The following is a 57,671-nucleotide window of genomic DNA, read 5'->3' on the forward strand; positions in this document are numbered from 1 at the left end:
CCTCGCCCGGGGTCATGCCGTAGAAGAAGGTTTTTGTCGGCAGGGTGCGCACCGGGCCGTAGAGTTCGTGTCGCGCGACGTAGTCGGTGAAGACCTTGGGATACATCAGGTATCCGTTGAGATCCTCCTCGTCGAACTCGACATCCTCGAAGGCCTCCGCGAGCTCGCGCCGCTTGTCGTCGAGGTCTACGGGCGGCAGGTGCTTGCCGGGGCGGTCCTCGAGCGGCTTCTCGCCCTTGAGCACCTTCTTCTGGATGCCCTCCGGGAAACCGCCCGGCGGGTGGCCGAGATTGCCCTTCATCATGTCGATGACCGAATCGGGGAAGGAGATGTCGCGCTTGGGGTCTTCCACCTCGGCGCGGGTCAGGCCCTGGCTCACCATCATCAGGGCCATGTCGCCGACGACCTTCGACGAGGGCGTGACCTTCACGATGTCGCCGAACATCTGGTTCACGTCGGCATAGGTCCGGGCGACCTCGGGCCACTTGTCCTCGAGCCCGAGCGACCGGGCCTGCGCGCGGAGGTTCGTGAACTGGCCGCCCGGCATCTCGTGCAGATAGACCTCGGAGGCGGGCGATTGCATCGCGCTCTCGAAGGCCGCGTATTGCGCGCGCACCTGTTCCCAGTAGTTCGAGATCTCGCGGATGCGCTTGATGTCGAGCCCGGTCTCGCGCTCCGTGAAGCGCAGGGCCTCGACGATCGAGCCGAGCGTCGGCTGCGACGTGTTGCCCGAGAGCGCGTCCATCGCCGCATCGACCGCGTCGACGCCGGCTTCGGCGGCGGCCATGACCGACGCGATCGCGGCGCCCGAGGTGTCGTGGGTATGGAAATGGACCGGCAGGCCGACCTCTTCCTTGAGCGCGCGGATCAGCGGGCCGGCGGCGGCGGGTTTCAGCAGCCCCGCCATGTCCTTGAGCCCGAGGATATGCGCGCCGGCCTCGCGCAGCTCCTTGCCCATGGAGACGTAGTATTTGAGATCGTATTTCGCGCGGTCCGGATCGTTGATATCGCCGGTATAGCAGATCGCGCCTTCGCAGACCTTGCCGCTCTCGAGCACCGCATCCATCGCGACACGCATGTTCTCGGTCCAGTTGAGCGAATCGAAGACGCGGAAGACGTCGACACCGGACTCGGCCGCGCGGTGCACGAAGGAGCGCACGACGTTGTCGGGGTAGTTGGTGTAACCGACGCCGTTCGATGCGCGCAGCAGCATCTGCGTCATGATATTCGGCATGCGCGCGCGGATGTCGCGCAGGCGCTGCCACGGACATTCCTGCAGGAAGCGGTAGGCGACGTCGAAGGTCGCGCCGCCCCAGCATTCGACCGAGAAGAGCCCCGAGAGATTTTCGGCATAGGCGGGCGCGACCCTGACCATGTCGATGGAGCGCATCCGCGTCGCGAGCAGCGACTGGTGCCCGTCCCGCATCGTTGTGTCGGTGATGAGGACCTGTTTCTGCGCCGCGAGCCAGTCGGCCACAGCTTGCGGACCCTCGCGGTCGAGAAGCTGGCGCGTGCCGTCGGGCGCCGAGCCGGACGTCTCGGGCGCGCGCGGGACCTTGATGTCGGCGGCCGGCTTGGTGCGGCCTTCGGTCTCGGGGTGCCCGTTCACGGTGATGTCGGCGATGTAGGTGAGCACCTTGGTGCCGCGGTCCCGACGCGGCTTGAAGTCGAAGAGCTCGGGCGTCGTGTCGATGAACTTCGTCGTGTACTGGTTCGACAGGAAGGTCGGGTGCCGCAGCAGGTTCGCGACGAAGTCGATGTTGGTGCTGACGCCGCGGATGCGGAATTCGCGCAGGGCCCGGTCCATGCGCGCGATGGCCTTCTCGGGCGTCGGCGCCCAGGCGGTAACCTTCACCAGGAGCGAATCGTAGAAGCGGGTGATGACGCCGCCCGCATAGGCGGTGCCGCCGTCGAGCCGGATGCCCATGCCGGTCGCCGAGCGATAGGCGGTGATGCGACCGTAGTCCGGGATGAAGTTGTTCGTCGGATCCTCGGTGGTGATCCGCGTCTGAAGCGCGTGGCCGTTGAGCGAGACGTCGTATTGCGAGGCCTTGCCGGTCGCCTCGGTCAGCGACTTGCCCTCGGCGATCAGGATCTGCGCCTGCACGATGTCGATGCCGGTGACCTCCTCGGTCACGGTGTGCTCGACCTGAACGCGCGGGTTCACCTCGATGAAGTAGAACTGTCCGGTGTCCATATCCATCAGGAACTCGACGGTGCCGGCGCATTCGTAGTTCACGTGGGCGCAGATCTTGCGGCCGAGCTCGCAGAGCTCTTCGCGCTGGGCTGCGGAGAGATACGGGGCAGGAGCCCGCTCCACGACCTTCTGGTTGCGCCGCTGGACCGAGCAGTCGCGCTCGTAGAGATGGTAGATGTTGCCCTGCTTGTCGCCGAGGATCTGTACCTCGACGTGGCGGGCGCGCTCGATCATCTTCTCGAGATAGCCCTCGCCGTTGCCGAAGGCGGCTTCGGCCTCGCGCCGACCCTCCTTGACCTTGTCCGCGAGTTCGTCCTCGGAATTGATCGGCCGCATGCCGCGGCCGCCGCCGCCCCACGAGGCCTTGAGCATCAGCGGATAGCCAATCTCGGCCGCCTCGGCGCGGATCTTGTCCATGTCGTCGCCGAGCACTTCGGTGGCCGGAACGACGGGCACGCCCGCCTCCATCGCAACCCGCCGCGCGCTGGCCTTGTCGCCAAGCGCCCGCATCGTCTCGGCGCGCGGGCCGATGAAGGTGATGCCCGCCTTGTCGCAGGCATCGACGAATTCGGGGTTCTCTGACAGAAGTCCGTAGCCCGGGTGGATCGCGTCGGCACCCGAGAGCTTGGCGACGCGGATGATCTCGGGGATCGACAGATAGGCCTGAACCGGTCCGAGCCCCTCGCCGATGCGGTAGGCCTCGTCCGCCTTGAACCGATGCAGGCCGAGCTTGTCCTCCTCGGCGAAGACGGCGACCGTCTTCTTCCCCATCTCGTTCGCGGCGCGCATGATGCGGATCGCGATCTCGCCGCGATTGGCGATGAGGATCTTCTGGAAATCGGCCATGTGGTGCGTCCCCGGTTTTCTGCTTTGCAGAAAGTTAGAGCGAGATCCACACAAGCTCAACTCGCGGCGCATCGCGGCCGGCGCGATGGCCCGCGGTTCAAATTGCACCCGAAGGCGGAACATAGCGCGAACTGCCGCTTTATCTCGGACCCCGGCCGCGCTATCTTTGTCGCATGAGCAGTTTCGACGACATGGACGCCTTCGAAGGCGCGTCGCTGGCGGCGCGCGCGATGCAGGCGCGGCCCGCCCCGTATCTCGACGAGCTTAATCCGGCGCAGCGCGAGGCGGTCGAGACGCTCGACGGCCCCGTCCTGATGCTCGCGGGCGCGGGCACCGGCAAGACCAAGGCGCTGACGGCGCGAATCGTGCATCTGCTCAATCAGGGCAAGGCGCGGCCGAACGAGATCCTGTCGGTCACCTTCACCAACAAGGCCGCTCGCGAGATGAAGACCCGCGTCGGCCAGATGCTCGGCCAGACCGTCGAGGGCATGCCGTGGCTCGGCACATTCCACGCGATCTGCGTGAAGCTGCTGCGCCGGCACGCGGAACTCGTAGGCCTCAAATCGAACTTCACCATCCTCGACCGGGACGACCAGATCCGGCTGATGAAGCAGCTCATCTCGGCCTCGAATATCGACGAGAAGCGCTGGCCCGCGCGCCAGCTCGCCGGGATCATCGACGACTGGAAGAACCGCGCGATCACGCCCGATCGCGTGCCCGCCGCCGATGCGGGTGCCTACAACCACGAGGGCCCGCGGCTCTACGCGGAGTACCAGGCGCGGCTGAAGGAGTTGAACGCGGCCGATTTCGGCGATCTCTTGCTGCATTGCGTCACGATCTTCCAGAAACACGACGACGTGCTGACGCAATACCAGCGCTGGTTTCGCTACATCCTCGTCGACGAGTACCAGGACACCAACGTGGCGCAGTACATGTGGCTGCGCCTGCTTGCGGCGGGGCATCGCAACATCTGCTGCGTCGGTGACGACGACCAGTCGATCTACGGCTGGCGCGGCGCCGAGGTGGGCAACATCCTGCGTTTCGAGAAGGACTTCCCGGGCGCCCACGTGGTGCGGCTCGAGCAGAACTACCGCTCGACGCCGCATATCCTGGCCGCGGCCCATTCGGTGATCTCGGGCAACGAGGGGCGCCTCGGCAAAAAGCTCTGGACCGAGGTGGACGAGGGCGAGAAGGTGCGCCTGATCGGCCACTGGGACGGCGACGAGGAGGCGCGCTGGGTCGGCGAGGAGCTCGAATCGATGCAGCAGGGCACCCGCGGCATGCGGCCCTTCAGCCTCGACGATTGCGCGATCCTCGTGCGGGCCTCGCACCAGATGCGCGCCTTCGAAGACCGGTTCCTCACCATCGGGCTGCCCTACCGGGTGATCGGCGGCCCGCGCTTCTACGAGCGGATGGAGATCCGCGACGCCATGGCCTATTTCCGCCTGGTGGTCTCGCCCGAGGACGATCTCGCCTTCGAGCGCATCGTCAACACGCCCAAGCGCGGGCTCGGCGACAAGGCGCAGCAGGTGATCCAGCGCACCGCCCGCGAGCGGGGCGTCTCCCTCGTCGAGGGCGCGCGGATCGCGGTGGCCGAAGAGGCGATTAAGGGCAAGGGCGGCGCGGCCCTGCGGGTGCTGGTGGACGATCTCGACCGCTGGGGCCGCCTCGCCGGGAGCGACGATCTCACGCACATGGAGCTGGCCGAGACGGTACTCGACGAGAGCGGCTACACGGCCATGTGGCAGAACGACAAGACGCCGGAGGCGCCGGGACGGCTCGAGAACCTCAAAGAACTGGTGAAGGCGCTCGAGGGCTTCGAGAACCTTTCGGGGTTCCTCGAGCACGTGGCGCTCGTCATGGACAACGAGACCGACGAGGGCGGCGCGAAAGTGTCGGTGATGACGCTGCACGCCGCGAAGGGCCTCGAGTTTCCGGCGGTGTTCCTGCCGGGCTGGGAGGACGGGCTCTTCCCGTCGCAGCGCTCGATGGACGAGCAGGGGCTGAAGGGCCTCGAGGAGGAGCGGCGGCTCGCCTATGTCGGCATCACGCGGGCCGAGGAGGTCTGCACGATCTCCTTTGCGGGCAACCGCCGCGTCTTTGGCCAGTGGCAGAGCCAGCTGCCCTCGCGCTTCATTGACGAGCTCGACGAGGCCCATGTGGAGGTGTTGACGCCGCCGGGGCTTTATGGCGGCGGATACGGCGCGGCGGGCATGGCGGCGAGCGCCTCGCCGGAGATCATGACCCGCAATCAGAGCGGCATCGACGAGCGCGTGCACCGCGCCGACGTCTACAATTCGCCCGGCTGGAAACGGCTTCAGGCGCGGTCCGGCGAGCGCCCGGTGAGCCAGCCCCGAGAGGAGCGCAACCAGGTGATCGACATGACCGCCGTCGCTGCCTACGGGATCGGCGAGCGGGTCTTCCACCAGAAGTTCGGCTACGGCGCGGTGATCGGCGTCGAGGGCGACAAGGTCGAGGTCGCCTTCGAGAAGGCGGGCACCAAGAAGGTCGTCTCCCGCTTCATCTGTGCGGCGGACGACGTGCCGTTCTGAAATGGCCGGGGGCGCTGCCCCCGGACCCCCGGGATATTTCTCTCAAGAAGAAGGGCGGGGCGGGTCTAGCCCGGAGCGGTCTGCGCCGTGGCGAAGCGGGGCAGGATGCGGGCCCAGCGGGGATCGGTGTCCTCGGGCAGGATCGCGCGGAGGCGCGAGAACGAGAGCCGGCCCTCGATGATCGCGCGGTAGAGCGGGAAGGCGCCCGGCCGCAGATAGGGCGACCAGTGACAGACCCGACCCTCGGGGGCGCCGAGTCTGTGGCCCGCGGCGCGGAGCGCGGCGAGTGTGGGTGCGTGGTCGATCTGCATGGTGAGCGCGTTCGAGGCGCGCAATCCGCGGTGGCCGAGCATGCTGTCGCCGCGCCGCAGAGCGGACACGAAGAGCTCCATCATGAGATCGAAGACGTCGTTCTCGCGACTTGTGACCGCGAGCACCTTGGCGGTGCGGCCCGCCGGGCTTTCCACGGCCGCATGGGCGGGGGCCGAGAATTCCGCCGGAGCGAGAAGCAGCGCCCAGTCGAGTGCTCCGGGGGCCGATTTCGTCAGGGCGTCGAGCACGACCCGCGCTCCGAGAGAATGGCCGACCGCGTGAAGCGGAGTGTGCGGGCAGCGCTCCCGAAGTTCGGCGAGAAGCCGGGCCAGCGCGTCGCCCGCGCGATCCGCGTTGTCATAAGCGTTCCAGATCGAGCCCCGGGCGGGCCAGCCGAACGATATGGCAAGGCCGCGATCGGGACCGGGACGGCCGAAGCCCAGATGCCGGGGCCAGGATACGATGCGCCTGTCGACATCGCGGAATCTGGGAGTGAGCGAAAAGATGGTCTCGTGCGGGCAATGGCGTTCGCAACCCGGCGCGTACTTGAAGCCGTGCACCATCACCGTGACCGGTCCGGCGCCGACGGAGGGGTCCGAGAGCGCCGCGTCGAGTGCCCGGCTCAGCGATTGGGGTCCGCCGGCAGGACCGGGTATTCCATTCCTTGCGCTGACGCGGATGACGGGCATGCGAGAAGCTCCACTACATCTTGTGCGTAGCCCCTATTGGTGCCTGGTAATGGTTCCGTGAAGATGAGGCGACAGATCGATGACGGGATTGACCCTGCGACCTTTCGGCACTAGCCGGATCGCACCGTGGCGATTTGTTACCGGATTGCGGGCCACGTTAAACTCTCCCGCTAAAGAGGTCAGTCGAAAGAGCCCCTTTCGCTTGGCCGCGGACGGGGCTTTTTTCATCCGCCGGGCCAGGCCGGCGAGGAGGACGACATGAAGGATACGCCGAGCAAGACCCGGACCCGCCGCACCCGCACGAACCTCGTGCATGGCGGCACGAAGCGCAGCGGATGGGGTGAGCTGTCCGAGGCGATGTTCCTGACCCAGGGCTTCGCCTACGACAGCGCCGAACAGGCCGAGGCGCGGTTCCAGAATGCGGGCCCCGACGAATACATCTACGCCCGCTACGGCAACCCGACAGTGCGGATGTTCGAGGAGCGGATCGCGCTGCTCGAAGGCGCCGAGGACGGCTTCGCGACGGCGTCGGGCATGGCGGCGGTCAACGGCGCGCTCGTGTCGATGCTGAAGGCGGGCGATCACGTGGTCGCGGCGCGGGCGCTCTTCGGCTCGTGCCTCTATATCCTCGAGGAGATCCTGCCGCGCTACGGCGTCGAGGTCACGCTGGTCGACGGCACCGACCTTCCGGCGTGGGAGGCGGCGATCCGGGACGACACGCGGGCGGTGTTCTTCGAATCGATGTCGAACCCGACGCTCGAGGTGATCGACATCGAGGCGGTGGCGAAGCTCGCGCATGATCGCGGCGCCACGGTCATCGTCGACAACGTCTTCTCGACGCCGGTCTATTCGGACGCGATCGCGCAGGGCGCGGACGTGGTGATCTATTCGGCGACCAAGCATATCGACGGGCAGGGGCGCACGCTCGGCGGAGTGATCCTCGGCACGACCGAGTTCATCCGCAAGACCGTCGAGCCCTACATGAAGCATACCGGCGGCTCGATGAGCCCGTTCACGGCCTGGGTGCTGCTGAAGGGGCTCGAGACGATCGACCTGAGGGTCCGCGCGCAGACCGGAACGGCGCAGGCGCTCGCCGAGCGTCTTTCGGGACATCCGGCTCTGACGCGGGTGATCTATCCCGGCCTGCCTACACATGCGCAGCACGACCTCACGCGGCGCCAGACCGGGGCGGGCGGCACGATGCTGTCCTTCGAGGTCGCGGGCGGGAAGGTGGCCGCATTTGCGGTGCTGAACGCGCTCGAGGTGATCCTGATCTCGAACAATCTCGGCGATGCCAAGTCGATCGCGACGCATCCTGCGACGACGACGCATCAGCGGCTGGCGCCCGAAACGCGCGAAATGCTCGGGATCGGAGACGGGTTGATACGCCTGTCGGTCGGCCTCGAAGACCAAGAGGACCTCGCGGAGGATCTGCTCGGAGCTCTCGCGATTTTGTGACAGCACAGCGGGGTTGGGGCTTTCAGATGAAATCAGCCACAATCCCGCCCAAAACGCCCCGTACCCGGCACCCATCGGGCCGAGATCGCGCCGCGCCGGACGGAGGCGCGATGGAATTATGCCGCAAGGTCACTACCTGTCGCCCGGGAACCTGCTGGAGACCATCGTAATGAACGTTCACACCCCGGATATCGACCGCAAGCCGAGCCGCGAGGAAGCCGAGAAGGCTCTCGCCCTTCTCAGGCAATGGGCCGGCAAGGCGCATGACAGCGAGATCGCCGATCTCGAACCGGCGCTTGCGGGGCTGGTGCCGGGCGCCGATGCGCGGCCCGCCTATCCGCCGCTGACCCGGTCCTACGATCACGATTTCCGGGTCGACGCGAGCTACAAGGCGACGCTTCCCGATCTGCAGAACGGCCCCTCCTCGCTGATCCGGGGCGCGAAACGTGCGATCCAGCATGTCGGCATCTCGAACTTCCGGCTGCCGGTGCACTACCACACCCGCGACAACGGCGACGTGGTGCTCGAGACCTCGGTGACCGGGTCCGTCAGCCTCGAGGCGGACAAGAAGGGCATCAACATGTCCCGGATCATCCGCTCGTTCTATGCCCATGCGGAGAAGACCTTCAGCTTCGAGACGATCGAGGCGGCGCTCAACGACTACAAGACCGATCTCGAGAGCTTCGATGCCCGCATCAACATGCGTCTGCGCTTTCCCGTGGCGGTGGAGAGCCTGCGCTCGGGCCTGTCGGGCTACCAGTATTACGACATCGCGCTCGAACTCGTCGAGACGGACGGCGTCCGCCGCAAGATCATGCATCTCGACTTCGTCTATTCCTCGACCTGCCCCTGCTCGCTCGAGCTCTCGGAACACGCGCGCCGCGAGCGCGGAGTCCTTGCGACGCCGCATTCGCAGCGGTCGGTGGCGCGGATCTCGGTCGAGCTCACGGGCGACGATTGCCTGTGGTTCGAGGACCTGATCGAGCTCTGCCGCTCGGCCGTGCCGACCGAGACGCAGGTGATGGTGAAGCGCGAGGACGAGCAGGCCTTTGCAGAGCTGAACGGCGCCAATCCGATCTTCGTCGAGGATGCCGCGCGCCTCTTTGCCGAGGCCCTGCAAGGGGATGCGCGGATCGCAGATTTCCGCGTCATCGCCTCGCATCAGGAGAGCCTGCACAGCCACGACGCGGTGTCGGTGCTGACCGAAGGCGACCTCTTTGCCGCGGAAAGCCTCGATCCCAAGCTCTTCGCGACGCTGGTGCATGTCGGCTGATCCGGGCCTGACCCATTGCGACATTTCGGACGGGTCGTGGCGGGGACGCCGCGGCCCGTCTTGACTTGCCGAACGCGCGACGCCAACGCTCGCGCCCATGTTCGATCTGCGCCCCGTTGCCCATGTCATCGGCCTGCTCGTGGCATGCCTCGGGGCGACGATGCTCCTGCCTATGCTGGTCGATATCGCCGAGGGACGGGGCGAGTGGCCGGTCTTCCTCGAAAGCGCGATCGTCACGATCCTTGCGGGAGGCCTCACCGCGGTCGCGTCGTCGAACTCGGCGCAGGGACGCCTGTCGCTGCAGCAGACCTTCCTGCTCACGGTCTGCGTCTGGGCGGTTCTGCCGATCTTCGGCGGCATCCCGTTCGTCCTCGGCGCGACCGAGGCGCGGCTCGTCGACGCCTATTTCGAGGCGATGTCCGGCATGACGACGACCGGCGCCACGGTCTTCACCGGGCTCGAGGCATTGCCGAAGGGCCTCCTGCTGTGGCGCGGGCTTCTGCAATGGCTGGGCGGTATCGGGGTGATCGTCGTCGCCATGGTGTTCCTGCCCGAGCTGCGCGTCGGCGGGATGCAGATCTTCCGCACCGAGGCCTTCGAGACGATGGGGAAGATCCTGCCGCGGGCGACGCAGATCTCAGCCCAGATCTCGACCATCTACGTGACGCTGACGCTGGCCTGCGCGCTCATGTATCTCGGAACCGGGATGAACGCGTTCGATGCGTCCGTCCATGCGCTCACCACCGTGTCGACCGGGGGCTTTGCCAATTACGACGCCTCCTTCGGCGTCTTCCAGGGGCCGGCGGAATACGTCGCGTCGGTCTTCATGGTGCTCGCGGCGCTGCCCTTCGTGCGCTACGTGCAGATGGTCAACGGCGCCCGCGGCGCGCTTTTCGCGGACAGCCAGGTGCGGACCTTCCTCATCATCATCGCAGTCCTCGTCGCGGTCACGGTCGCGGTGCTGCTGTCGATCTTTCCGCACAATCCCGAACAGGCGCTGCGCGAGGCGCTCTTCAACATCGTCTCGATCATCTCGGGCACGGGTTACGCGAGCGTCGATTACATGGGGTGGGGCGCGTTTCTCGCCACGATGTTCTTCTTCGTCGGGCTGATCGGGGGCTGCGCGGGCTCAACAGCCTGTTCGGTCAAGGTGTTCCGCTACCAGCTGCTCTTCGCCTCGATCCGCACGCAGCTGCGCAAGGTGCGCGCGCCGCACGGCGTCTTCGCCCCGCGCTACGAGGGACGCCCCGTCGGCGACGACGTGCTCTCCTCGGTCATGTCGTTCTTCATGTTCTTCGTGGTCACGCTGGGGCTCTTTTCGGTGGCGCTGAGTCTCACCGGTCTCGACTTCATCACCTCGGTCTCGGGGGCGGCGACGGCGCTCGGCAATATCGGCCCGGGGCTCGGCGACCAGATCGGGCCGGCGGGGAACTTCCAGGCGGTGAACGACACCGCGAAATGGCTGCTGATCCTCGCCATGCTGATGGGGCGGCTCGAACTCATGGCGGTGCTCGTGCTCTTCACCCTGAGGTTCTGGCGCGGGTGAGGGCGGGACGCCGCTCGGCCCCTGCGGGACCATCGCCCCGCCCGCCCTCCCGTCAGGCGTTACGACACGCGATGTCCGCGGCGACCCGCGGAGGCGCTGTGGCAGAGTGGCGTCGCGACGCGCGGCCCGGCCGCATTCCGCTTGCATCCGGGTGGGGCAGGGCCGTTAGGTGGCCCGCGTGATGACAAAGAGCCTTCCGCAGATCGAGACACGGGACGAGGACGGCACGCAGGTGCTGCGCCTTCTCGGCGCCGTGACCGTGGAGGGGCTGCCGGGGCTCGATCGCGCATTCCGGGACGTGTCGGCGGCGCAGCCGGTGCGGATCGAGTTCGGCGAGGTCTCGCGTGTGGATACCGCCGGCGCGCATCTCGTCGCGCGGCTGCGGGCGCGCCTCGAAGCCGAGGGACAGCGGGTGACGCTGGAGGGCGCCTCGGCTCAGACAGCGGCGCTGATCGACACGGTCGCGGCCGCCGAGCCTGTCGCCGAAACCGAACCGGTGCCGGAGCGCGGGATCCGGACACGGATCGCGGGCATCGGCGCCCGCGTGGCGGGCGGCGCGGCCTTCGCGGCTGAGCTGCTGGCAATGCTCGGTCTCGTTCTCTCCCGTCTCGCGCGGGTGCTGGTCCGCCCGAGGGAATTCCGGCTGACCGCACTCGTCCACCATTGCGAGGCGGTCGGCGTTCAGGCGGTGCCGATCGTTGCGCTCATGGCCTTTCTCATCGGCATCGTGCTGGCGTTCCAGGGCGCGACGCAGCTGCGCCAGTTCGGCGCCGAGGTTTTCGTCGTCGATCTCATCGCGATCTCGATCCTGCGCGAGCTTGGCGTGCTGCTCACCTCGATCATCGTGGCGGGGCGGACGGCCTCGGCCTTCACCGCCGCGATCGGGTCGATGAAGATGCGCGAGGAGATCGACGCGATGCGGACGCTCGGCCTCGATCCGGCGATGATGCTCTTCGTCCCGCGGGTGCTGGCGCTGCTTCTGATGCTGCCGATCCTCGCGCTCATCGCCAATGCCGCGGGCATAGTCGGCGGCGGACTGATGGCGTGGCTGTCGCTCGGGATCTCTCCGCCCATGTTCGCGACCCGTCTCGTCGAGAGCACGGACGTCGCCAACTACGTCATCGGCATCGTGAAGGCGCCGGTCTTTGCGGTGATCATCGGGGTGGTGGGCTGCAATGCCGGGATGCGGGTCGGCGGCAACGCCGAATCGCTCGGGCGGCAGACCTCATCGGCGGTGGTGACGGCGATCTTCGCGGTGATCGTGGCGGACGCGGTGTTCTCGGTCCTCTTTGCCGAGATCGGGATCTGAGCGGATGGGCGACACCGTCATCTCCGTTCGCGGGCTTCGGACGCAGTTCGGTGCGCAGGTCGTGCACGATGGGCTCGACCTCGACGTGACACGCGGCGAGATCCTCGGCGTCGTCGGCGGGTCGGGCACGGGCAAGTCCGTCCTGTTGCGCACGATCGTGGGGCTTAACGCGGCGCGGGAGGGGACGATCGAGGTGCTGGGATCCTCCGTCCCCGCCCGCAGCAAGGCCGAGCGGGAGCGGCTCGAGGGGCGGATCGGCGTGATGTTCCAGGACGGCGCGCTCTTCTCCTCGCTCACCGTCCGGGAGAACGTCGAGGTGCCGCTGCGGCGCATCGCGGGGCTGGCGCCGAAGACCCAGTCCGAGCTTGCCGATCTCAAGATCTCGATGTCGGGCCTGCCCTATTACGCGGGCGACAAGTATCCCTCGGAGCTGTCGGGCGGCATGCGGAAGCGCGCGGGCCTCGCGCGGGCGCTGGCGCTGGATCCCGAGATCGTGTTCCTCGACGAGCCGACCGCGGGCCTCGACCCGATCGGGGCGGCGGAATTCGACAGGCTCATCCATGGACTTAGCCGGTCGCTGGGGTTAACGGTCTTTCTGGTCACGCACGACCTCGACACGCTTTACGCTGTCTGCGACCGGGTCGCCGTGCTGGCCGAGAAGCGCGTGCTGGTCACGGGGACGCTGGACCAGATGGGACGGGTCGATCACCCTTGGGTGCGCCAGTATTTCGACGGTCCTCGGGCGCGTGCCGCCCGGGCGCCGAAGGAGGGATGAAGCGCGCATGGAGACGCGGGCCAATTACGTTCTGATCGGCGCGTTCACGCTGCTCGGCCTAGCCGGCATGGTGGCGGCGTTCGTGTGGTTCGCTCGGATCGAGCTCGACCGCAGCTTCGCCTATTACGACGTCCGCTTCACCAGCGTCGCGGGCCTTTCGAGCGCAGCCGACGTCCGCTTTGCGGGCCTTCCGGTCGGACAGGTGGTTGATCTGCGCCTCGCGCCCGAGCGTGACGGAACCGTGCTGGTGCGGCTCGAGGTCGATGCAGAGACACCGGTCCGCGTGACGTCGGAGGCGACGGTGGAGGCGCAGGGGGTGACGGGCGTCTCGTATGTCGGGATCAGCGCGGGCGAGCCCGACACGCCGCTTCTGGACGAGGCCGCGGATACCGAGATCCCGACCATCCCGGCCGGCACGTCGGTGTTCCAGTCGCTGACCGAGGACGCGCCCGAGCTTCTCGACGAGACGCTGAACGTCGTGCGGAACATCAACGAGATCCTCAACCCCGAGAACCAGAGCCGGATCGAGACCATCCTCGTGAACGTCGAGGCGGCCTCGGGCGATTTCGCGCAGGTGTTGGACGGCTTCACCGACGTCACCGACCAGATCTCGAACTTCGCGGTCGAGGTCGACCGGTTCAACACGACGCTCGAGAACCTCTCGGGCGACGTCTCGCAGGTGCTGGGCACGGCCGATCAGACCCTGGTCGAGATCCGCGATTTGGCCATCGGGGGGCAGTCGCTCCTGCAGCGGGGCGAGGTCACCCTCGATACCGCGACGCAGACGATCGAGAGCGCGAACGGGTATCTCGAGAACGACCTGCCCGCGCTCACCATCGAGCTGCAGGGGGCGGTGGCGGATCTGCGCCGCGAGACGCTGGACCTGACGCGGCGCGCCGACGGGATGCTCGGGACCTTCGAGACGGCGGCGCAATCGGCGCTCGACAGGTTCAACGAGGCCGAGCCCCTGATCGACGACACGCTGGCCCTCGTCGCGGACCTCGACATCGCGACCGCGAATATCGACGAGGCGGCGACCTATTTCGACGACCTCATGGAGGGCGAGTTCACGGCGGTGATCGTCGAAAGCCGGGCCGCCCTGAACCAGGTGGTAGCCGCCGTGGACCAGCTCTCGGCGCTCGCCGAGCAGGGGCGCGGCTTCCTTCAGACATCCGAAGGCACGCTCGATGCCGCGACGGGCGCGCTTCAGGGGGCCGACACGCTGCTCTCCGAGGACGTGCCCGCGCTCACTTCGGATCTGCGGGAGACGATCACCCAGCTGCGCGACGATCTGGGGCGTCTGACGACCCGGGCAGAGGGCGTGCTCACGGTCGTAGAGGGCGTCGGCCAGACTGCAAATGCCCGTCTGACCGAAGCGCAGCCGGTCATTGCCGAGACTGAGGCGCTGATCGCGCAGCTCAATGCCACAACCGAGAAGGTCGACGGTGCGGTCAGCTCCTTCGATGCCCTCGTCTCTGGCGACGGCGCGGCGCTCGTGGCCGAGGCTAGGGCGGTCGTTCAGGATGCCGCGGGCGCGATTTCCGCGGTATCGGATGTCGCCGAGACGGACCTTCCGCTGATCGTCGCCGACATCCGCACCGCGACCTCGCAGGCGACGCGGGTGATCGAGGAGGTGGGCGCGGATCTCTCGCAGGCCACGGGCCGGATCGACGGGCTGTCGGAGGACGCCGAAGTGGCGCTTGAGACCGCGACCGAGACCTTCGCGAACGCCAACACGACGCTCGCTGCCGTGAACAACGCGCTTGCGACCGGGGAGCGGACGCTCGCCGCCGCGACCGAGGCGTTCGAGAAGGCCGGGCCGGTGCTCGACGGGGTCAACCGGGTCATCAACGAGGATATCGGTTCGATCACGGCCGATCTGAAGGACGCGATCGCGCGTCTCAACGGGGCGGTGGCGCAGGTGTCGGAGGACATTCCGGTCGTTACCGGCGACGTGCGCGACGCCGCGGCCGAGGCCGAACAGCTCTTCCGCGACATCCGCGGCCTCGTCGCCGAGACCGGTCAGCCTCTGTCGGACTTCGCCGGGGACGGGCTGCCGCAATACACGCGCCTCGCCTCCGAGACCCGCAAGCTCATCCAGAACCTCGACCAGTTGACGAGCCAGATCGCCCGCGATCCGGCACGCTTCCTGCTCGACCGCGACACGCCCACCTTCCGCAGGTAACGCCACATGCGCCTTCCCGCCGTCCTCCTTGCCCTCGCGCTTCTTCCCGGCTGCTCGGCGCTGTCCGCGCTGAGCGATGCGACCAGCGTCCTCGACGTCTACGAACTGAGCGCGCCCGAGGCGGTGCCGCAGGGCGCGCAGCGTCCGATCGACGTGATCGTGGAGCTGCCGACAACCACCGGCGCGCTCCAGACGGACCGGATCATGATCAAGCCCTCCGAGCTGCAGGCGCAGTATCTGCCGGATGCGCGCTGGGGCGAGGAGGTGCCGGTCATGGTGCAGTCCCTCATGCTGCGTACCCTCCAGGAGACCGAGGCCTTCCGCTATGCGGCGCGCGAGCCTCTGGGCCTCTCGGGCGACATCGCCATCGTGTCCGACATCATCGACTTCCAGGCGGTCGCCGATCCGGCGGGCGCGGGCGCGACCGTCGATCTGCGGCTGCGCGTGCAGCTCGTCCAGGAGGAGGGCGTGCGAATTCTGGCGAGCCGGACGCTCGAGGGGCGGGCGCGGGCGACCTCGACCGAGACGGCTGCCGTCGTCGAGGCGTTCGACGCGGCCTCGGACGCGCTTCTCACAGAGTTCGCGACATGGATTCTCGCGCGGCTTTAAAAGCGCAACATCGCATTTGCGATAATGCAGCAAGACACTTCTTTCACGCTTGCGTGAACGCGCCATCGCATCGGCATACCGCAATATGATCAGACACTTGCGGGGTCCGTGCCGCCTTGCCGTTCACGCCTGTTTCCCGTTCCTAAATGCCTGATTTTACGACTTGATCGGTTCGGATGGACTGCTACCGTCAGTGTCATGAGGGCTGCCGGCTTCGCTTCGACAACGCTCCGCCACTCGGTTGGCGGCAAGGGGCCAGCGGCCTCTGTCGCGAGCGACATCACTTGCCTGTTCCGCACGCGGAATACGTCCACGGGATGGCACTGGTAGCCGCATGATTTTTCAGACAGGGAGACCGAGATGAAGCATACCAAAACGCTTGTGGCCGTGGCTGCGCTCTTTGCAGGCAGCGGAGCCGTCGCGCAGGAAGAGTTCATCACCATCGGCACCGGTGGACAGACCGGCGTCTACTACGTCGTGGGCCAGTCGATCTGCCGGCTCGTCAACCGCGGCACGTCCGAGCACGGCCTGCAATGCACCGCACCGTCGACGGGCGGCTCGGTCGCGAACATCAACGCGATCAAGTCGGGCGACCAGACCATGGGCGTCGCGCAGTCCGACCAGCAGTTCTACGGCTACAATGGCGAGGCCTCGTTCGACGAGCCCTACGAGAAGCTCCGGGCAGTGTTCTCGGTCCACCCCGAGCCCTTCACCGTCGTGGCGCGTGCCGGGGCGAACATCGAGACCTTTGACGATCTCAAGGGCAAGCGCGTCAACATCGGCAACCCGGGCTCCGGCCAGCGGGCGACGATGGACGTGGTGATGGAAGCCGCGGGCTGGACCACCGACGACTTCTCGCTCGCCTCCGAGCTCAAGGCGACCGAGCAGGCGCAAGCGCTCTGCGACAACAAGATCGACGCCTTCGTCTATCAGGTCGGCCATCCGAACGGCTCGATCCAGGAAGCGTTCTCGTCCTGCGACGCGAATTTCGTGGACGTCGAGGGCGATTACATCGACCAGCTGAACGAAGAGAACGACTTCTACTCGACGGCGACGATTCCCGCCTCGCTCTACGAGGGCGTCGAGGACGACACCACCACCTTCGGTGTGCGCGCGACCTTCGTGACCTCCGCCGACGTGCCGGAAGACACGGTCTACGAGGTCGTGAGCGCGGTCTTCGAGAATTTCGACCGCTTCAAGCGCCTGCACCCGGCCTTCGGCAACCTCGATCCCGAAGAGATGATCTCGGCGGGCCTCTCGGCACCGCTGCATCCGGGCGCCGAGAAGTATTACCAGGAGCAGGGCTGGATGGACGGCGGTTCCTGATACCTGTCTGACCTTTCCGCGGCCCCGCCCCCGAGCGGGGCCGCGCGAAAAAGATCTTTTCCTAGATAATAATTTCGGAACCGGTCAGTCTGGATATGCCAGGCGACAACAAGCCGGACCGAACCGACAGGGATCAGGACAATGAGCGACACCGACGGAAAGCGCGCAGGGCGCGAGGGAAACACCGGCCTCAGCCAGAGCGAGCTGGACGATCTCGTCGCTTCGACGGACGCGGGCGGACGCAATCCGAGAGGCGCCGTCGGCATCCTGATCATGCTCGTGGCGCTCTCCTGGTCGCTCTATCAGCTCTGGATTGCTTCGCCGCTGCCGTTCATGCTCGGCTTCGGCGTCTTCAACGACACCGAGGCGCGGGCCTTCCACCTCGGCTTCGCGATCTTCCTCGGGTTCATGACCTTTCCCTCCGCCCGCACGCCATTCCAGATGGTGCTCGGCATCGGCGTGCCGCTCCTGCTGACATGGCTCTTCTGGCTCGGATCGGACGGTCTTTGGTGGGTGCCGCTCGTCGGCGCGCTGGTGGTCGCCGGCGTCGCGCTCGGCTCGCCGCGCGATCACGTGGCGCCCTGGGAATGGGTGATGGCCATCGCGGGCGCGGGCTCCGCGCTCTACATCTATTTCGCCTACGAGGGCATCGCGGGCCGCGTCGGGGCTCCGATCACGCAGGATCTCGTGGTCGGTGTCGTGGGCCTTCTGCTCCTGCTCGAGGCGACGCGCCGCTCGCTCGGTCCTGCGCTGATGATCGTCGCGACGGTCTTCCTGAGCTACACCTTCCTCGGCCCCTACATGCCGCAGCTCATCGCCCACAGCTCCAAGTCGCTGGGCGTCGTCATCAACCACCAGTGGATCACGACCGAGGGCGTCTTCGGCATCGCGCTCGGCGTCTCGACCTCGTTCGTGTTCCTCTTCGTGCTCTTCGGCTCGCTCCTCGATAAAGCGGGCGCGGGCAACTATTTCATCCAGGTGGCGTTCAGCCTGATGGGCCACATGAAAGGCGGGCCCGCAAAGGCTGCCGTCGTGTCCTCGGCCATGACCGGCCTCATCTCGGGCTCCTCGATCGCCAACGTGGTCACCACAGGCACCTTTACCATCCCGCTGATGAAGAAGGTCGGCTTCTCGTCCGAGAAGGCGGGGGCCGTCGAGGTCGCCTCCTCGGTCAACGGCCAGATCATGCCGCCCGTCATGGGCGCCGCGGCGTTCCTGATGGTCGAGTATGTCGGCATTCCTTATTTCGACGTGGTCAAGCACGCCTTCCTGCCTGCGGTCATATCGTACATCGCGCTCGTCTACATCGTCCATCTCGAGGCGATGAAGCAGGGCATGGAAGGTCTGCCGCGGGCCTATACCCCGAAGCCCATCGTCCAGCGCCTCATCGGCATCGCGTTCATAATCGCCGCCATCTGCGCGCTGTCCTTCGGCGTCTATTACGGCCTCGGCTGGATCCGGACGCTCTTCCCGGACGTCGCGGGGTGGATCCTCTTCGCGCTGCTCGTCGCGGTCTATGTCGGCCTCGTCTACATCTCGTCCAAGGAGACGATCCCCGAACTCACGAACGAGGAGGGCAAGGACGAGACGCTGCCGCTGCCGGGGCCGACGGTGCGCTCGGGTCTTCACTTCATCCTGCCGGTCGTGGTGCTCGTCTGGGCACTGATGGTCGACCGCCTGTCGCCGGGCCTCTCGGCGTTCTACGCGGCGGCCTTCATGATCTTCATCCTGCTGACGCAGCGCCCGCTTCTGTCGATGTTCCGCGGGCAGGGCGAATATGCGCGGTCTTTCCGGAACGGCTGCGTCGATCTGCTCGACGGTCTCGTGACCGGCGCGCGCAACATGATCGGCATCGGCATCGCCACCGCGACCGCCGGCATCATCGTCGGCTCGGTCAGCCAGACCGGCGTCGGCTCGGCGCTCGCCGACGTGGTCGAGGTGCTCTCGGGCGGCAACATCCTCGCCATCCTCTTCCTGACGGCGATCCTGTCGCTGATCCTCGGGATGGGTCTGCCGACCACGGCGAATTACATCGTCGTCTCGGCGCTGCTTGCTCCGGTCATCGTGACGCTCGGCCAGCAGAACGGGCTGATCGTGCCACTGATCGCGGTGCACCTCTTCGTCTTCTACTTCGGGATCATGGCGGACGTGACGCCACCCGTGGGCCTTGCCTCCTTCGCCGCCGCGGCGGTGTCGGGCGGAGATCCGATCAAGACGGGTGCAGTCGCGTTCTTCTATTCCCTGCGCACCGCGGCGCTGCCGTTCCTCTTCATCTTCAACACGCAGCTCCTGCTGATCGACGTCGGCTGGATACAGGGGATATTCGTCTTCATCGTCGCGACGGTGGCGATGCTGCTCTTCGCGGCGGCGACTCAGGGCTTCTTCCTGACGCGCAACCGCTTCTACGAGACGATCGCGCTGCTGCTGATCGCGTTCACCTTCTTCCGGCCCGCGTTCTGGATGGACATGGTCTATCCGCCCTTCGAGCCGGTGCCGCCCACGCAGATCGAGGAGGCCGCCGGCAACACCCCCGTCGGGGAGCCATTGCGCCTGCGCGTCTCGGGCGTGAACGAGATCGGCGAGCCGCTCGAGTTCACCGCGCTCCTCGAAGTGCCCGAGGGCGAGGACGGCGCGACGCGCCTCGAGAATGCGGGCCTCTTCTTCCGCCAGGAAGGCGACAGCCTGATCATCGACGACGTGATGTTCGACAGTGCGGCCCAGGATGCCGGGCTCGACTGGGATCAGGAGGTGCTGCGGGTTCTGCAACCACAATGGCAGCCCTCGAAGTACCTGATGTTCATCCCGGCGGCGTTGCTGCTCGCCCTCATCGTCTGGTTGCAGCGGGGCAGGGCCGAGAAGGCCACCTCGCGCCGCACCGACGCGACGCCGGCCTGAGAGAGGAGCCGCGATGTTCACCAATATCCTCGTCGCCATCGACCTCAACGACCCGATGTCCCGTGAAAAGGCCCTGCCGCAGGCGGTGGAGCTGGCGAAGGCTTCAGGCGGAACCCTGCATCTTCTGACCATCGTGCCGGACATGGGCATGCCGCTGGTCGAGACGTTCTTCCCGGCCAATTACGAGGAGCACGCACTGCAGGCGGCGAAGGAGAAGCTCGACGCGCTTGCGAGAGAGACTTTGCCCGAAGGGCTGCCGCACCAGCAGCACGTGATGCTGGGGCAGATCACGTCCCACATCGTCGAGGCGGCGGAAAAGACCGGTGCGGATCTGATCGTGATGGCGAGCCACGATCCCGATCTCGCCCAGAATTTCCTCATCGGGGGGCATGCCGGCAAGGTCGTTCGCCGGTCCCCCGTTTCAGTCCTGGTCGTTAGGTCTTAAGTGTTGGCCAACGTCACCGTCCCATGCGGGCCATCCGGGCCCGGTGGACGACGCACCAGGAGCTTACCACCATGACCCCGTTCGCCATTGCCGGCATCCAGCAATACGTGAACCCGCTTCAATCGAATGTCGACGGCATGATCCATCGGCTCGACGTCTGCCTCGCGCGGTTCCCCTGGACCCAGATGGTCCTCTTTTCCGAGCTGGCCCCCTATGGCCCGCTGCCGAAATACGCGCTTCCCCCCGAGAACGAGACCATCGAGAAGTTCCAGGCCGCTGCGTTGCGCAACCGCGTCTGGCTGATCCCGGGCTCGATGTTCCTCAAGGACGAGACGGGCGCGATGCGCAACACCGCCGTCGTGATCAATCCCGATGGCGAGGTCGTCGCCCGTTATTCCAAGATGTTCCCGTTCCGGCCCTACGAGAAGGGCGTGACCGAGGGGACCGAGTTCTGCGTCTTCGACGTGCCCGAGGTGGGCCGCTTCGGCCTCTCGATCTGCTACGACATCTGGTTCCCGGAAACCACGCGCCAGCTGACGTCGATGGGCGCGGAAGTGCTGCTTCATCCGGTCCTGACCGGAACGACCGACCGCGACGCGGAGCTTGCCATCGCGCGAGCGACGGCAGCGCAGTTCCAGTGCTACGTCTTCGACGTGAACGGTCTCGGGGCCGGGGGCGTGGGCAAGTCCTGCGTCGTCGATCCGTCCTCGACCGTGCTGCACCAATCGGCGGGGCAGGAGGACATGTTCCCCATCGAGGTCGATCTCGACGTGGTGCGCCGCCAACGCGAGACCGGCCTCAAGGGCCTCGGTCAGGTGCTGAAATCGTTCCGCGACCGCGGGACCGACTTCCCGGTCTACGACCGGATGTCGGGCTCCGACGCCTTCCTCCATACGCTCGGCGCGCTCGAGATGCCGGGGCAAGGGTCGACCGCGGGGCTGCGCGTCGATGTCGAAGCCGAAGCCGAGGCTCAGCAGCCGAACGGCGTTTACACGGCCCCTCACGCAGACGGTGTGACGGGAACGCATTAAGGACGACGGAACGGGCCAGATTGCCGTTCCGCCGCCCGCAAGACGGGAAGGAGGGGCATGATGGAGTCCGTCAACGAGTACTACTCCGCGATCCAGCTTCGCGCGGACCGGTGGTCGGCGCTGCGCGAAGCGACCGGGGCGCTGACCCGGGGCGGCAACGAGCGCCAGATGCTCAAGCTCCGCGAGCGGGTTCAGGCGCTGCTCGATTCGCTGTCGGTCATCGAGCCCTACTGGGCCTTTCCCGGCATGGGCGCGTTCGAGCATCTCCGCCGCCTGTTCGAGCACCATCATTATGACGATCTGTCCTATTCGGTTCACCGGGTCCTCAGGGCGCTGACGACCGGGGCCTATCGCCGCCGCCGCATCCCGCTCGACCGAGACGCGATGGAGCCGGACGAGAACGACGACGAGGCGATGCTCTCGCCCGAGGCGCGCGCTCTCTCGAAGCCCTATTTCGAGGTGCTGATCGTCGATCAGGTCAACGAGCATCAGGAGCGCTGGCTGAAATCCAACGTGGAGCGGATGCGCCGACCCGAGGATCCGTTCCTCTACGAAAGCGTCGTGGTGCCGAGCCTCGAGGATGCGCTGATGGCGATCCTCTTCAACCACAACATCCAGGCGATCGTGGTCCGGCCCGGCCTCACGCTGCGGTCGAAGTTCAACATGCCGCTTCTCAAGCGGTATCTCGCCGGGGCCGGCAGCCCGCGCGACCTCGATGACCTCGATCCGCACGATTACGGCGTCGAGCTCTGCCGGCTCGTGGCCGAGGTGCGCCCCGAGCTCGACGCCTATCTCGTCACCGACCGCTCGGTCGAGGACATTGCCGGGCTCGATCTCGGCATCTGCCGCCGCGTCTTCTACAATCAGGAAGACTTCATGGAGCTGCACCTCAACATCATCCGGGGGGTGCAGGCGCGCTACAAGACGCCCTTCTTCACTGCGCTGACGGAGTATTCCAAACAGCCGACCGGCGTCTTCCACGCCATGCCGATCAGCCGGGGCAAGTCGATCACCCGCTCCCACTGGATCCAGGACATGGGCGCGTTCTACGGGCCGAACATCTTCCTCGCCGAGACCTCAGCAACCTCGGGCGGCCTCGACTCGCTGCTCGAGCCGCATGGGCCGATCAAGCGGGCGCAGGAACTTGCGGCGCGGGCCTTCGGGTCCAAGCAGACGTTCTTCGCCACGAATGGCACTTCGACCTGCAACAAGATCGTGGTGCAGGCGCTGATCCGGCCCGGCGACATCGTCCTCGTCGACCGCGACTGCCACAAGTCACACCATTACGGGATGGTACTCGCCGGAGCGCAGGTGAGCTATCTCGACAGCTATCCGCTCGACGAATACTCCATGTACGGCGCGGTGCCGATCCGCGAGATCAAGCATCGCCTGCTGGACCTGAAGGCCGCCGGCAAGCTCGACCGGGTGCGGATGCTTCTGCTCACCAACTGCACCTTCGACGGCATCGTCTACAACGTCGAGCGCATCATGGAAGAGTGCCTGGCGATCAAGCCGGATCTCATCTTCCTCTGGGACGAGGCGTGGTTCGCCTTCGCCCGGTTCAACCCGACCTATCGGCACCGGACGGCGATGAGCACGGCCAACACGCTGCGCCAGCGGTTCCGCACGGACGCGCACGCCAAGGCCTACGAGGCGCAGCAGCACGCGCTTGCGGACGCGGATGACGAGACGCTTCTGAACACCCGCCTCGTGCCGCCCCCGAACGCGCGGGTACGAGTCTACGCGACGCAATCGACGCACAAGACCCTGACGGCGCTGCGGCAGGGTTCGATGATCCACGTCAACGACCAGGACTTCAAAGGCGAGGTCGAGCAGAGCTTTCACGAAGCCTACATGACTCACACCTCGACCTCGCCGAACTATCAGATCATCGCCTCGCTCGATGTCGGTCGGCGCCAGGTGGAGCTCGAGGGCTTCGAATTCGTGCAGCGCCAGATCGAGGCGGCGATGGCGATGCGCAAGGCCATCGGCACGCATCCCCTGCTTCAGAAGTACTTCAAGGTTCTGACCGCGGCGGACATGATCCCCGAGGCCTACCGGGAAAGCGGCGTGAGCGCCTATTACTCGACCGATCAGGGCTGGGCCGAGATCTGGGAAGCGTGGGAGCATGACGAATTCGTGCTCGACGCGACCCGCGTAACGCTCGCCGTCGGCGGTACCGGCTGGGACGGCGACACGTTCAAGACCCGCATCCTGATGGATCGCTACGGCATCCAGATCAACAAGACCTCGCGCAACACCGTCCTCTTCATGACGAATATCGGCACGACGCGCTCCTCGGTCGCCTATCTGATCGAGGTCCTGGTCGAGATCGCCAAGGAGCTCGACGATCTGATCGACGACGCCTCGCGCATGGAGAAGATGGGCTTCGAGCGCCGCGTCCAGCAGCTCATGGAGGACCTGCCGCCGCTGCCCGATTTCTCGCGCTTCCACGATGCCTTCCGGCACGATCCCGAAACGCCCGAGGGGGACATCCGGGCGGCCTTCTTCCTCGCCTACGGGGAGGAGAATTGCGACTACCTCGAGCTCGACGGCAGCCTCAAGGCGGCGATGGAGAGCGGGCAGGAGGTGGTCTCCGCCTCCTTCATCATCCCCTATCCGCCGGGCTTTCCGATCCTCGTGCCCGGTCAGGTGATCTCGAACGAGATCCTGGATTTCATGCGGGCGCTCGACGTCAACGAGATCCACGGATACCGGCCCGATCTGGGCCTGCGCGTCTTCACGCCGGACGCGCTTGAACGACACGCCGGGACAGGTCTGTCCCAGGCGCGGGCGGCCGAATAAACGTCAGGGAGAGCGACAGAGCATGGCCAAGGAACTGAAGAACATCTCGGAAATCCGGCGGTTCTTTCACCGCAACGAGGAGCCGATCTACTTCGTCTCGGCAACCAACTTCAATCTTCTCGGGATCGATGAATGGGCCAAGAACTTCAAGTACATCTGCTACATCGACTGCTATGACGGCCGGCACCCGAACGTCTTCTGTCCGTCAGAACAGCCCCATGCCGAGTTCCAGTCGATCGAGGACATCAACAACTACCTGTTGAGCCACAAGGAGGTCATCGACCTCATCAAGCGCCGCGGCGGCAAGCCGCGCTTCGTCTTCCTGATGTTCGACGAGGAGACCGAGCGGCTGGCCAAGGAACTCGGCGGCGAGGTCTGGTTCCCCAAGGCGAGCCTGCGCCAGAACATGGACAACAAGATCGAGACCGTGCGGATCGGCAACAAGGCTGGCGTTCCGTCGGTGCCCAACACGTTGTCCGAGGTGAAGAATTACGAGCACCTCAAGCAGATCTGCAAGGAGCACGACCTCGGCAACGATCTGGTGCTGCAGTCGGCCTTTGGCGATTCCGGCCACACCACGTATTTCGTGAAGTCCGAGGCCGATTTCCGGCAATGCGAGAGCGGGATCGTCGGCGAGGGCGAGATCAAGATCATGAAGCGGATCGATTGCCGCGGCTCCGCAATCGAGGCCTGCGCGACCAAGGAGGGGACCATCGTCGGACCTCTCATGACCGAGCTCGTGGGCTTCAAGGAGCTGACGCCCTATCGCGGCGGCTGGTGCGGCAACGAGATCCTGTCGACGGCCTTTCCGCCGGACGTCCGCAACAAGGCGCGGGACCTGACCTTCAAGTTCGGCGAGCAGCTCCGCAAGGAAGGCTATCGCGGCTATTTCGAGCTCGACTTCCTGATCGACAAGAAGACCAACGAGCTCTGGCTCGGAGAGCTCAATCCGAGGATCACCGGTGCCTCGTCGATGACCAACCACGCGGCCTTCGCCCATGCCGACGCGCCGCTCTTCCTCTTCCACCTGCTCGAGTTCTCGCGCAAGAAATTCGACCTCGACGTGGACGAGCTCAACGCACGCTGGGCGGATCCCGAGAACATCGACTCGTGGAGCCAGATGGTCATCAAGCACACCGAGGACAACGTCGACATCTGCACCGCGGCGCCCGAGACCGGCATCTACAGGATGCTCGATGACGGCCGGGTGGTGTTCGACCGTTTCGACTATCACCGCCGTGCGGTCGAGAGCGAAAACGAGGCGTTCTTCCTGAGGGTCATCCGCCCCGGGGATTACCGTTACGAAGGCGCCGATCTCGGCATCCTCGTCACGAGGGGACGCTCGATGACCAAGAGCTTCAAGCTGAACGAGCGCGCCTCGAAATGGATTCACGGCATCAAGAGCCAGGTCGAGGGCAAGCCGCTGCCGGTGGCGCAGGCGGGACCCGCTCTCGCCGATCCCGCGTTCAAGATGATCTGAAACGTGGCGGCCCGGGCTCTCCGGTCCGGGCCGCCTCTCTGCAAGGAGCGGCATGGCTCTCTGGCGCGCGATCTCCGAGGACGAGCCTGGACAGAAATGGGCTGCGCTCTTCCACGAATACTGGCCGAACTACCGCGCCTGGTGGTTGCGGGAGGGAGAAACCGCGCGTCCCACTTACGTCGAGAGCCGCCGCGCGCTCCAGACCCATATGCCGGAGATCGTGCCGCTCTGGGAGGAGATCTGCGAGCTTGCGGGGGGCGGCGATCAAGCGGCGCGATTCCTGTCCTTCCACACCCCGCCGCCGTATCTTGCGGACTGCAGTCAGGCGATCTGGCCGGGTCGCGAGCCGGTCATGGTGCGGAACTACGATTACGACAGCCGCGCCTTCGACAGCCTGATCCTGCGCACGAAGTGGCAGGGCCGTGGCGTGATCGGTGTCTCGGACGGCCTTTTCGGTGTGGTCGACGGGGTAAACGACGCTGGGCTCGCGGTGTCGCTGACCTTCGGCGGACGGCGGGTCGTCGGCACCGGCTTCGGCGTGCCGATCATCCTGCGCTACGTGCTCCAGACCTGCGAGACGGCGGAGGAGGCCGGAGAGGCTCTCGCCCGCATTCCGACCCATATGAGCTACAACGTCACCGTTCTCGACCGGAAGCGGCGTTACCTGACGGCGATGATGGCGCCGGACCGGCCCGCCATCGTGACCCATGCCGCGGTGGCGACGAACCATCAGGAACATGTCGAATGGGTGAGCCACGCCCGCTTCACCGCCACGGTCGAACGCGAGCGCTTCCTGCTTCAGCGCCTGACGCTTCACCGCGATCCGGAAGAGAAGTTCATCGGGGCGTTCCTCAAGCCGCCGCTCTACTCGACCGCCTTCGCGCACGGGTTCGGCACGCTCTACACGGCGGTCTACAGGCCCCGGAAGCGCGAGATGGAGGTGCGCTGGCCCGGAACGACCTGGGTGCAGCGCATCGACCGTTTCGAGGAAGGCGTCCGCTACGTCGACGTGCCCGGAGCGACGCCCGCGCAGGTCTAGTCCGCCTCCCGGCGCCGCTATTCTCACCTCCCCACGCATCGCATAGGCTGAGGCCAATGCATCAGCCGAGGCCCCAAGATGACCCACGTCTTTCCCCGACACACCGCCAAGCAGCCCCCGATCGCCGCCGGCGGCGAGGGCTGCTATCTCTTCGATGCGGACGGGAAGCGCTATCTCGATGCCTCCGGCGGAGCGGCGGTCTCGTGCCTCGGTCACGGGGACCGCGAGGTGATCGACGCGATCAAGGGGCAGCTCGACCGGCTCGCCTTTGCCCATACCGGGTTCTTCACCTCGGAGCCGGCAGAGAAGCTGGCCGATCTTCTGATCGAGAACGCGCCCGAGGGCCTCGACCGGGTCTACCTCGTCTCCGGCGGGTCCGAGGCGACGGAGGCGGCGATCAAGCTTGCCCGCCAGTACTTCGTGGAGAAGGGAGAGCCGGGTCGCGGTCGCCTGATCGCGCGCAGGCAGAGCTATCACGGCAACACGATCGGCGCGCTCTCGGCGGGCGGAAACGAATGGCGCCGCAGGCAGTTCGGCCCGCTGCTGCTCGACGTGAGTCATATCGATCCCTGCTACGAATACCGTCTGCGCGCCGACGACGAGGGTCCGGAAGAGTACGGCCGCCGTGCCGCCGATGCATTGGAAGAGGAGCTTCTGCGCGTCGGGCCCGAAACCGTCATGGCCTTCATGGCCGAACCGGTGGTCGGGGCGACGGCGGGTGCGGTCCCGCCCGCGCCGGGCTACTTCAAGTGGATCCGCGAGATCTGCGACACATACGGCATCCTGCTGATCCTCGACGAGGTGATGTGCGGCATGGGCCGGACAGGGACGCTTTTTGCCTGCGAGCAGGACGGCGTCGCCCCGGACATCCTCTGCATCGCCAAGGGGCTTGGCGCGGGGTATCAGCCCATCGGCGCGATGCTCTGCTCCGGCAGGATCTACGCGGCGATCGAGGAGGGGTCGGGCTTCTTCCAGCACGGCCACACCTATATCGGCCATCCGACCGCCGCCGCTGCGGGGCACGCGGTGGTCTCGGCGATCCTGAACCGGGGCCTTGTCGGGCGCTGCGCAGAGCAGGGCGACAAGCTGCGGGCCGCGCTCGAAGACCGCTTCGGGCAGCACGCTCATGTGGGCGACATCCGCGGACGGGGGCTCTTCCTCGGGCTCGAGCTCGTGTCCGACAGGGGAACCAAGGCGCCGTTCGATCCCGAGCGCAGGATCGCGGCCCGGATCAAGTCCGCCGCCTTCGACGCAGGGCTGATCTGCTATCCGATGTCCGGCACGATCGACGGCAAGCTCGGAGACCACGTCCTTCTCGCGCCGCCCTTCATCATCGAGGATGCGCAGATCGGGGAACTCGTGGACAAGCTCGAGACCGCCATCGACGGCGCCCTCGCGGAGTGAGTCGGATCAGCGCGCCGCCATGCGCCGCGCCATGTCGATCATCCGCGCCGAGAAGCCCCACTCGTTGTCGTACCAGCCGAAGACGCGGAGCTGCCGGTCGCCCGTCCGCAGCGTCTCGGGCAGGGCGATCACGAGGCTCTCGGGCCGCGCGCGCTGATCGGTCGAGACGGTCGGATCGCGCGTCACCCCGAGCACCGGCGAGGCTTCCGCAAGTCCCGCGAGCCAGGCCCGGGGATCGTCCGGAAGGTCGCGCTCGAAGGTGAGGACGGCGTCGATCGCCGACACGCTGATGACGGGAACGCGCACCGCTGCGCCGCTGATGCGGCCGGCAAGCTCCGGCAGGATCGTTCCGACGAGCCGCGTCGCGCTCGACGTGGTCGGCACCATCGACACTGCCGCCGCGCGGCTGCGGGCCGGATCGCCCCGCGGCGCGTCGACCGTCGGCTGGCTGCCGGTGTAGCAATGGATCGTCGTCATGTGCCCGTGGGCAATGGGGTTGGCGCGGTCGAGCGCCTTCAGGAGCGGCGCCAGGGCGTTGGTGGTGCAGGAGGCGTTCGACACGATCCGCGCCTGCCCGAGGCGCTCCTCGTTTGCGCCGAGGACCAGCGTCTCCTCCGCGTCGTCGCAAGGGCCGGAGATGAGCACGTTCGCGGCGCCCGCGTCGAGCCCTCTTTGCGCCTGCGCGCGCGTGTGGATGGTCCCGGTGCAATCCATGACGACGTCCACGCCCTCGAGCGGCAGCCGTCCGAGATCGCGTTCCGACAGGACCGTCACGCGCTGCCCGTCGATCTCGAGCGCATCGTCCGAGGCCGTCACCTCACCCGGATAGGGGCCGAACACGCTGTCGTAGCGAAAGAGATAGGCGCAGGTGTCAAGCGGCGCGATGTCGTTGACGAAGGCGACTTCGATATCCGACGCATCGCGCAGGCTCAGCACCTGCCGCAGGACCGTCCGCCCGATCCGCCCGAAGCCGTTGATCGCAATACGCATGACAGTCTCCGCCTGTTGATCCGGCGCGACGCTCACCGGTTTTGAAGCGGCGTGCAAGCGGTCAGCACCCGATCGCGCGCCTTCTTCTTGACGGAAATATCCCGGGGAGCGCGAGGGGCCGGCCCCTCGCTTGCGCGGCGGTCAGGAGCCCCGCTCCTTCAGGCGACGTTCTCGAGCCGCGTTTCGGGAGTCACGCCGATCGCATGGCAGACGTCGCGCGTCAGCTCGGGCTTGTTCAGCGTGTAGAAGTGCAGCTTGTCGACGCCGCCCTCGATCAGATCCGAGCAGAGTTCGGTGCAGAGGGAGGTCGCCAGAAGGTCGCTCCGTCCGTCACGCTCCGCGGTCTCGAATGCGTCGATGACCCATTGGGGGATCTTCGTGCCGCAGGCCTCGGCGAAGCGCCGCGCGCCCTTCCAGTTCTCGACCGGGAAGATGCCCGGAACGATGGGCTTGTCGATCCCCGCCTTCTCGCAGGCGTCGCGGAAGCGGAAGAACGTCTCGGCCTCGAAGAAGAACTGGGTGAGCGCCTCGTCGGCGCCGGCGTCGAACTTGCGCTTGAGGTAGTCGACGTCGTCCTGCTGCGTTCCCGCATTGGGATGCACGTCGGGATAGGCGCCGACACGGATGGTGAAGTCGCGCTCGGCCTTCAGCCCCTCGATGAGCTCGCAGCTGTCCTGGAAGCCGCCATCGGTCGGGGTGAAGCGATCCTCGCCCTTCGGCGGATCGCCCCGGAGCGCCACGATATCGCGCACGCCGACGTCCCAGAACCCGCGCGCGATCTCGAGCGTCTCCTCGCGGGTGGCGTTCACGCAGGTGAGATGCGCCGCCGTACGAAGCCCCGATTGCTTGTGGATCGCCTTGACCGCATCGCGCGTCAGCTCGCGGGTGGTGCCGCCGGCGCCGTAGGTCACGGAGACAAATCGCGGACCGAGCGGCGACAGCGTCTGGACCGTGTCCCAGAGCCGGAACGAGGCTTCCAGAGACTTCGGCGGGAAGAACTCGAGCGAAATGTCGGGGCGCGGCATGCGGGCAGACTCCCTGCGTTAGGTTTCGCACCTTGTCTCATGCCGTTCGTCGTGAGACAAACTCATAAATCTCAAGACCAATATGAGGCTGTCTCAAGGATGCACATCGAATTCCGGCATCTTCGGACGATCAAGGCGATCCACGAGATGGGCGGCGTCGCCCGCGCGGCCGACAGTCTCAACATCACGCAAAGCGCGCTCAGCCACCAGATCAAGGGGCTGGAAGACCAGGCCGGCGTCGAGCTCTTCGTGCGGCGCTCGAAACCTATGCGCCTCTCGCCGGCGGGGCTCAAGCTTCTCAAGCTCGCCGATCAGGTCCTGCCGCAGGTGGAGGCGCTGGCCGCGGAATTCGAGGGTCTGCGCAAGGGCTCTTCGGGACGGATGCACATCGCGATCGAGTGCCACGCCTGTTTCGAATGGCTCTTTCCGGTGCTCGAGGCGTTCCGGAAGGTCTGGCCGGACGTGGATGTCGACATCAAGCCGGGCCTCGCCTTCGACGCTCTTCCGGCATTGCTGAAGGAGGATGTCGATCTCGTAGTGTCCTCGGATCCCGAGGACCTCGCCGGCGTCGAGTTCACGCCGCTCTTCGATTACGAGCCGGTCTTCGTCGCGGCCTCGACGCATCCTCTCGCGCAGAAGGGCTGGATCGACGCGGAGGATTTCCGTGGCGAGACCCTCATCACCTATCCGGTCGAGCGCTCGCGGCTGGACGTGTTCAGCCAGCTCCTGACCCCGGCCAAGGTCGAGCCCGCTTCGGTCCGTCAGGCGGAACTCACCGCGGTGATCCTGCTTCTCGTGGCGTCGAACCGCGGCGTCGCCGTCCTGCCGGACTGGGTGGTGCGCGAGGTGAAGTACAACAGCGATTACGTGACCCGCCCGCTGACGCGGGGCGGGATCACGCGGCGACTCTTTGCGGCAACCCGCAGCGCCGATGCGGGCAAGCCCTTCGTGGGCGACCTGATCGCGCTGGCACAGCAGGAAGCAAAGAGAATGCAGGCCGCCTGAGACGGGATTCGGACAACCCGCCCGAGGAATGGGCCCCGGATCGCGCCAGAGCCACCCTTGCCGTGCGAAGGTGCGGGATCAGAGCGTCTTGAGGTCCGAGGCCATCATGCGGCCGTCCCGGCCCTCCTTGAGTTCGTAGCTGATCTTCTGGTTGTCGGCGAGGCCGGTCAATCCCGACCTCTCGACCGCAGAGATGTGAACGAACACGTCCTTGCCGCCATCCTCGGGGGCGATGAACCCGTAGCCTTTGGTGGTGTTGAACCATTTCACGGTGCCGCTCGGCATGTCCCGTGTCTCCTTTGTCGTCGTATTGCATCACGCCGTGGCGCGGTGGTTGCGTGACAGCCAACCCGGTACAAAACAGATGACGAGGACATGGACCCTTTTTGGCCCGGGTTCATTAAAGTCACATTCAAACGATTACACGCCCATTGTAAAAAGCAAGAGAAAGCATGCGGACGCGGCTGTCCGTCACGCCGGAACTTCGATCGAACGACAAAGGAAGAAGCATGATCATCTACGGGATCAAGGCGTGCGACACCTGCCGGACAGCGCGCAAGGCGCTGCCTGATGCGCAGTTCGTGGACGTGCGCGAGGACGGTCTGCCGCAGGAGGTGCGCGATCTGGCGCTCGAGACCTACGGGCCCCAGCTCCTCAACACGCGCTCGACGACGTGGCGCGGTCTTTCCGAAGAGGAGCGGGAGCGTCCGCCCGCTGAGCTTCTCGCCGATCACCCGGCGCTGATGAAGCGGCCGCTGATCGACGACGGCGGCGCCCTGTATCTCGGCTGGAGCGACGGTGTTCGCAAGGAACTCGGACTCTAGCCCGGATCACGGCCGGAACCGCCGGTCAGGCAGGCTGCGCTCAGGGCAGGTCCGAGGCACGGCAGCGAAAAGCCCCGGCCGTAACCGGGGCTTTCAGCATGAGCCGCGAGCTCATCTGAGGTCGGGCGGCGTCGCCTCGGAGTGGAGCGAGGTCACGATCTCGTAGAGCGGGGAGACGGAGGTCTGCTTTTCCCCGAGGCGGCGGACGGTGACGGTGCGCTCCTCGACCTCGCGGTGCCCGACGGCGAGGATCACCGGCACCTTGCCGACCGAATGCTCGCGGACCTTGTAGTTGATTTTCTCGTTGCGGGTATCGGCCTCGGCGCGCACGCCCGCGGCCTCGAGCGCCGCGACCACCTCGCGGACGTAATCGTCCGCCTCGGACACGATCGAGGCGACGACCACCTGCCGAGGCGCGAGCCAGAACGGGAACCTGCCCGAATGCTCCTCGATCAGGATGCCGATGAAGCGCTCGAAGGAGCCGAGGCAGGCGCGGTGGAGCATGAAGGGCCGCTTCTTGTCGCCGCTCGCGTCGATATAGGTCGCGTCGAGCCGCTCGGGCAGGTTCGGATCCACCTGGAAGGTGCCGCACTGCCAGACCCGGCCGATCGCATCGGTGAGGTAGAAGTCGAGCTTCGGCCCGTAAAACGCGCCGTCCCCGGGTTCGAGCACGTAGTCGCGCCCTACGGCGTTGATCGCGTTCTCGAGGGCGCCCTCAACGTAGTCCCAGCTTTCCTCGGTCCCGACGCGCTTCTCGGGGCGCGTGGCGAAGCGGATCTCGAAATCCGGGAAGCCGAGGTCGCGGTAGACGCTCGCGAGGAAGTCGATGAATCGCGCGCATTCGTCCTGGATCTGGTCCTCGGTGCAGAAGATATGCGCGTCGTCCTGCGTGAAGCCGCGCACCCGCATGATCCCGTGCAGCGCACCCGAGGGCTCGAACCGCGCGCAGGAGCCGAATTCGGCGAGGCGCAGCGGCAGGTCGCGGTAGGACTTGAGGCCCTGGTTGAAAACCTGGACGTGACAGGGGCAGTTCATCGGCTTCAGCGCGTTGATCCGCGTCTGCTCCTTGTTCTTGGCGGAGGCGTCGTCGGTCTCCCCGTCGCGGGACTCGTCGACCTCGACCACGAACATGTGGTGCTGGTACTTGTCCCAGTGCCCCGAGGCTTCCCAAAGCTTGCGGTCGACCACCTGCGGCGTGTTGATCTCGCGGTAGCCGCCGATGCGCTGCTTGCGGCGCATGTAGTCCTGAAGCTGCGTATAGACCGTCCAGCCGTTCGGGTGCCAGAAAACCTGCCCCGGCGCTTCTTCCTGCATGTGGAAGAGGTCCATCTCGCGCCCCAAACGGCGATGGTCGCGCTTGGCGGCTTCCTCGAGGAAGGTGAGGTGCGCCTTCAGCGCCTTGCGGTCCTTGAACGCGACGCCCTGGATGCGCTGGAGCATCGGGCGCTTGGTGTCGCCGAACCAGTAGGCGCCCGAGACGCCCATCAGCTTGAAAGCGTCCGCCGGAAGCTGACCGGTGTGCTGCAGGTGCGGGCCGCGGCAGAGGTCCTGCCAGTCGCCGTGCCAGTACATCCGAATCGGCGCGTCGTCGGGGATGCGATCGATGAGCTCGATCTTGTATGGCTCGCCGGTCTCCTCGTAATGCGCGATTGCGCGGTCCCGGTCCCAGACCTCGGTCTTCACCGGATCGCGCGCCTCGATGATCTCCTTCATCTTGGACTCGATCTCGCCGAGATCTTCGGGGGTGAAGGGTTCGGACCGGTCGAAATCGTAGAACCAGCCTTTCTCGGTCACCGGGCCGATGGTGACCTTGGTATCGGGCCAGATCGCCTGCACGGCGCGAGCCATGACGTGCGCGAAGTCGTGGCGGATCAGCTCCAGCGCCTGCGCCTCGTCCTGCATGGTGTGGATCTCGATGCGCGCGTCGCTCTCGATCGGCCACTGGAGGTCCCAGTGAGTGCCGTCCACGGAGGCCGAGATGGCCTTCTTGCCGAGCGAGGTCGAGATCGCCTCGGCGACCTCGGCCGGCGTGGTGCCGGCAGGGAACTCGCGCGCGTTGCCATCGGGGAAGGTCAGGGAAATCTGGCTCATCGGCCATGCTCCTCGTCGGTTTGGCGCCCACGGAACGCCCGGTTGCGGGTTATGTCGTCCGCGCTATGTCCCTCGCGGCGCTTGAGGTGTCAACCCGCGGCGCATCCCAGGCTGACACCCCAGGAGAAGAGCGAATGGCCACGGTGAGCGACAGCGAGGTACGGGACGTCTACGGCACCCTGACCGACGACGACGGAGAGGCGAGTGCCCGCGAGGCCCGCAACGGGCTGAGGCACATGATCTCGCTCTCGGTCCAGAAGGTCGCGGATGGGCTGATCGAGCCGAAGCTCGTGCTGGCCTGGCTGATGAACGCCCTCGGAGCTCCGGCGGTGCTCGTCTCGCTGCTGGTGCCGATCCGCGAGGCGGGGGCGCTCCTGCCGCAGATCCTGCTCGCCGGGTTCGTCGAGGCGCGGGCCATCCGCAAATGGGTCTGGGTCGCCGGCTGCGCGGTGCAGGGCCTCGGCGCGGCGGGGATCGCGCTTTCTGCGCTCTTCTTCGAGGGCTGGGTGGCGGGCGTTGCGATCTGCCTCTCGCTCGCCGTGCTCGCGCTTGCCCGCGCCGCCTGTTCGGTGAGCTACAAGGACATCCTCGGCAAGACGGTCGGCAAGACCCGCCGCGGCTCGGTCAAGGGCGTGGCGGGCTCGGCATCCTCGGCGGCGGTGCTGGTCTTCGCGCTCCTGCTGATCTCGGGCCTGCTGCAGGACAGAGGGCCGCTGATCGCCGCCGTGGCGCTGGCGGCGGGGCTCTGGATCGCTGCCGCGGCGATATTCTCGACGCTCGAGGAGCAGCGCTCCGAGCCGCAGGAGCGGGCGGCGCTCGATCTGACGCCCCTGCGCGAAGACGCCCAGTTCCGCCGCTTCATCGCGGCGCGGGGCGCGCTGACGGCAACCGCGCTCGCGCCCCCCTATCTCGTCCTGCTTTCCGGAGGCGATGGCGCGCTGCAGCAGCTCGGCGCGCTTCTTCTCGCGTCCGCCGCGGCAGCCTTCGTGTCGTCCTATGTCTGGGGGCGGCTGTCCGACCGCTCCTCGCGCAAGGTGCTGATCCTCTCGGGGCTCTCGGGTTCCGTCGCCATGGCGGCGGCGGTGATCGCCGGCGCCTTGGGTTGGACCGAAGGGCTGATCGTCTCGCCCCTCATCCTCTTCGTGATGCAGATCGCCTATCAGGGCGTGCGTGTGGGGCGCTCGACCTACCTCGTCGATATGGCGCCGAAGGACAGTCGCTCGACCTATTCCGCCATCGCGAACACCTCGATCGGCGTGCTTCTGATCGCCGCCGGAGCCTTCGGCGGCGCGCTTAGCGTCGGCGGCGCGCTCTGGGCCCTCGCCGGCTTTGCGATATTGTCGGCCATCGGTGCCGTGATCGCACTCGGACTGAAGGAGGTCGAGCGCAGCGCCGATTGACGACGGCTCCGCAGGTCGGCTGCCGCCCCGCAAGGGGCGACGGTGCCGGATCTGGAGAGGCCTTGGCAGGTCACGGCACCCCGGGCAGGCGCAGCGAAGTTCGCGCCGACCCGGGATGTATCAGCCAGCCATCGCGGGCTCGAAATTCAGCGCCTTACCGGTCTCCATGTAGGATTTCAGCCCGGCGGCCCAGCGGCTCCAGCCGTCATGCACGCCCTGTCCGGGAACGACCGGGAAGGTCAGTTCGTAATGCTCGACGGTGAGGCGGCATTGCTCGCCCTGCGGATCGATCAGGAACACGGTCCGCGAGGCCTTTGGGGCGTCGGGCCCGGCAATCTGGAAGGTGGATTCGATGCGCCGGTGTTTCTCGGTTGCTATGGTCCGCGCCGAGAGCAGGACATCCCCCTCGCCGTTGTGGTAATGGAGTGTGTCGCCGTCCAGATCCACCTTCCGCGCGAAGAAGTGGTATTCTTCCATCTTCGCGGGATCGGTCAGCGCCTGCCACAGCGCCTCGGGGGTGCAGCGGATGAAGGTGGACATCACGAAATCGGGCTTGTCGGTCATGGTCTCGGTCTCCAGTTGCGCCTTGAGCGCGCTGAGTTTCTCGGTCTGCGGCTGCAGGAACGGATGCACCCAGCGGTCCACCAGTTCCTGCAGGGGCAGGGGGTTGAGGTAGTGATGCTTGAACCGGCCGCGCCGTGCGGTGGTCACGAGATGGGCGTCCTCGAGCACCTTGAGATGCTTCATCACTCCGAACCGGCTCATCTCGAGCTGCTCTTCCAGTTCGGTCAGCGTCTGTCCGTCCCTCGCGCGGAGGCTGTCCATCAGCGCGCGGCGGGCAGGGTCGTTGAGGGCTTTGAAGATTGCGTCCATGAAGGCCTTATACGTGATTCCATAGTCACGTGACAATATGGTAACGTCATGGGGGTGGCGTCCGGCTCGGCCGTGTTTGTGTCAGGTCTAAGAGGGTCTGCGCCGGGGCTGGTCTTCGCACAGGCGAGCGGGCAGGGTGCGGGTAAAACGGAGGCGACATGAGCGAGATATCCATCCTGGAGGGGCCCGGCGGGCGTCGGCTCGCCTATGCCAACACCGATGGGGAAGGCCCGTGCATCGTCTTCCTCTCCGGGTACAAGTCGGACATGGAAGGCACCAAGGCGGTGCATCTCGAAGCCTGGGCGCGGAGCCGTGGGCGCGCCTTCCTGCGGCTCGATTATTCCGGCCACGGGCAATCGGGCGGCGTCTTCGAAGAAGGCGCGATCGGCGACTGGGCCGAGGATGCCGCGGCGGTGATCGAGGCCGCCACGGAGGGGCCGGTGGTGCTCGTCGGCTCGTCTATGGGGGGCTGGATCGCCTGCATCCTGACCCGGCGGCTCTCCCGGGTCGCAGGATTCGTTGGGATCGCCGCTGCGCCGGATTTCACCGAGGACAGCTTCTGGGCCGGCTTCTCCGACGAGCAGCGGCGCCAGGTGATGGAGGAGGGCAGTCATGCGATGCCATCCGATTACGGGGATCCCTACATCGTCACCCGGCGCCTGATCGAGGACGGCCGCGATCACCTCGTGCTGCGCACGCCGCTTCCGATGCCCTTCCCCGTCCGCCTCGTGCAGGGGACCGAGGACGAGGCGGTGGCGGGCGACGTGCCGCTGCGCCTTCTCTCCCATATCGGCGGAGACGATGTGCGCCTGATGCTGGTCAAGGGCGCCGACCACAGGTTCTCGACCCCCGAATGCCTGTCGCTCATCGAGCGCATGATCGAGGAGGTCTCACCGTGAGGTCGCTTTATTTCCTGACCCATGCGGAGGTCGAGATCGATCCGTCGGTGCCGGTGTCCGACTGGCCCCTGTCGGAGCGCGGTCGCGCCAGGCATGCCGCGCTTTCGCCCAAGCTGCGGGGGGTGACGGGGATCTATTGCAGTTCCGAGCGGAAGGCCTGGGATGGCGCGGAGATCCTGAGCGCGGCGCTGCGGATCGCGCCCCGGATCATCGAGACGCTCGGCGAGAACGACCGCTCCGCCACAGGTTACCTGCCGCGGGAGGAGTTCGAGCGGAACGCCGACGCATTCTTTTCCCGGCCGGACGAGAGCGTCCGCGGATGGGAGACGGCGCGGGCGGCGCAGACCCGGATCGTCGCTGCGATCGACGGGATCGTCGTGACGGATCGCAGCGACGGCGACATCGTCGTGGTGAGCCATGGCGGCGTCGGTGCGCTCCTCTGTGCGGCGCTCGGCGGTCATGACATCGACCGCAAGTACAACCAGCCGGCGGGTGGGGGCGGCCACGTGATGACCGTCGCCTTGCCGGGCATGGCCACGGATTGCCGCTGGGTGCCGTTCGAGACGTTCAGGTCCGAGGCCGCGGCGTGATCCTGGTCCTGCGCTGGCTGGCTCGGATCTTTCTCGTCGCGCTGCTGGCGGTCGCCGCGACCTGGGCTTTCGGGCCGCGCGAATCGCGGGAGTTGGGGGCAGGCTTCGATACCGCCGCCCTCGGCGAGGATCTCGACGAATGGCTGGCCGGGCAGGAGGCGCGCTTCGACGACATCGTTCCCGGCACCGAGAAGCGGATCGTCTGGGCCGGTGCGCCCGGGCAGGCGACGGACTGGGCGTTGATCTACGTGCACGGGTTCTCGGCGTCGTCCGAAGAGGTGCGGCCTCTCCCCGACAACGTGGCCGAGGCTCTGGGCGCGAATCTCTATTACACGCGGCTCGCGGGGCACGGCCGCGACGGCGCCGCGATGGCGGAGCCGGAACTCGCCGACTGGATGGCGGATATGGGCGAGGCCATGGCGATCGGGCGGCGCATCGGAAACCGCGTTCTGGTGATCTCGACCTCGACGGGAGGTACCCTCTCGACCCTGATGGCGGCCGATCCCGAAATGTCGGATGGACTCGCGGGTCTTGCGTTGATCTCGCCCAATTATCTCGTCGCCAATTCCGCGGCCCGGATGCTCACCTGGCCCGGTGCGGAATGGTGGGTGCCGCTCGTGGTCGGTCGCGAGCGCGGCTTCACACCGGTGAACGCGGCACATGCGCGCTACTGGACCGAGCGCTACCCGACGGTGGCGGTGCTGCCGATGGCCGCGTCGGTGGCCGAGGTCCGGGACATCGATTACGCGTCGCTCGAAACTCCCGCGCTCTTCATCTTCTCGCCGGACGATCGGGTCGTCGATGCTGGCGCGATACGGCATGTCGCCGATGCCTGGGGCGGCCCCGCGGAGACCGAGATCGTCCGGCCGGGCCCCGGTACGGATCCCTCGAGCCATGTCCTCGCCGGCGAGATCCTGTCGCCCGCGCTCACGGAGCCGATCACCGAGCGCATCGTGCACTGGGTGGGGACATTGCCCTCGTCCGGTCGGCGTTAATCGCGCCTTAAGCCGCGCCTCGTTAACCAAGGTGGCAACGACTGGCGGGAGGCGCGCGTGAAGGACACGGTCGAGGAGCCCTTGGAGCAAAGACCGGGCGACGTGGCGGAGGCGATCTGGCGGCGCGCGGATTTCGCCCGGCCGGTGGAGCGGCATCTCGAGCCCAACGTCGTCCTGCGCGCGCCGGAAACGATCCGGCAGGGGCGCGTTGCGGTCGCGACGGAGGCGCTGGGGCTTCTCGCGGCGTTTCCGGATCAGGTCTGGCATCCGGAAGACGCGCTCGTGTGGACGTCGCGCGCCACACGGCTCGTGGCCGAGCGGCGGGTGGTGACGGCGCGGCATGCCGGCGGGGGGCTCTTCGGCGACGCGACCGGGCGCGCAGTGAGCTTCCGGGTGCTGAGCGAAACCGCGATGCGCGAGGGGCGGCTGGTGGAGATCTGGCGGGTGTCCGACCGCGCTGCGATCGTCTCGCAGCTCGGACTTTCGCCAGAGCGCTGGGCCGAGGCCGTTCTCGCCGGGCGTAATTCCGGCGAAGACCCCTTCGTGCCGTCTCCGGACGTGCCTGCGGTCTATACCGGGCGGGGGGAGACGGACGGGTGGGGTGCGACCTGGGCCGACCTCGTCGAGCGCGCGATGGAGGGCGCTTTCGGTCTCATCGACGCGCAATACGCCCGCGGCGCGGAACTCTGCCATCCCGGCAGTTCACCGGTCTACGGCGCGGCGGCGGCGCGCACCTTCTGGCTGGGTCTGCGCGCAGCATTTCCCTCAGCGCGATTCGAGGTGCAGCACGCATTCGGGCTCGAGGCCCCGCTGATGCCGCCCCGGGCCGCCTTGCGCTGGTCGCTGACCGGCAGCCACGATGGCTGGGGCGCGTTCGGTGCGCCGACCGGGGCGGACGTGCATGTCATGGGCCTCAGCCAAGCCGAGTTCGGCCCCGAGGGGGTCCGCCGGGAATGGACGCTCTTCGATCCTGGGGCCGTCTGGATGCAGATCCTTCTCGGTGGCAAGGGCTGACGACACGATTTCCTGTGCGCTCACGACCGGGTCATGTTCGGGAACGGAGGCGCCGCGGCAGAGCGTTCGCCGGGTGACCGAAACAGAAGCCAGAGAGGCCCCCATGGCATCCATCGCACCGGATCAACCGTTCCCCGAACTGACGCTGCCGCGACTGGGCGGCGGCGAGCTTGCCCTCGGCACTCCGTCCGAGGGTTACGATTGGCAGTTCGTCGTGGTCTATCGCGGCCTGCACTGCCCGATCTGCAAGGATTACCTCCGCCAGATCGAGACTCTGAAATCGCGATACCACGAGCTCGGCGTCGAGATCGTCGCGGTCTCTGCCGATCCCGAGGAGAAGGCGCAGGCCTTCGTCGACGAGACCGGGATTTCCATTCCGGTGGCCTACGATCTCTCCATCGAAGACATGCACCGGCTGGGACTTTTCGTGTCGGACCCCAGATCGCCGGAGGAAACCGACCGGCCGTTTGCCGAGCCCGGGCACTTCGTCATCAACGAGCACGGAAAGCTCCAGATCGTCGAGATCGCCAACGCGCCCTTCGTGCGGCCCGACCTGCAGCGCCTCGCCGACGGCATCGAATTCGTGCGCGAGAAGGGCTATCCGGTGCGCGGCACCCGCATGGCCGCCTGATCACGGACGTCCCGAAGAAATCCGCCCCGGCGCTTTCCCCGGCGGGGCGGTTATCGGTCCCGCGCCATGCAAGAGTTTGCATTCGTAGATTGAAAGGACACAACCCGCCGTTTTGTCTGGCGGGCACCGCGACATTTCGCTAGACTGTTGCTCAATTGACCCGGCCAACCGGGCACGCAGGCAGACATTATCGAGATCGAGCAGGTCCCATGACGGAAATGGTATACGGCGCAGCCCCGGTGCAGGGCGGCGAACCTGTTCTGCCGAAATGGTGGCGGACAGTGGACAAGTGGACCTTGTCCTGCATTCTCATCCTTTTCGGGATCGGCATCCTGCTCGGTCTCGCGGCCTCGCCGCCGCTGGCCGAGCGAAACGGCCTTCACCCCTTCCACTACGTCCAGCGTCAGGCCTTTTTCGGGGGGCTCTCTCTCGTCGCGCTGTTCCTGACCTCGCTCATGTCGCCAACGGCAGTGCGGCGCATGGCGGTGATCGGCTTCCTCGGCGCCTTCGTCTCGCTGGCGCTGCTGCCCTTTCTCGGCACCGATTTCGGCAAGGGTGCCGTGCGCTGGTATTCCCTCGGCTTCGCCTCGGTGCAGCCCTCGGAATTCCTCAAGCCCACCTTCGTCATCGTGGCCGCGTGGCTGATGGCCGCGAGCCAGGAGATCGGTGGCCCCCCCGGCAAGACATGGTCCTTTGCCCTCTGTCTCTCGATCGTCGCGATGCTCGCTTTGCAGCCCGATTTCGGACAGGCGGCGCTCACCCTCTTCGGCTGGGGGGTGATGTGGTTCGTCGCGGGCGCGCCCATGCTCCTGCTGATCGGCATGGCCGGGGCGGTCGTGCTCGTCGGGACCTTCGCCTACGACAATTCCGAACACTTCGCGCGCCGCATCGACGGCTTCCTGAGCCCGGAGGTCGACCCCAACACGCAGCTCGGCTTTGCCACGAACGCGATCCAGGAAGGCGGCTTCTTCGGGGTCGGCGTCGGCGAGGGGCAGGTGAAGTGGTCGCTGCCCGACGCCCATACCGACTTCATCATCGCCGTCGCGGCCGAGGAATACGGGCTGATCCTCGTCCTCTGCATCATCGCGCTCTATTCGGTGATCGTCGTGCGCTCTCTGATCCGCCTGATGCGCGAGCGCGATCCGTTCATCCGCCTCGCCGGGACGGGCCTTGCCTGCATGTTCGGCGTGCAGGCGATGATCAACATGGGTGTCGCGGTGCGGCTTCTTCCGGCCAAGGGCATGACACTGCCTTTCGTGAGCTACGGCGGCTCGTCGCTGATCGCGGGCGGCATCGCCGTGGGCATGCTGCTGGCCTTTACACGCACGCGGCCGCAGGGCGAGATTGGCGACATCCTTCGCGGCCGGATCCGCTGAACCGAACAAACGAGAAGCGGGGCGAACCCGCTGGGGCACGAGAATGGCTGAACGCGACCGACAGAACCTGATCGTCATGGCGGCGGGCGGCACCGGCGGGCACATGTTTCCCGCGCAGGCGCTGGCCGAGGTGCTGCTGGCGCGCGGCTGGCGGGTGAAGCTTTCGACCGACGCGCGGGGCGCGCGCTACACCGCCGGCTTCTCCGACGAGGTCGAGATCGAGGAGGTCGCCTCGGCGACCTTCGCGCGCGGCGGGCTTCTGGCGAAGGCGGGCGTGCCGTTCAGGATCGGCGGGGGCGTCCTGTCGATGGCCGCGAGGATGCGGCGCGACCGGCCGGATGCCGTCATCGGCTTCGGCGGCTATCCCTCGATCCCGGCACTCGGCGCGGCGACATTGCTGAAACTGCCGCGCATGATCCACGAGCAGAACGGCATCCTCGGCCGGGTGAACGAGATCTTCGCCAAACGCGTCGACGCCGTCGCCTGCGGAACCTGGCCGACAAAGCTGCCCGAGGGCGTCGAGGGCATCCACACCGGAAATCCGGTGCGCGGCGCGGTTCGCGAGCGCGCCGGTGCGGGCTACATCGTGCCGGGAAACTATCCGATGTCGATCCTCGTGATCGGCGGCAGTCAGGGCGCCCGGATCCTGTCGGACGTGGTGCCGCCCGCCATCGCCAATCTGCCGATGGAGCTGCTCCGGCATCTGCGCGTGAGCCATCAGGCCCGCGAGGAGGACCTCGATCGCGTTGCGGGATACTACGCCGAGAACGGCGTCGACGCCGACGTGCAACCGTTCTTCACGGACATTCCCGCGCGGATGAGCGAGGCCCAGCTGGTGATCTCGCGGTCCGGGGCGTCGTCGGTCGCGGATCTCTCGGTGATCGGCCGTCCGGCGATCCTCGTGCCTTTCGCCGCCGCCGCGGGCGATCACCAGACGCAGAATGCACGGCAGCTGACCGAGGCCGGGGCAGCCGTCCGCATGCCCGAATCAAAGCTCACGGTCGAGGCGATGACCGGGGCGATCGAAGCCGTCCTGCAGGATCCGGACGGCGCATTGCAGATGCACCAGGCCGCGCTGTCGGTCGGACGCCCCGATGCGGCCGAGGACCTCGCGGATCTCGTCGAAGAGCTGGCAGAGAAGGAAAAGAGCAAATGAACGCCGCCACCAAGCTTCCCACCGATGTGGGCCCCATCCATTTCGTCGGGATCGGCGGGATCGGCATGTCGGGGATCGCCGAGGTGCTCCTCAATCTCGGCTACAATGTTCAGGGCTCCGACCTGAAATCCTCCAAGATCACAGAGCGGCTTGAAGGCCTCGGCGCGCGGATCTTCGTCGGACAGAGCGCAGACAATCTTGAGGGCGCGGCTGTCATCGTCATCTCCTCGGCGATCAAGCCGGGCAACCCCGAGCTCGACGCCGCGCGCGCCAAGGGTCTGCCGGTGGTGCGCCGGGCCGAGATGCTGGCCGAGCTGATGCGCCTCAAGTCGAACGTCGCGGTCGCCGGAACGCACGGCAAGACCACCACGACGACGATGGTGGCGACGCTGCTCGACGCCGGCGACTTCGATCCTACGGTGGTGAACGGCGGCATCATCCACGCCTATGGCTCGAACGCCCGGATGGGGCAGGGCGAATGGATGGTGGTCGAGGCCGACGAGAGCGACGGCACCTTCAACCGCCTGCCAGCGACGGTCGCCATCGTGACCAACATCGATCCCGAGCACATGGACCATTGGGGCGATTTCGAGCGGCTCAAGCAGGGTTTCCACGAATTCGTGTCGAACATCCCGTTCTACGGCGTCGCGATCTGCTGCACCGACCACGATGAGGTGCAGCGGCTCGTCGGGCGGATCACCGACCGCAAGGTCGTCACCTACGGCTTCAACACCCAGGCCGACGTGCGCGCGGTGAACCTGCGCTACGAGAACGGCATCGCGCATTTCGACGTGGCGCTGCAGGCCGAAGGCAGCGTGATCGAGGGTTGCACCCTGCCGATGCCGGGCGACCACAACGTCTCGAACGCGCTTTCCGCGGTGGCGGTCGCGCGGCATCTCGGCATGAAGAAGCAGGAGATCCGCGACGCGCTTGCGAAGTTCGGCGGCGTGAACCGGCGATTCACCCGCGTCGGCGAGATCGACGGCGTGGCGATCATCGATGATTACGGCCATCACCCGGTGGAGATCTCGGCGGTGCTGAAAGCGGCTCGGCAGGCCTGCGAGGGCCGCGTCATCGCCGTGCACCAGCCGCACCGCTATTCGCGCCTGCATTCGCTCTTCGACGATTTCTGCGCCTGTTTCAACGACGCGGACGTGGTCGCCATCACCGAGGTCTATGCTGCGGGCGAGGACCCGATCGAGGGGGCGAGCCGCGACGATCTGGTGGCCGGCCTCATCCGACACGGCCATCGCCACGCCCGTGCTATCCGCGACGAGGACGAGCTCGAACGGCTGGTGCGCGAGCAGACGCGGCCCGGGGACATGGTCGTCTGCCTCGGGGCCGGAACGATCAGCAACTGGGCGCATGGACTGACCAAGCGTCTGGAAGAGGCGGCATGACCGCCTCGCGCTTACGGATGCCGCTGCGCCGGCATCACGCGCCAGGCCGGGTGCTGCCGATGACGTGTCACCTGTCCCACCGCCACCTCTGCCTCGCTCCGGAGATCCTGGAATGACCCTCTCTCTCGCTCTCGCAGTCTTCTGGGTGATCGCCGCGAACCTCGCCGCGACCGCCCCCACGTCTGACACCGCTTGGAGCCGCGCCGATCTGCTGATTGCCATCGGCATCCCGCTTGTCGGCTATCTCACGTTGCAGAACGGCCCATGGGTCGGGCTTCTGGCCCTTGCGGCAGGGATGAGCGTCCTGCGGTGGCCGATGCGGCGGCTCGTGCGTTGGCCCCGCCCGCAGGCCGGAACCGAGGCCTGAAACAAACTTCGCGCAAGCCCGCGGTGACACCGGGCCGGGTGACGACGGGGGCTTTACCGCGGGCGAGAGGACGGGCAGGAGAGCGGAGATGACCAAAGAGATGATCCTGCCCGACGTGCGCGGCCGCCTGACCGAAGGGCAGCCGCTGTCCGATCTCACCTGGCTTCGCGTGGGCGGACCCGCCGACTGGCTCTTCAAACCCGCCGATATCGATGATCTTTGCGCCTTCCTGCGCGAGCTTGACGAGAAGGCGCGGGTCTTTCCGATGGGTGTCGGATCGAACCTGATCGTCCGGGACGGCGGTCTGCGTGCCGTGGTGATCCGGCTCGGCCGCGGCTTCAACGGCATTGAGGCCGACGGCACGCGCGTCACAGTCGGCGCCGCCGCGCTCGACGCCCATGTCGCGAAGAAGGCGGCAGCGGCCGGCATCGACCTCACCTTCCTGCGGACGATCCCGGGCGCGATCGGCGGCGCGGTGCGGATGAACGCGGGCTGCTACGGCACCTATACCGCCGACGTCTTCGTCGAAGCCAAGGCGGTCACGCGCGCGGGCGAGCTGGTGACGCTGACCGCGGACGATCTCAACTTCCGGTACCGCGAGACCGACCTGCCCGAGGGCTGGGTGATCGTCGAGGCAACCCTCGAGGGCACGAAGGGCGATCCCGAGGAGCTCGAGTCGCGGATGGCCGACCAGCTTGCCAGGCGCGATGCAACGCAGCCCTCGAAGGAACGCACGGCGGGCTCCACCTTCCGCAATCCGGCCGGGTTCTCTTCGACCGGAGAGGCGGACGATGTGCACGATCTGAAGGCGTGGAAGGTCATCGACGACGCCGGCATGCGCGGCGCGCGGCGGGGCGGGGCGCAGATGTCGGAGAAGCATTCCAACTTCCTGGTGAATACCGGAGACGCGAGCGCCGCGGATCTCGAGGGTCTGGGCGAAGAAGTTCGAAAAAAGGTTTTTCAATCAAGCGGAATAACGCTAGATTGGGAAATCAAGAGGATCGGAGAACCGATCCCCGATTGAGGACGGACGGCGCCACGGGTGGCGCCGGTACCGCCCCGAGCAGACCGGGAAACCGGGTACGCCGGACAAACGGCGCAACTGAGCCGGAAACCCGGCAGAATCAGGCGACCACAGGCAGGTTGCATCGACAATGACGACCGGTCCCGAGTGCGCACGCAAGAGGCGCGCCGGAGGCACGGCACATGAGGCGGTTTTGGGGATGTCGAGCAGGGCAAACCCGAAAGTGGCAATGCTGATGGGCGGCACTTCGGCCGAGCGCGAAGTGTCTCTGTCCTCAGGGCGCGGATGCGCGGCCGCTTTGCGGGACGAAGGGTTCGAGGTGGTCGAGGTCGATTGTGGCCCCGATCTGCCGTTCCGTCTGGCCGAGATCTCTCCCGATATCTGTTTCAATGCGCTGCACGGCCCCCTGGGGGAGGACGGCGCGGTGCAGGGCCTGCTCGAGTGGATGGGCCTGTCCTACACGCATTCGGGCGTGCTCGCCTCCGCGCTTGCCATGGACAAGGAGCGGACGAAGGCGCTCTATCGCGGCGAGGGACTTCCGGTGGTCGAGAGCCGGCTCGCCTGCAAGGCCGAGGTCGCGGCGCGCCACGTGATGGAGCCGCCCTACGTGGTCAAACCCTACAACGAGGGCTCGTCCGTCGGCGTCTACCTCGTACGGGACGGCGCGAACGGTCCGCCGAAACTCTCCGATGACATGCCAGAGACCGTCATGGTCGAGACCTACGCGCCGGGCCGCGAGCTGACGACTACCGTGCTCGGAGACCGTGCGCTGACCGTGACCGACATCGTGACGGACGGCTGGTACGATTACGACGCCAAGTATAAGCCCGGCGGCTCGCGGCACGTGGTGCCCGCCGAGATCCCGCAGGAGATCTTCGACGCCTGTCTCGACTACGCCGAGCGGGCGCACCGCATCCTCGGCTGCCGCGGCATCAGCCGCACCGATTTCCGCTGGGACGAAAGCCGCGGCCTCGACGGCCTGATCCTGCTCGAGACCAACACCCAACCGGGCATGACGCCGACCTCGCTGTCGCCCGAACAGGGCGAAAGCGTCGGCATCACCTTCGGCGCGATGTGCCGCCAGCTGGTGGAGGACGCCTCGTGCAGCAGGTGAACCGCTCGGATCCGGCGCCCTCGCGCCTGCGCTACCGCATGCAGCGGCTGATGCTCACGCCGGTCTACCGGCGTCTGCTCCGCGTCGGGCTGCCGCTTGCGATCGTCCTGGGCGGCGGCGCCCTCTGGGTTTCGCAACCCGAGAATCTCGACCGGATCAAGCTGACCTGGAGCGACCTCGTCGCTCAGGTGCAGGAGCGCCCGGAGTTCATGGTCAAGCTGATGGCCGTCGACGGCGCCTCGGACAAGGTGGCCGAACGGGTGCGGGCCCAGCTCGCCGTCGATTTCCCGATCTCGTCCTTCGACCTCGATCTCGACACGATGCGCAAGACGGTCGCGGACCTGCCGGCGGTCAAGTCGGCGCGGCTCCATATCCGGCAGGGCGGCGTGCTGCAGGTGGCGGTGGTCGAGCGGGTGCCGCGGATGCTCTGGCGGTCCGAGGCGGGGCTTGTCCTTCTCGACGAGGAGGGCGTCGCTGTGGGCCCGGCGACCGATCGCGCGGCCCATCCCGATCTGGCGGTGATGGCCGGAGAGGGCGCGGACAAGGTGGTGCCCGAGGCGATCGCGCTCATCGAGGCGGCGCAGCCGATCAAGGCGCGTCTGCGCGGTCTCGCCCGTCGCGGCGAGCGGCGCTGGGACGTGGTGCTGGACCGGGGTCAGCGGATCATGCTGCCCGAGACCGGCGCGGTGCGCGCGCTCGAGCGGGCGATCGCGATGGATGATGCGGTCGATCTCTTCGCCCGCGACCTCGAGGCGGTGGATCTGCGCCTTCCGCAGCGTCCGACCCTTCGGATGACCGATAATGCGGCGCAGGAGCTGCGGCGCATCAAGAAGATAGAGGCAGGGGACCAAGGATAGATGATCGAGCTCTACGAATCCCAGCGGGCGATGCGCAACATGCGCAAGGCGGCGATGCAGCGCGGAGTCGTCGCGATCCTCGACGTCGGCAGCTCCAAGATCGCCTGCCTCGTGCTGCGCTTCGACGGCACGGAGGTGCATGGCGACGCCGACGGCGTCGGCAGCCTGGCCGGCCAGTCGGGCTTCCGCGTCATCGGCGCGGCGACGACCCGCTCGCGTGGGGTCCGGTTCGGCGAGATCAGCGCCATGCAGGAGACCGAGCGGGCGATCCGCACGGCGGTGCAGGCGGCGCAGAAGATGGCCAACATCCGCGTCGATCACGTTATCGCCTGTTTCTCGGGCGCCGAGCCGCGCAGCTACGGTCTGACCGGCAAGGTGGACGTGCACGGCAACCACGTGGGAGAGCAGGACATCGCCCGGGTGCTGTCGTCCTGCGACGTGCCGGATTTCGGGCACGACCGCGAGGTGCTGCACGCGCAACCGGTGAACTTCGCGCTCGACCACCGCTCGGGCCTTTCGGATCCGCGCGGCCAGATCGGGCAGACGCTGTCGACCGACATGCACATGCTGACGGTCGACGCGATGGCGATCCAGAACATCGCCCATTGCGTGAAGCGCTGCGATCTCGAGCTCGCGGGCATCGCCTCCTCCGCCTACGCCTCGGGGATTTCGGCGCTGGTCGAGGACGAGCAGGAGCTCGGCGCGGCCTGCATCGACTTCGGCGGCGGCGCGACCGGCGTGTCGATCTTCATGAAGAAGCACATGATCTCGGCCGACACGGTCAAGATGGGCGGCGATCACGTCACTGGCGACATCTCCATGGGCCTGCAGGTGCCGATGGCGACGGCGGAGCGGATCAAGACCTTCTATGGCGGCGTCGTCGCGACCGGCATGGACGACCGCGAGATGATCGAGATCGGCGGCGATACCGGCGACTGGGAGCACGACCGCCGCACCGTCAGCCGGGCCGAGCTGATCGGAATCATGCGCCCGCGCGTCGAGGAGATCCTCGAGGAGGTGCGGGCACGGCTCGATGCGGCGGGGTTCGAATACCTGCCCTCGCAGCAGATCGTTCTCACCGGCGGCGCGAGCCAGATCCCGGGGCTCGACGGGCTCGCCTCCAAGATCCTCGGCCAGCAGGTGCGCCTCGGCCGCCCGATGCGCGTGCACGGCCTGCCGCAGGCCGCCACGGGCCCCGGATTCGCGAGCGCCGTCGGCCTTTGCCTCTTTGCGGCGCATCCGCAGGACGAATGGTGGGATTTCGAGATCCCGGTGGACCGCCTGCCCGCGAAGTCGCTGCAGCGGGCGGTAAAATGGTTCAGGGAGAACTGGTGATCGCAAGATCTGGGTGTGTCGGCAAAATCCCGCGGACACGTCAAGATGAGTGGACAGATTTTGTGGAGATGTGGTGATTTTTGCGTGACGTCGGGGACACAGGACGATAGGATCGTCCAAAAGAAGCGGAAAATGGGCCCCGCGGCCCCAAGCAAGCAGGCGGATCAGAGATGACACTCAACCTTTCAGTACCCGGTCACGAGGAACTGAAGCCGCGCATCACGGTCTTCGGCGTGGGCGGGGCAGGCGGCAATGCCGTCAACAACATGATCGAAAAGGCGCTCGACGGCTGCGACTTTGTCGTCGCCAACACGGACGCGCAAGCGCTGCAGCAGGCGCAGGCGGAAAGCCGCATCCAGCTCGGCGTGAAGGTGACCGAGGGGCTCGGCGCCGGGGCGCGGGCGAGCGTGGGCGCGGCCGCGGCGGAGGAGTCGATCGAGCAGATCGTCGATCACCTTGCCGGCGCGCATATGTGCTTCATCACCGCCGGCATGGGCGGCGGCACGGGCACCGGCGCCGCACCGATCATCGCGCAGGCCGCGCGCGAGCTCGGCGTGCTGACCGTTGGCGTCGTGACCAAGCCGTTCCAGTTCGAGGGCTCCAAGCGGATGCGCCAGGCCGAGGAGGGCGTCGAGGCGCTCCAGAAGGTCGTGGACACGCTGATCATCATTCCGAACCAGAACCTCTTCCGGCTCGCCAACGAGAAGACCACCTTCACCGAGGCGTTCAGCCTCGCCGACGACGTGCTCTATCAGGGCGTCAAGGGCGTCACCGACCTCATGGTGCGTCCGGGCCTCATCAACCTCGACTTCGCGGACGTCCGCGCGGTGATGGACGAGATGGGCAAGGCGATGATGGGCACCGGCGAGGCCGAGGGCGAGGATCGCGCGATCCAGGCCGCCGAGAAGGCCATCGCGAACCCGCTGCTCGACGAGATCAGCCTGCGCGGTGCCAAGGGCGTGCTGATCAACATCACCGGCGGCCACGACCTGACGCTGTTCGAGCTCGACGAGGCGGCCAACCGCATCCGCGAGGAAGTCGACGCGGACGCCAACATCATCGTCGGCTCCACGCTCGACCAGACGATGGAAGGCAAGATGCGCGTTTCGGTCGTCGCGACCGGCATCGACGCGGCCGACGTGAACTTCGAGGTTCCGGTGCCGCGCCGCAGCCTGCGCGAGCCGCTCAAGCACAACGTCGAGGTCGAGGACGTCACGCACGCCGCGCCGAAAGACATCGAGGAAGCTCCGCGCCAGGAACCCGCAGCCGCGCGCCGTCAGGAGCGTTTCGACGACGCGGCGGTGCAGCGCGATCAGCGCGTCGCCGAGGACGAGGCCGGCGACGACGGCCTGCCGCTGCCGGCCTACCAGCCGAAAGTGGCCCAGTTCGAGCCGCGTGCGCAGTCCATCGAAGCCGACGAGCAGGGCTCCGAGGCGTTCGTTGCGCCGAAGGCCCCGGCCCCCGGGACCCCCACCCCGGAAGCGCTTGCGCGCCTTCAGGCGGCAACGCAGCGTCCGCGTCCCGAAGGCCAGGCCCCGCGCCAGCAGCCCCAGCCTCAGGCAGCGCCGGCGCAGCACGAAGCAGACAAGCCCCGCTTCGGTATCAACTCGCTCATCAACCGGATGACGGGCCACCACGAGGCGCAGGCCGCGGGCGGTGGCGGTCAGGCGGCCGCACGGCGTCAGCCGCCGGTGCAGTCGCGCCGTCCGGAACCGATGCGCGACGAGGAGGCCGATGCCGATCAGGACAAGATCGAGATCCCGGCATTCCTGCGTCGCCAGGCCAACTGACGGCCCGATCCGGGCCCATTCCGGTCACACTCACGGTGCCCCCTCTTTTGGAGGGGGCATTTTTTCGTTTTTGAGCAAAGAGTTACGAATGTAACACGCCGTTGCAATCTTTGATTTGAGTGGAATGGCGGCGATCTCTATCTCCCGGTAGACGCCAACGGGCCGCCAGAGCCCCATGCGAAGATCGGAGATTGACGTGCAGACCACAGTTCGTGCCCCCATCACCCTAGACGGTGTCGGCCTGCATTCGGGTCGTCCCGCGCGCCTGACCATCCGTCCGGCGGTCGCGGATCACGGCGTGTGGTTCAAGCGCACGGATATCCGGCTCGGGGATACGCTCGTGCCGGCGATATGGGATTCGGTCGAGCGCTCGCCGCTCTGCACCCGGATCGTGAATGCCGCCGGCGTGGCCGTCCAGACGATCGAGCATGTCATGGCCGCGCTTGCGGGCTGCGGCGTCCACAATGCCTTGATCGAGATCGACGGGCCGGAAGTGCCGATCCTGGACGGCTCCGCCGCACCCTTCGTGCGCGCGATCCTCGACCGCGGACTGCGCCGGCTTCCGGAGCCGGTGCGCGCGCTCGAGGTTCTGGCTCCGGTCGAGATCCGGACCGCCAAGGGCTGGGCCAGGCTGTCGCCGGCCCGCGGGCTTTCGATGCGGTTCCACATCGATTTCGACGATGCCGCCATCGGCACGCAGGAGAAAACGCTCGATCTCTCGAACGGCACGTTCGTGCGTGAGCTTTCGGACAGCCGCACCTTCTGCCGGCAGGCGGACGTGGATGCGATGCACGCGCAGGGCCTCGCGCTCGGCGGCACGCTCGAGAATGCCGTCGTGGTCGAGGGCGACCGTGTCCTGTCGCCCGGCGGGCTGCGGCACGCGGACGAGGCCGTCCGTCACAAGATGCTAGACGCGCTCGGCGATCTCGCTCTCGCGGGTAAGCCGCTCCTTGGCCATTACGAGGGCTTTCGTGCAGGTCATTCGATGACGAACCTGCTGCTGCACGAGCTCTTCCGGAACCCCGACGCGTTCCGGATGGTCGAGATCGACGAGGACACGCGCGCGCGTCTGCCGGGCGTGAACATCCAGCCGCAGGAGATTCCGGCGGTCGCGTGACATCACGTGCAATTTTGCGCCCGGTCGGCGCCCCGCTTTCTTGGCGGGGCGTTTTTGCTTTGTGCAGAAGGGGTCTGCGCATGACACGGTGGCGTGAGCCAAAGCCGTTTTGCCCCGGAAACTTCTGTGCTAGAGCCAGTCGGAGACAGGAGAGGGCGCGCAGACGTCCTCCGAAACGACGCGAGGGTGTTCGGGCATGGCAGGCGGCGTGGCGCGGTTTTCCTTGATCGGGAGCATGCTCATCGCGGGCGCGCTCGCGGGGTGTGGTGCTCAGGAACGGCCCGGAACGGGCCCTGGCGGCGTGCCGCTCGAAAACTTCACGGCCGAGCAGATCTTCGAGCGCGGCGAGTTCGAGCTCGAGCGCGATCGGCCCGAGGATGCTGCCGAATATTTCGGCGAGATCGAGCGGCTCTATCCCTATTCGGAATGGGCCAAGCGGGCGCTCATCATGCAGGCCTTCGCTTTTCACCGCGATCGCGACTACGAGAACAGTCGCGCAGCGGCGCAGCGTTACATCGACTTCTACCCGCTCGAGGACGACGCAGCCTACGCGCAGTACCTTCTGGCGCTGAGCTATTACGACCAGATCGAGGAAGTGGGCCGGGACCAGGGCCTGACCTTCCAGGCGCTGCAGAGCCTGCGCGCGGTGATCGAGACCTATCCTGACAGCGAATACGCGCGCTCGGCGATCCTGAAGTTCGACCTCGCCTTCGACCACCTCGCGGGGAAGGAGATGGAGATCGGGCGCTACTACCTCAAGCGCCAGCATTACGCCGCGGCGGTGAACCGGTTCCGCGTCGTGGTCGAGGATTTCCAGACCACCACGCACACGCCCGAGGCGCTGCACCGGCTCGTCGAGGCGTATCTTTCGCTCGGGCTGACCGACGAGGCGCAGACCGCGGGAGCGATCCTTGGCTACAACTACCGCTCGACGGCCTGGTACAAGGACAGCTACGCGCTGCTGACGGGGCAGGGCCTCTCGCCGCAATCGATCGGGGACAACTGGCTCTCGGCGATCTACCGGCAGACCGTGAAGGGCGAGTGGCTCTGACAAATCTCGCAACGGTTCCGGGCCGGATCCGCAACGGGCCGGGGCCGAGTTCTGCCGGGCGTTGCAGTTCCGGCCGCTTTGGCCCTACATCCTGAGCCATGCTTCGTGCTCTCGAGATCCGCGATATTCTCATCATCGAGCGGCTGGACCTCGCCTTCCAGCCGGGTCTGAACGTTCTGACCGGCGAGACCGGGGCGGGCAAGTCGATCCTGCTCGATGCGCTCGGCTTCGTGCTCGGGTGGCGGGGCAGGGCCGAACTGGTTCGCAATGGGGCGGCACAGGGCGAGGTGATCGCCGTCTTCGATCTGCCGGAGGGACATGCCGCGCGCGATGTGCTCGACGATGCAGGCCTCGATGCCGGCCCCGAGCTGATCCTGCGCCGGGTCAACACGACGGACGGACGCAAGACCGCTTGGGTCAACGACCGTCGCTGTTCGGGCGAGGTGCTCCGGCGTCTCTCCGAGACCCTGGTAGAGCTGCACGGGCAGCACGACGACCGGGGCCTGCTCGACCCGAAGGGACATCGGGCGATCCTCGACGATTTCGCGGGCGTCGCGGCCGAGCTGTCGGCCGTGCGTGCGGCCTGGGCCGCCCGGGCGGCGGCGGCGAAGGCCCTGCGCGAGGCCGAAGAGGCGCTCGACGCGGCGCGGGCGGAAGAGGAATTCCTGCGGTTTGCGGTGAAGGAGCTCGACGAGCTTGCGCCCGAGCCCGGAGAGGAAGAGGCGCTCGACGTCGCGCGGCGCCGGATGCAGGCCGCGGCGCGGATCCGCGAGGACATCGCGAAAGCCCATGCCGCCCTTTCCGAAGGGGCAGAACAGAACCTTACGGACGCGAGCCGCTGGCTCGAAGGTGCCGCTGACGGGGCCGAGGGAGCGCTCGACGGCGCGCTTGCGGCTCTCGACAGGGCGATGGTCGAGCTCGGCGATGCCGTGTCGGAGGTCGAGACGTGCCTGAGCGGGCTGTCCTTCGATCCGAGCGATCTCGAGAATACCGAGGAGCGGCTCTTCGCGATCCGCGCCCTTGCCCGCAAGCACCAGATGACGCCTGACGAATTGCCCGAGTTGCGCGCCTCGCTGTCGGCGCGTCTCGATGCGCTTGATCGGGGCGCCGAGGGGATCGACGGGCTGAGGTCCGACCTGCAAGAGGCGGAGGCGGCCTACGACACGGCGGCCAGCGGATTGACGGCCGCACGGACCGCGGCCGGCCTGCGGCTCGACAAGGCCGTGTCGGCCGAGCTCGCGCCGCTGAAGATGGAGCGCGCGGTCTTCCGAACCCAGGTCGAGGAGGCCGCGCCTGGTCCCGAGGGGCGTGATGCGGTGTCCTTCACAGTCGCGACCAATCCCGGCGCTCCGTCGGGACCGATCAACAAGATCGCGTCCGGCGGCGAGCTGTCGCGGTTCCTTCTGGCGCTCAAGGTCTGCCTTGCGGAGCGTGACCGGGGCGTGACGATGATCTTCGACGAGATCGACCGCGGCGTCGGGGGCGCCACCGCGGATGCGGTCGGGCGGCGCCTTGCGCAGCTCGCCGCCGAAGGACAGGTGCTCGTCGTCACGCATTCGCCGCAGGTCGCGGCTCTCGGCGCGCATCACTGGAGGGTGGAGAAGAGCGTCGCGGACGAAGTTACGACCTCGACCGTCACCGCCCTCGATGCCGGAGCCCGGGAGGGCGAGATCGCCCGCATGCTCTCGGGCGACACCGTCACGGAAGAGGCGCGCGCCGCCGCCCGCGCTCTTCTGGCGGGATAGGAGGTACGCGAGCGCCCTGGGCCGCCGGCCCGGGCGCAGACGGTTCCGGTTTTCCACCACGGCCCCCTCGGTGGGCGGTTGCCAGGACGTAAGTGAATGTCAGTGAGGGATGACCAGCCGTCGCCGCTCTGCCCGATGACCGAAGCCTGATCGCCGCATCGCCCGGATTTCCGGCCGGACCCGGTGGACAAGCCCATCGGAGCCCATTCTACTCGCGCGCGATGCGACCGCGGTTTGACGTCGCCTGGAAAGGAGTTTCATGCCGGACCGTTCGGGGGACGGAGGGATGAGCGGAGTGTTCGCCTCATGAGCGATGCGCCGGCCAATATGGCGGCGCGGCGCGCTTCGCTGCGCCATGACGACTCCTCGACCTTTCTCCCCGGCCGGAGGCAGCTCTGGTTCTGGCTTCTGGCTCTTGTCATCGGCATATTCGCGGGCCTTGCCGCCATGGGCTTCCGCCTTGCCATCGACGGGCTGCAATCGGCGCTCTACGGGACCGACGACGTCTCGCTCCTGCACAGCTACGTCGCGACGCTCGCCTGGTACTGGATCCTGCTGATCCCGGCGGCGGGCGGGCTCGTCGTCGGCGCGATCATGATGCGCTTCACCAAGGACGGGCAGGTGCGATCCGTCGCCGACGTCATCGAGGCGGCCGCGCTCCGCGATGCGCGTATCGAGAGGGGCCCGGGCATCGCCTCCTTCGTCGCCTCCTGGATCACGCTTTCGACCGGGGGATCCTCGGGGCGCGAGGGGCCGGTGGTGCATTTCGCCGCCCTGATCTCGAGCTGGATCGCCGACCGCATCAAGGCGGACGGGATCACCGGGCGGGACCTTCTGGGATGCGCCGTGGCGGCGGCGGTCTCCGCGAGTTTCAATGCGCCCATTGCCGGCGCGCTCTTCGCCCTCGAGGTGATCCTGCGGCACTTCGCCCTCCACGCCTTCGCGCCGATCGTGATCGCATCCGCGGCGGGCACCGTGATCAACCGGCTGGCCTTCGGCGACGTGACCGAGTTCCGGCTCAACGGGACGACGACGGTCGAGTTCTACCTCGAGCTGCCCGCCTTCCTGATCCTCGGGCTCGTCTGCGGTCTGGTGGCGGTCGCGATGATGCGGGCGATCTTCTATTCCGACGATCTCGCCACAGCGGCGCAGAAGCGCCTGAACGTGCCCCACATGCTGCGCCCCGCAGCGGCAGGGCTTCTGCTGGGGGCGCTCGCCATCGGGTTTCCGCACATCATCGGCGTCGGCTACGAGACGACCTCGCTCGCGCTGACCGGCGGCCTCGGTGCGCGAGAGGCCATCGTCTTCGTCGTGATCAAGGTCGTCGCGGTGGCGATCACCCTCGCGGGCCGGATGGGAGGCGGGGTGTTCTCGCCCTCGCTCATGGTCGGGGCGCTGACGGGGCTCGCCTTCGGGCTGATCGCGACGGGTGCGTTCCCGAACCAGTCGGGATCGCACACGCTCTACGCCCTGGCCGGCATGGGGGCAGTGGCGGCGGCGGTGCTCGGCGCGCCGATCTCGACGACGCTCATCGTGTTCGAGCTCACCGGCGACTGGCAGACCGGGCTCGCGGTGATGGTGAGCGTATCGATGTCGACGGCGCTCGCCAGTCGGATCGTGCACCGGTCGTTCTTCCTCAGCCAGATCGAGCGCCGCAACGTGCATCTCGCCGCGGGTCCCCAGGCGTATCTGCTCTGCATGTTCCGCGTGGCAGGGCTGATGCGCAAGCCGACGGATCTCGGCGCCGCGGATTCCGAGACGTGCCTGTCGATGATCGAGAAGGGCCTCTCGGTGAACGAGACCGCGACGCTCGAGACTGCCCTGCCGCGCTTCGAGGAGACCGGCGTCGCCTTCCTGCCGGTGGTGCGACGCGCCAGCGAAACCGGCGCGCTGGAGCTTCAGGGCGCGCTCTTCCACGTCGATGCGCTCAAGGCCTACAACCGGGCCCTCGCGGCGACGGCCGAGGAAGAGCACAGCTGACGCGGCGCGTCAGAGCTCCTCGACGTCGACGCCGTCCTGCACCTCGAAGGCGAGGTGATCCTTGATCCGCGAGGCGGCGTCCTCGGGCTCCTCGTAGCTCCAGGCAGCGTAAAGATATGTGCGGCTCTTGGACATGATCGAGAAATGCACCGCTTTCCCCATGCCCGGCATGTGCGTGACGTGATCCGTCCGGTCGAGGAAGGCCATCGCGATGTCCTCGCGCGGGAAAAAGATCCGGTCGGGCTGGCCGGGAGCGCTCAGTTCGAGCGCGTTCGAGGATTCCCCCAGCACCGCACCTCCGGCGCGCACCACCCATGTCCCCTCCGCGGGGCGGATCCTGATGTCGTCGCTCATGTGTCTTCTCCCTGTCCGTTGTCGTCCCATGTGCCTCGCCCGAGGTCACAGGATCATGTCAGATCGGCGCCGTCGCCGCATCGAGCCAGTCGCGCACCTCTCCCTCGACCAGCGTCTCGAGCCGGGCATGGCAGGTGGCGTGGTAGGCGTTAAGCCAGTCGCGCTCCTCGGCCGTCAGCATCTCGGGCACGATCAGCCGCCGGTCGATCGGCACGTAGGTCAGCGTCTCGAAGGTGAGCATGGCGTCCATGGTCCCGCCGGGCAACGGCGCGGCCTCCTGCACGACGATCAGGTTCTCGATGCGGATGCCATAGGCACCCTCGCGGTAGAAGCCGGGCTCGTTCGAAAGAATCATGCCGGGCTCGAGAGGAACGGAGGAGCGCCGCGAGAGCCCCTGCGGCCCCTCGTGCACCGAAAGGTAGCTGCCGACGCCATGCCCCGTGCCGTGCGCGTAGTCGCGCCCCGCCTGCCAGAGCGGCGCGCGTGCGATCG

The 57,671-nt window shown here is 67.0% G+C and carries 46 protein-coding genes and 1 riboswitch (2 of these 47 cut by a window edge); of the genes, 37 read left to right on the plus strand and 9 right to left on the minus strand.

The genetic code is table 11. The features are described from left to right. Nucleotides 1-3,043, minus strand: partial view of a pyruvate carboxylase gene (gene pyc / locus OCH239_RS03195; RefSeq protein WP_037258616.1) — the 5' portion only. The gene continues 398 nt to the left of window position 1, outside the view; 3,043 of the gene's 3,441 nt are visible here — the first part of the coding sequence; it begins with the start codon at nucleotides 3,041-3,043; its stop codon lies off the left edge, out of view. Between the two features lie 173 nt (nucleotides 3,044-3,216). Here pyc and OCH239_RS03200 point away from each other — a divergent pair, with 173 nt between their 5' ends. Beyond that, on the plus strand, nucleotides 3,217-5,595 hold the full coding sequence (locus tag OCH239_RS03200) for an ATP-dependent helicase (protein WP_037258618.1): 2,379 nt from the start codon (nucleotides 3,217-3,219) through the stop codon (nucleotides 5,593-5,595). Nucleotides 5,596-5,660: 65 nt separating this feature from the next. Here OCH239_RS03200 and OCH239_RS03205 read toward each other — a convergent pair whose 3' ends face one another. Beyond that, nucleotides 5,661-6,596 (minus strand): alpha/beta hydrolase, encoded by a 936-nt coding sequence (locus OCH239_RS03205; protein WP_051489210.1) that lies wholly within the window; start codon nucleotides 6,594-6,596, stop codon nucleotides 5,661-5,663. 116 nt (nucleotides 6,597-6,712) lie between these two features. Further along, nucleotides 6,713-6,791: riboswitch (SAM riboswitch) on the plus strand. Between the two features lie 63 nt (nucleotides 6,792-6,854). Between OCH239_RS03205 and metZ the strand changes: the two genes are divergently transcribed. From metZ to OCH239_RS03280, 15 genes are all read left to right on the plus strand, one after another. Further along, the gene (gene metZ / locus OCH239_RS03210) at nucleotides 6,855-8,054 is read left to right on the plus strand and encodes an O-succinylhomoserine sulfhydrylase (protein ID WP_051489211.1); all 1,200 of its coding nucleotides are present in this window, start codon (nucleotides 6,855-6,857) and stop codon (nucleotides 8,052-8,054) included. A 169-nt stretch (nucleotides 8,055-8,223) separates the two neighbouring features. Continuing rightward, nucleotides 8,224-9,327 carry a GTP cyclohydrolase FolE2 gene (gene folE2, locus OCH239_RS03215; protein ID WP_037258621.1) on the plus strand — a complete coding sequence of 368 codons (1,104 nt, stop codon included), beginning with the start codon at nucleotides 8,224-8,226 and terminating at the stop codon, nucleotides 9,325-9,327. A gap of 97 nt (nucleotides 9,328-9,424) precedes the next feature. Further along, nucleotides 9,425-10,873, plus strand: coding sequence for a TrkH family potassium uptake protein (locus tag OCH239_RS03220; RefSeq protein ID WP_037258624.1), 1,449 nt, complete (start codon nucleotides 9,425-9,427; stop codon nucleotides 10,871-10,873). 181 nt (nucleotides 10,874-11,054) lie between these two features. Next, nucleotides 11,055-12,182: an ABC transporter permease gene (locus OCH239_RS03225; RefSeq protein WP_037258627.1), complete on the plus strand. Its 1,128-nt coding sequence runs from the start codon at nucleotides 11,055-11,057 to the stop codon at nucleotides 12,180-12,182. Between the two features lie 4 nt (nucleotides 12,183-12,186). Continuing rightward, a complete protein-coding gene (locus OCH239_RS03230; RefSeq protein WP_037258630.1) occupies nucleotides 12,187-12,957 on the plus strand; it encodes an ABC transporter ATP-binding protein in 771 nt (256 codons plus the stop codon). Between the two features lie 7 nt (nucleotides 12,958-12,964). Further along, the gene (locus tag OCH239_RS03235) at nucleotides 12,965-15,142 is read left to right on the plus strand and encodes an MlaD family protein (RefSeq protein WP_051489213.1); all 2,178 of its coding nucleotides are present in this window, start codon (nucleotides 12,965-12,967) and stop codon (nucleotides 15,140-15,142) included. A 6-nt stretch (nucleotides 15,143-15,148) separates the two neighbouring features. Then, nucleotides 15,149-15,751, plus strand: a complete 603-nt coding sequence (locus tag OCH239_RS03240) for an ABC-type transport auxiliary lipoprotein family protein (RefSeq protein ID WP_037258633.1) — start codon at nucleotides 15,149-15,151, stop codon at nucleotides 15,749-15,751. A gap of 360 nt (nucleotides 15,752-16,111) precedes the next feature. Beyond that, nucleotides 16,112-17,077 (plus strand): TAXI family TRAP transporter solute-binding subunit, encoded by a 966-nt coding sequence (locus OCH239_RS03245; RefSeq protein ID WP_037258637.1) that lies wholly within the window; start codon nucleotides 16,112-16,114, stop codon nucleotides 17,075-17,077. A 141-nt stretch (nucleotides 17,078-17,218) separates the two neighbouring features. After that, entirely contained in the window at nucleotides 17,219-19,972 is a 2,754-nt protein-coding gene (locus OCH239_RS03250) for a TRAP transporter permease (RefSeq protein WP_037258640.1), read from the plus strand. A 13-nt stretch (nucleotides 19,973-19,985) separates the two neighbouring features. Continuing rightward, a complete protein-coding gene (locus tag OCH239_RS03255) occupies nucleotides 19,986-20,417 on the plus strand; it encodes a universal stress protein (RefSeq protein ID WP_037258643.1) in 432 nt (143 codons plus the stop codon). A gap of 71 nt (nucleotides 20,418-20,488) precedes the next feature. After that, nucleotides 20,489-21,448 carry a carbon-nitrogen hydrolase family protein gene (locus OCH239_RS03260; protein ID WP_084782088.1) on the plus strand — a complete coding sequence of 320 codons (960 nt, stop codon included), beginning with the start codon at nucleotides 20,489-20,491 and terminating at the stop codon, nucleotides 21,446-21,448. A gap of 60 nt (nucleotides 21,449-21,508) precedes the next feature. Continuing rightward, nucleotides 21,509-24,253 (plus strand): aminotransferase class I/II-fold pyridoxal phosphate-dependent enzyme, encoded by a 2,745-nt coding sequence (locus tag OCH239_RS03265; RefSeq protein ID WP_037258646.1) that lies wholly within the window; start codon nucleotides 21,509-21,511, stop codon nucleotides 24,251-24,253. A 22-nt stretch (nucleotides 24,254-24,275) separates the two neighbouring features. Continuing rightward, nucleotides 24,276-25,733, plus strand: coding sequence for a biotin carboxylase (locus tag OCH239_RS03270; protein ID WP_037258648.1), 1,458 nt, complete (start codon nucleotides 24,276-24,278; stop codon nucleotides 25,731-25,733). Between the two features lie 52 nt (nucleotides 25,734-25,785). Then, a complete protein-coding gene (locus OCH239_RS03275) occupies nucleotides 25,786-26,772 on the plus strand; it encodes a C45 family autoproteolytic acyltransferase/hydrolase (RefSeq protein WP_037258650.1) in 987 nt (328 codons plus the stop codon). Nucleotides 26,773-26,850: 78 nt separating this feature from the next. Then, a complete protein-coding gene (locus OCH239_RS03280; RefSeq protein WP_037258651.1) occupies nucleotides 26,851-28,176 on the plus strand; it encodes an aspartate aminotransferase family protein in 1,326 nt (441 codons plus the stop codon). 6 nt (nucleotides 28,177-28,182) lie between these two features. Here OCH239_RS03280 and OCH239_RS03285 read toward each other — a convergent pair whose 3' ends face one another. Both OCH239_RS03285 and metF read right to left on the minus strand, forming a co-directional pair. Continuing rightward, on the minus strand, nucleotides 28,183-29,166 hold the full coding sequence (locus OCH239_RS03285) for a type I glyceraldehyde-3-phosphate dehydrogenase (RefSeq protein WP_037258653.1): 984 nt from the start codon (nucleotides 29,164-29,166) through the stop codon (nucleotides 28,183-28,185). A 158-nt stretch (nucleotides 29,167-29,324) separates the two neighbouring features. Then, nucleotides 29,325-30,191, minus strand: coding sequence for a methylenetetrahydrofolate reductase [NAD(P)H] (gene metF / locus OCH239_RS03290; protein WP_037258655.1), 867 nt, complete (start codon nucleotides 30,189-30,191; stop codon nucleotides 29,325-29,327). Nucleotides 30,192-30,290: 99 nt separating this feature from the next. Between metF and OCH239_RS03295 the strand changes: the two genes are divergently transcribed. Then, nucleotides 30,291-31,196, plus strand: coding sequence for a LysR family transcriptional regulator (locus OCH239_RS03295; protein ID WP_037258657.1), 906 nt, complete (start codon nucleotides 30,291-30,293; stop codon nucleotides 31,194-31,196). A 78-nt stretch (nucleotides 31,197-31,274) separates the two neighbouring features. On the opposite strand, the gene OCH239_RS03300 is transcribed toward OCH239_RS03295, so the two are convergent. Beyond that, nucleotides 31,275-31,481, minus strand: coding sequence for a cold-shock protein (locus OCH239_RS03300; protein WP_037258659.1), 207 nt, complete (start codon nucleotides 31,479-31,481; stop codon nucleotides 31,275-31,277). A gap of 224 nt (nucleotides 31,482-31,705) precedes the next feature. On the opposite strand from OCH239_RS03300, the gene OCH239_RS03305 reads away from it, so the two are divergent. Beyond that, nucleotides 31,706-32,020: an ArsC/Spx/MgsR family protein gene (locus OCH239_RS03305; protein WP_037258661.1), complete on the plus strand. Its 315-nt coding sequence runs from the start codon at nucleotides 31,706-31,708 to the stop codon at nucleotides 32,018-32,020. A gap of 111 nt (nucleotides 32,021-32,131) precedes the next feature. Here the strand turns inward: OCH239_RS03305 and thrS are convergent, their stop codons facing one another. Then, on the minus strand, nucleotides 32,132-34,111 hold the full coding sequence (gene thrS / locus OCH239_RS03310) for a threonine--tRNA ligase (RefSeq protein ID WP_037258664.1): 1,980 nt from the start codon (nucleotides 34,109-34,111) through the stop codon (nucleotides 32,132-32,134). A gap of 134 nt (nucleotides 34,112-34,245) precedes the next feature. On the opposite strand from thrS, the gene OCH239_RS03315 reads away from it, so the two are divergent. Continuing rightward, nucleotides 34,246-35,511, plus strand: a complete 1,266-nt coding sequence (locus tag OCH239_RS03315) for an MFS transporter (RefSeq protein WP_037258667.1) — start codon at nucleotides 34,246-34,248, stop codon at nucleotides 35,509-35,511. Between the two features lie 120 nt (nucleotides 35,512-35,631). Here the strand turns inward: OCH239_RS03315 and OCH239_RS03320 are convergent, their stop codons facing one another. Further along, nucleotides 35,632-36,384, minus strand: coding sequence for an ArsR/SmtB family transcription factor (locus tag OCH239_RS03320; RefSeq protein WP_037258670.1), 753 nt, complete (start codon nucleotides 36,382-36,384; stop codon nucleotides 35,632-35,634). Nucleotides 36,385-36,542: 158 nt separating this feature from the next. Here OCH239_RS03320 and OCH239_RS03325 point away from each other — a divergent pair, with 158 nt between their 5' ends. The 18 genes from OCH239_RS03325 to OCH239_RS03410 all read left to right on the plus strand — a co-directional run bounded on the left by OCH239_RS03325 (nucleotide 36,543) and on the right by OCH239_RS03410 (nucleotide 56,825). Then, the gene (locus OCH239_RS03325) at nucleotides 36,543-37,283 is read left to right on the plus strand and encodes an alpha/beta hydrolase (protein WP_037258673.1); all 741 of its coding nucleotides are present in this window, start codon (nucleotides 36,543-36,545) and stop codon (nucleotides 37,281-37,283) included. Further along, complete coding sequence (locus tag OCH239_RS03330; RefSeq protein ID WP_037258676.1) at nucleotides 37,280-37,873, plus strand: histidine phosphatase family protein; 594 nt, start codon at nucleotides 37,280-37,282, stop codon at nucleotides 37,871-37,873. Before OCH239_RS03325 ends, OCH239_RS03330 begins: the two co-directional genes overlap by 4 nt. After that, nucleotides 37,870-38,868, plus strand: coding sequence for an alpha/beta hydrolase (locus OCH239_RS03335; RefSeq protein ID WP_162149975.1), 999 nt, complete (start codon nucleotides 37,870-37,872; stop codon nucleotides 38,866-38,868). The genes OCH239_RS03330 and OCH239_RS03335 overlap by 4 nt, the downstream gene beginning before the upstream one ends. Before the next feature lie 57 nt (nucleotides 38,869-38,925). Next, nucleotides 38,926-39,882 (plus strand): nuclear transport factor 2 family protein, encoded by a 957-nt coding sequence (locus tag OCH239_RS03340; protein ID WP_051489215.1) that lies wholly within the window; start codon nucleotides 38,926-38,928, stop codon nucleotides 39,880-39,882. 103 nt (nucleotides 39,883-39,985) lie between these two features. Then, complete coding sequence (locus OCH239_RS03345) at nucleotides 39,986-40,513, plus strand: redoxin domain-containing protein (protein WP_037258679.1); 528 nt, start codon at nucleotides 39,986-39,988, stop codon at nucleotides 40,511-40,513. A gap of 209 nt (nucleotides 40,514-40,722) precedes the next feature. Then, nucleotides 40,723-41,889, plus strand: a complete 1,167-nt coding sequence (ftsW, locus tag OCH239_RS03350) for a putative lipid II flippase FtsW (RefSeq protein ID WP_037258682.1) — start codon at nucleotides 40,723-40,725, stop codon at nucleotides 41,887-41,889. Nucleotides 41,890-41,932: 43 nt separating this feature from the next. Beyond that, nucleotides 41,933-43,045 (plus strand): UDP-N-acetylglucosamine--N-acetylmuramyl-(pentapeptide) pyrophosphoryl-undecaprenol N-acetylglucosamine transferase, encoded by a 1,113-nt coding sequence (locus OCH239_RS03355; RefSeq protein ID WP_037258685.1) that lies wholly within the window; start codon nucleotides 41,933-41,935, stop codon nucleotides 43,043-43,045. Then, nucleotides 43,042-44,445 carry a UDP-N-acetylmuramate--L-alanine ligase gene (gene murC, locus OCH239_RS03360; RefSeq protein ID WP_037258688.1) on the plus strand — a complete coding sequence of 468 codons (1,404 nt, stop codon included), beginning with the start codon at nucleotides 43,042-43,044 and terminating at the stop codon, nucleotides 44,443-44,445. Before OCH239_RS03355 ends, murC begins: the two co-directional genes overlap by 4 nt. 112 nt (nucleotides 44,446-44,557) lie before the next feature. Beyond that, the gene (locus OCH239_RS03365) at nucleotides 44,558-44,812 is read left to right on the plus strand and encodes a DUF2484 family protein (RefSeq protein WP_037258691.1); all 255 of its coding nucleotides are present in this window, start codon (nucleotides 44,558-44,560) and stop codon (nucleotides 44,810-44,812) included. 88 nt (nucleotides 44,813-44,900) lie between these two features. Continuing rightward, nucleotides 44,901-45,836 carry a UDP-N-acetylmuramate dehydrogenase gene (murB, locus tag OCH239_RS03370; protein WP_037258694.1) on the plus strand — a complete coding sequence of 312 codons (936 nt, stop codon included), beginning with the start codon at nucleotides 44,901-44,903 and terminating at the stop codon, nucleotides 45,834-45,836. A gap of 199 nt (nucleotides 45,837-46,035) precedes the next feature. Further along, complete coding sequence (locus OCH239_RS03375; RefSeq protein ID WP_211241956.1) at nucleotides 46,036-46,950, plus strand: D-alanine--D-alanine ligase; 915 nt, start codon at nucleotides 46,036-46,038, stop codon at nucleotides 46,948-46,950. Continuing rightward, nucleotides 46,938-47,807, plus strand: coding sequence for a cell division protein FtsQ/DivIB (locus OCH239_RS03380; RefSeq protein WP_037258698.1), 870 nt, complete (start codon nucleotides 46,938-46,940; stop codon nucleotides 47,805-47,807). Before OCH239_RS03375 ends, OCH239_RS03380 begins: the two co-directional genes overlap by 13 nt. Further along, nucleotides 47,808-49,142, plus strand: a complete 1,335-nt coding sequence (gene ftsA / locus OCH239_RS03385; protein ID WP_037258701.1) for a cell division protein FtsA — start codon at nucleotides 47,808-47,810, stop codon at nucleotides 49,140-49,142. It begins immediately after the preceding gene. A gap of 170 nt (nucleotides 49,143-49,312) precedes the next feature. Beyond that, complete coding sequence (ftsZ, locus tag OCH239_RS03390) at nucleotides 49,313-50,932, plus strand: cell division protein FtsZ (RefSeq protein WP_037258704.1); 1,620 nt, start codon at nucleotides 49,313-49,315, stop codon at nucleotides 50,930-50,932. Between the two features lie 196 nt (nucleotides 50,933-51,128). Beyond that, nucleotides 51,129-52,049 (plus strand): UDP-3-O-acyl-N-acetylglucosamine deacetylase, encoded by a 921-nt coding sequence (gene lpxC / locus OCH239_RS03395; RefSeq protein WP_037258707.1) that lies wholly within the window; start codon nucleotides 51,129-51,131, stop codon nucleotides 52,047-52,049. Nucleotides 52,050-52,245: 196 nt separating this feature from the next. Next, the gene (locus tag OCH239_RS03400) at nucleotides 52,246-53,100 is read left to right on the plus strand and encodes an outer membrane protein assembly factor BamD (protein ID WP_037258710.1); all 855 of its coding nucleotides are present in this window, start codon (nucleotides 52,246-52,248) and stop codon (nucleotides 53,098-53,100) included. Nucleotides 53,101-53,198: 98 nt separating this feature from the next. Beyond that, nucleotides 53,199-54,845, plus strand: coding sequence for a DNA repair protein RecN (gene recN / locus OCH239_RS03405; protein WP_037258713.1), 1,647 nt, complete (start codon nucleotides 53,199-53,201; stop codon nucleotides 54,843-54,845). A gap of 327 nt (nucleotides 54,846-55,172) precedes the next feature. After that, nucleotides 55,173-56,825 (plus strand): chloride channel protein, encoded by a 1,653-nt coding sequence (locus OCH239_RS03410; RefSeq protein WP_037259029.1) that lies wholly within the window; start codon nucleotides 55,173-55,175, stop codon nucleotides 56,823-56,825. Nucleotides 56,826-56,834: 9 nt separating this feature from the next. Here the strand turns inward: OCH239_RS03410 and OCH239_RS03415 are convergent, their stop codons facing one another. Together OCH239_RS03415 and OCH239_RS03420 are read right to left on the minus strand one after the other, a co-directional pair. Beyond that, nucleotides 56,835-57,179, minus strand: a complete 345-nt coding sequence (locus OCH239_RS03415) for a DUF427 domain-containing protein (protein WP_037258717.1) — start codon at nucleotides 57,177-57,179, stop codon at nucleotides 56,835-56,837. Nucleotides 57,180-57,237: 58 nt separating this feature from the next. Beyond that, on the minus strand, nucleotides 57,238-57,671 hold the 3' portion of the coding sequence (locus OCH239_RS03420) for an aminopeptidase P family protein (RefSeq protein ID WP_037258720.1). The gene runs 1,351 nt beyond the window's last position; 434 of the gene's 1,785 nt are visible here — the last part of the coding sequence; its start codon lies beyond the right edge, outside the window; the stop codon is at nucleotides 57,238-57,240.

This window comes from Roseivivax halodurans JCM 10272 (genome assembly GCF_000521785.1).
GTDB classification, from domain to species: Bacteria; Pseudomonadota; Alphaproteobacteria; order Rhodobacterales; family Rhodobacteraceae; genus Roseivivax; species Roseivivax halodurans.

Bases quoted from the DNA above. Each gene is read 5' to 3' on its own strand.
- OCH239_RS03200 (WP_037258618.1), top strand. From the start codon at position 3,217: ATGAGCAGTTTCGACGACATGGACGCCTTCGAAGGCGCGTCGCTGGCG.
- OCH239_RS03205 (WP_051489210.1), bottom strand. From the start codon at position 6,596: ATGCCCGTCATCCGCGTCAGCGCAAGGAATGGAATACCCGGTCCTGCC.
- metZ (WP_051489211.1), top strand. From the start codon at position 6,855: ATGAAGGATACGCCGAGCAAGACCCGGACCCGCCGCACCCGCACGAAC.
- folE2 (WP_037258621.1), top strand. From the start codon at position 8,224: ATGAACGTTCACACCCCGGATATCGACCGCAAGCCGAGCCGCGAGGAA.
- OCH239_RS03220 (WP_037258624.1), top strand. From the start codon at position 9,425: ATGTTCGATCTGCGCCCCGTTGCCCATGTCATCGGCCTGCTCGTGGCA.
- OCH239_RS03225 (WP_037258627.1), top strand. From the start codon at position 11,055: ATGACAAAGAGCCTTCCGCAGATCGAGACACGGGACGAGGACGGCACG.
- OCH239_RS03230 (WP_037258630.1), top strand. From the start codon at position 12,187: ATGGGCGACACCGTCATCTCCGTTCGCGGGCTTCGGACGCAGTTCGGT.
- OCH239_RS03235 (WP_051489213.1), top strand. From the start codon at position 12,965: ATGGAGACGCGGGCCAATTACGTTCTGATCGGCGCGTTCACGCTGCTC.
- OCH239_RS03240 (WP_037258633.1), top strand. From the start codon at position 15,149: ATGCGCCTTCCCGCCGTCCTCCTTGCCCTCGCGCTTCTTCCCGGCTGC.
- OCH239_RS03245 (WP_037258637.1), top strand. From the start codon at position 16,112: ATGAAGCATACCAAAACGCTTGTGGCCGTGGCTGCGCTCTTTGCAGGC.
- OCH239_RS03250 (WP_037258640.1), top strand. From the start codon at position 17,219: ATGAGCGACACCGACGGAAAGCGCGCAGGGCGCGAGGGAAACACCGGC.
- OCH239_RS03255 (WP_037258643.1), top strand. From the start codon at position 19,986: ATGTTCACCAATATCCTCGTCGCCATCGACCTCAACGACCCGATGTCC.
- OCH239_RS03260 (WP_084782088.1), top strand. From the start codon at position 20,489: ATGACCCCGTTCGCCATTGCCGGCATCCAGCAATACGTGAACCCGCTT.
- OCH239_RS03265 (WP_037258646.1), top strand. From the start codon at position 21,509: ATGGAGTCCGTCAACGAGTACTACTCCGCGATCCAGCTTCGCGCGGAC.
- OCH239_RS03270 (WP_037258648.1), top strand. From the start codon at position 24,276: ATGGCCAAGGAACTGAAGAACATCTCGGAAATCCGGCGGTTCTTTCAC.
- OCH239_RS03275 (WP_037258650.1), top strand. From the start codon at position 25,786: ATGGCTCTCTGGCGCGCGATCTCCGAGGACGAGCCTGGACAGAAATGG.
- OCH239_RS03280 (WP_037258651.1), top strand. From the start codon at position 26,851: ATGACCCACGTCTTTCCCCGACACACCGCCAAGCAGCCCCCGATCGCC.
- OCH239_RS03285 (WP_037258653.1), bottom strand. From the start codon at position 29,166: ATGCGTATTGCGATCAACGGCTTCGGGCGGATCGGGCGGACGGTCCTG.
- metF (WP_037258655.1), bottom strand. From the start codon at position 30,191: ATGCCGCGCCCCGACATTTCGCTCGAGTTCTTCCCGCCGAAGTCTCTG.
- OCH239_RS03295 (WP_037258657.1), top strand. From the start codon at position 30,291: ATGCACATCGAATTCCGGCATCTTCGGACGATCAAGGCGATCCACGAG.
- OCH239_RS03300 (WP_037258659.1), bottom strand. From the start codon at position 31,481: ATGCCGAGCGGCACCGTGAAATGGTTCAACACCACCAAAGGCTACGGG.
- OCH239_RS03305 (WP_037258661.1), top strand. From the start codon at position 31,706: ATGATCATCTACGGGATCAAGGCGTGCGACACCTGCCGGACAGCGCGC.
- thrS (WP_037258664.1), bottom strand. From the start codon at position 34,111: ATGAGCCAGATTTCCCTGACCTTCCCCGATGGCAACGCGCGCGAGTTC.
- OCH239_RS03315 (WP_037258667.1), top strand. From the start codon at position 34,246: ATGGCCACGGTGAGCGACAGCGAGGTACGGGACGTCTACGGCACCCTG.
- OCH239_RS03320 (WP_037258670.1), bottom strand. From the start codon at position 36,384: ATGGACGCAATCTTCAAAGCCCTCAACGACCCTGCCCGCCGCGCGCTG.
- OCH239_RS03325 (WP_037258673.1), top strand. From the start codon at position 36,543: ATGAGCGAGATATCCATCCTGGAGGGGCCCGGCGGGCGTCGGCTCGCC.
- OCH239_RS03345 (WP_037258679.1), top strand. From the start codon at position 39,986: ATGGCATCCATCGCACCGGATCAACCGTTCCCCGAACTGACGCTGCCG.
- ftsW (WP_037258682.1), top strand. From the start codon at position 40,723: ATGACGGAAATGGTATACGGCGCAGCCCCGGTGCAGGGCGGCGAACCT.
- OCH239_RS03355 (WP_037258685.1), top strand. From the start codon at position 41,933: ATGGCTGAACGCGACCGACAGAACCTGATCGTCATGGCGGCGGGCGGC.
- murC (WP_037258688.1), top strand. From the start codon at position 43,042: ATGAACGCCGCCACCAAGCTTCCCACCGATGTGGGCCCCATCCATTTC.
- OCH239_RS03365 (WP_037258691.1), top strand. From the start codon at position 44,558: ATGACCCTCTCTCTCGCTCTCGCAGTCTTCTGGGTGATCGCCGCGAAC.
- murB (WP_037258694.1), top strand. From the start codon at position 44,901: ATGACCAAAGAGATGATCCTGCCCGACGTGCGCGGCCGCCTGACCGAA.
- OCH239_RS03375 (WP_211241956.1), top strand. From the start codon at position 46,036: ATGTCGAGCAGGGCAAACCCGAAAGTGGCAATGCTGATGGGCGGCACT.
- ftsA (WP_037258701.1), top strand. From the start codon at position 47,808: ATGATCGAGCTCTACGAATCCCAGCGGGCGATGCGCAACATGCGCAAG.
- ftsZ (WP_037258704.1), top strand. From the start codon at position 49,313: ATGACACTCAACCTTTCAGTACCCGGTCACGAGGAACTGAAGCCGCGC.
- OCH239_RS03400 (WP_037258710.1), top strand. From the start codon at position 52,246: ATGGCAGGCGGCGTGGCGCGGTTTTCCTTGATCGGGAGCATGCTCATC.
- recN (WP_037258713.1), top strand. From the start codon at position 53,199: ATGCTTCGTGCTCTCGAGATCCGCGATATTCTCATCATCGAGCGGCTG.
- OCH239_RS03410 (WP_037259029.1), top strand. From the start codon at position 55,173: ATGGCGGCGCGGCGCGCTTCGCTGCGCCATGACGACTCCTCGACCTTT.
- OCH239_RS03415 (WP_037258717.1), bottom strand. From the start codon at position 57,179: ATGAGCGACGACATCAGGATCCGCCCCGCGGAGGGGACATGGGTGGTG.